Annotated in this window: 50 protein-coding genes and 1 riboswitch (1 of these 51 cut by a window edge); of the genes, 21 read left to right on the forward strand and 29 right to left on the reverse strand. The window is 72.5% G+C overall.

Annotated elements, in window-relative coordinates:
- Positions 1-515 precede the first annotated feature (515 nt).
- From WMI84_RS01825 to WMI84_RS01835, 3 genes are all read right to left on the reverse strand, one after another.
- Positions 516-722, reverse strand: coding sequence for a hypothetical protein (locus WMI84_RS01825; protein WP_347350290.1), 207 nt, complete (start codon positions 720-722; stop codon positions 516-518).
- A 207-nt stretch (positions 723-929) separates the two neighbouring features.
- Positions 930-1,139: a hypothetical protein gene (locus tag WMI84_RS01830; protein ID WP_347350291.1), complete on the reverse strand. Its 210-nt coding sequence runs from the start codon at positions 1,137-1,139 to the stop codon at positions 930-932.
- Positions 1,136-1,432, reverse strand: coding sequence for a metalloregulator ArsR/SmtB family transcription factor (locus tag WMI84_RS01835; protein WP_347350347.1), 297 nt, complete (start codon positions 1,430-1,432; stop codon positions 1,136-1,138). The genes WMI84_RS01830 and WMI84_RS01835 overlap by 4 nt, the downstream gene beginning before the upstream one ends.
- A 354-nt stretch (positions 1,433-1,786) precedes the next feature.
- Between WMI84_RS01835 and WMI84_RS01840 the strand changes: the two genes are divergently transcribed.
- The 3 genes from WMI84_RS01840 (at position 1,787) to WMI84_RS01850 (ending at position 3,772) form a co-directional block, all read left to right on the forward strand.
- A complete protein-coding gene (locus tag WMI84_RS01840) occupies positions 1,787-2,902 on the forward strand; it encodes a C1 family peptidase (protein WP_347350292.1) in 1,116 nt (371 codons plus the stop codon).
- 12 nt (positions 2,903-2,914) lie between these two features.
- The gene (locus tag WMI84_RS01845) at positions 2,915-3,370 is read left to right on the forward strand and encodes a hypothetical protein (protein ID WP_347350293.1); all 456 of its coding nucleotides are present in this window, start codon (positions 2,915-2,917) and stop codon (positions 3,368-3,370) included.
- A gap of 90 nt (positions 3,371-3,460) precedes the next feature.
- Positions 3,461-3,772 (forward strand): protease inhibitor I42 family protein, encoded by a 312-nt coding sequence (locus WMI84_RS01850; protein ID WP_347350294.1) that lies wholly within the window; start codon positions 3,461-3,463, stop codon positions 3,770-3,772.
- 54 nt (positions 3,773-3,826) lie between these two features.
- On the opposite strand, the gene WMI84_RS01855 is transcribed toward WMI84_RS01850, so the two are convergent.
- From WMI84_RS01855 to WMI84_RS01870, 4 genes are read right to left on the reverse strand one after another with little or no spacing between them, the layout of a single operon-like run.
- Positions 3,827-5,098, reverse strand: coding sequence for an FAD-binding oxidoreductase (locus tag WMI84_RS01855; RefSeq protein WP_347350295.1), 1,272 nt, complete (start codon positions 5,096-5,098; stop codon positions 3,827-3,829).
- Complete coding sequence (locus WMI84_RS01860; protein WP_347350296.1) at positions 5,098-6,012, reverse strand: amino acid ABC transporter ATP-binding protein; 915 nt, start codon at positions 6,010-6,012, stop codon at positions 5,098-5,100. The genes WMI84_RS01855 and WMI84_RS01860 overlap by 1 nt, the downstream gene beginning before the upstream one ends.
- Positions 6,009-6,833 (reverse strand): amino acid ABC transporter permease, encoded by an 825-nt coding sequence (locus tag WMI84_RS01865; RefSeq protein WP_347350297.1) that lies wholly within the window; start codon positions 6,831-6,833, stop codon positions 6,009-6,011. The genes WMI84_RS01860 and WMI84_RS01865 overlap by 4 nt, the downstream gene beginning before the upstream one ends.
- A 10-nt stretch (positions 6,834-6,843) precedes the next feature.
- The gene (locus WMI84_RS01870; protein ID WP_347350298.1) at positions 6,844-7,698 is read right to left on the reverse strand and encodes a transporter substrate-binding domain-containing protein; all 855 of its coding nucleotides are present in this window, start codon (positions 7,696-7,698) and stop codon (positions 6,844-6,846) included.
- A gap of 176 nt (positions 7,699-7,874) precedes the next feature.
- Here WMI84_RS01870 and WMI84_RS01875 point away from each other — a divergent pair, with 176 nt between their 5' ends.
- A complete protein-coding gene (locus tag WMI84_RS01875) occupies positions 7,875-9,005 on the forward strand; it encodes an alanine--glyoxylate aminotransferase family protein (protein ID WP_347350299.1) in 1,131 nt (376 codons plus the stop codon).
- Between the two features lie 42 nt (positions 9,006-9,047).
- On the opposite strand, the gene WMI84_RS01880 is transcribed toward WMI84_RS01875, so the two are convergent.
- Positions 9,048-10,886: a beta-galactosidase family protein gene (locus WMI84_RS01880; protein ID WP_347350300.1), complete on the reverse strand. Its 1,839-nt coding sequence runs from the start codon at positions 10,884-10,886 to the stop codon at positions 9,048-9,050.
- Positions 10,887-11,018: 132 nt separating this feature from the next.
- Positions 11,019-11,861, reverse strand: coding sequence for a GNAT family N-acetyltransferase (locus tag WMI84_RS01885; RefSeq protein ID WP_347350301.1), 843 nt, complete (start codon positions 11,859-11,861; stop codon positions 11,019-11,021).
- A 79-nt stretch (positions 11,862-11,940) separates the two neighbouring features.
- Between WMI84_RS01885 and WMI84_RS01890 the strand changes: the two genes are divergently transcribed.
- Positions 11,941-12,780 carry an NAD(P)H-binding protein gene (locus WMI84_RS01890; protein ID WP_347350302.1) on the forward strand — a complete coding sequence of 280 codons (840 nt, stop codon included), beginning with the start codon at positions 11,941-11,943 and terminating at the stop codon, positions 12,778-12,780.
- A gap of 168 nt (positions 12,781-12,948) precedes the next feature.
- Here WMI84_RS01890 and WMI84_RS01895 read toward each other — a convergent pair whose 3' ends face one another.
- Positions 12,949-13,755 (reverse strand): lysophospholipase, encoded by an 807-nt coding sequence (locus WMI84_RS01895; protein WP_347350303.1) that lies wholly within the window; start codon positions 13,753-13,755, stop codon positions 12,949-12,951.
- A 121-nt stretch (positions 13,756-13,876) separates the two neighbouring features.
- On the opposite strand from WMI84_RS01895, the gene WMI84_RS01900 reads away from it, so the two are divergent.
- Positions 13,877-14,815, forward strand: coding sequence for an SGNH/GDSL hydrolase family protein (locus WMI84_RS01900; RefSeq protein WP_347350304.1), 939 nt, complete (start codon positions 13,877-13,879; stop codon positions 14,813-14,815).
- Positions 14,816-14,936: 121 nt separating this feature from the next.
- Here the strand turns inward: WMI84_RS01900 and WMI84_RS01905 are convergent, their stop codons facing one another.
- Both WMI84_RS01905 and WMI84_RS01910 read right to left on the reverse strand, forming a co-directional pair.
- Positions 14,937-16,406, reverse strand: a complete 1,470-nt coding sequence (locus WMI84_RS01905) for a cell wall-binding repeat-containing protein (RefSeq protein WP_347350305.1) — start codon at positions 16,404-16,406, stop codon at positions 14,937-14,939.
- A gap of 236 nt (positions 16,407-16,642) precedes the next feature.
- The gene (locus WMI84_RS01910) at positions 16,643-19,054 is read right to left on the reverse strand and encodes a lysylphosphatidylglycerol synthase domain-containing protein (protein ID WP_347350306.1); all 2,412 of its coding nucleotides are present in this window, start codon (positions 19,052-19,054) and stop codon (positions 16,643-16,645) included.
- A gap of 193 nt (positions 19,055-19,247) precedes the next feature.
- On the opposite strand from WMI84_RS01910, the gene WMI84_RS01915 reads away from it, so the two are divergent.
- Entirely contained in the window at positions 19,248-20,384 is a 1,137-nt protein-coding gene (locus tag WMI84_RS01915; RefSeq protein WP_347350307.1) for a helix-turn-helix transcriptional regulator, read from the forward strand.
- Here WMI84_RS01915 and WMI84_RS01920 read toward each other — a convergent pair.
- Complete coding sequence (locus tag WMI84_RS01920; protein WP_347350308.1) at positions 20,370-21,176, reverse strand: sigma-70 family RNA polymerase sigma factor; 807 nt, start codon at positions 21,174-21,176, stop codon at positions 20,370-20,372. The two genes, WMI84_RS01915 and WMI84_RS01920, sit on opposite strands and share 15 nt — an antisense overlap.
- 292 nt (positions 21,177-21,468) lie before the next feature.
- Between WMI84_RS01920 and WMI84_RS01925 the strand changes: the two genes are divergently transcribed.
- A complete protein-coding gene (locus tag WMI84_RS01925; RefSeq protein ID WP_347350309.1) occupies positions 21,469-22,854 on the forward strand; it encodes an AI-2E family transporter in 1,386 nt (461 codons plus the stop codon).
- A 21-nt stretch (positions 22,855-22,875) separates the two neighbouring features.
- Here WMI84_RS01925 and WMI84_RS01930 read toward each other — a convergent pair whose 3' ends face one another.
- Both WMI84_RS01930 and WMI84_RS01935 read right to left on the reverse strand, forming a co-directional pair.
- Complete coding sequence (locus WMI84_RS01930) at positions 22,876-23,070, reverse strand: hypothetical protein (RefSeq protein ID WP_347350310.1); 195 nt, start codon at positions 23,068-23,070, stop codon at positions 22,876-22,878.
- A 117-nt stretch (positions 23,071-23,187) separates the two neighbouring features.
- The gene (locus tag WMI84_RS01935; RefSeq protein WP_347350311.1) at positions 23,188-25,149 is read right to left on the reverse strand and encodes an acyl-CoA dehydrogenase family protein; all 1,962 of its coding nucleotides are present in this window, start codon (positions 25,147-25,149) and stop codon (positions 23,188-23,190) included.
- A 107-nt stretch (positions 25,150-25,256) separates the two neighbouring features.
- On the opposite strand from WMI84_RS01935, the gene WMI84_RS01940 reads away from it, so the two are divergent.
- The 3 genes from WMI84_RS01940 (at position 25,257) to WMI84_RS01950 (ending at position 27,168) form a co-directional block, all read left to right on the forward strand.
- Positions 25,257-26,042 carry an enoyl-CoA hydratase family protein gene (locus WMI84_RS01940; RefSeq protein ID WP_347350312.1) on the forward strand — a complete coding sequence of 262 codons (786 nt, stop codon included), beginning with the start codon at positions 25,257-25,259 and terminating at the stop codon, positions 26,040-26,042.
- Positions 26,043-26,377: 335 nt separating this feature from the next.
- Positions 26,378-26,800: a hypothetical protein gene (locus WMI84_RS01945; protein ID WP_347350313.1), complete on the forward strand. Its 423-nt coding sequence runs from the start codon at positions 26,378-26,380 to the stop codon at positions 26,798-26,800.
- 89 nt (positions 26,801-26,889) lie between these two features.
- Positions 26,890-27,168 (forward strand): hypothetical protein, encoded by a 279-nt coding sequence (locus WMI84_RS01950; protein ID WP_347350314.1) that lies wholly within the window; start codon positions 26,890-26,892, stop codon positions 27,166-27,168.
- Here the strand turns inward: WMI84_RS01950 and WMI84_RS01955 are convergent.
- From WMI84_RS01955 to WMI84_RS01980, 6 genes are all read right to left on the reverse strand, one after another.
- Positions 27,146-28,144, reverse strand: a complete 999-nt coding sequence (locus WMI84_RS01955; protein WP_347350315.1) for a helix-turn-helix domain-containing protein — start codon at positions 28,142-28,144, stop codon at positions 27,146-27,148. The two genes, WMI84_RS01950 and WMI84_RS01955, sit on opposite strands and share 23 nt — an antisense overlap.
- A 64-nt stretch (positions 28,145-28,208) precedes the next feature.
- Positions 28,209-29,351 (reverse strand): ABC transporter permease, encoded by a 1,143-nt coding sequence (locus WMI84_RS01960; RefSeq protein ID WP_347350316.1) that lies wholly within the window; start codon positions 29,349-29,351, stop codon positions 28,209-28,211.
- A gap of 10 nt (positions 29,352-29,361) precedes the next feature.
- The gene (locus WMI84_RS01965) at positions 29,362-30,045 is read right to left on the reverse strand and encodes an ABC transporter ATP-binding protein (RefSeq protein WP_347350317.1); all 684 of its coding nucleotides are present in this window, start codon (positions 30,043-30,045) and stop codon (positions 29,362-29,364) included.
- Complete coding sequence (locus WMI84_RS01970; protein ID WP_347350318.1) at positions 30,042-30,854, reverse strand: hypothetical protein; 813 nt, start codon at positions 30,852-30,854, stop codon at positions 30,042-30,044. Before WMI84_RS01970 ends, WMI84_RS01965 begins: the two co-directional genes overlap by 4 nt.
- The gene (locus WMI84_RS01975) at positions 30,854-31,348 is read right to left on the reverse strand and encodes a hypothetical protein (protein ID WP_347350319.1); all 495 of its coding nucleotides are present in this window, start codon (positions 31,346-31,348) and stop codon (positions 30,854-30,856) included. Before WMI84_RS01975 ends, WMI84_RS01970 begins: the two co-directional genes overlap by 1 nt.
- Positions 31,345-31,524 carry a hypothetical protein gene (locus WMI84_RS01980; RefSeq protein WP_347350320.1) on the reverse strand — a complete coding sequence of 60 codons (180 nt, stop codon included), beginning with the start codon at positions 31,522-31,524 and terminating at the stop codon, positions 31,345-31,347. Before WMI84_RS01980 ends, WMI84_RS01975 begins: the two co-directional genes overlap by 4 nt.
- Before the next feature lie 503 nt (positions 31,525-32,027).
- On the opposite strand from WMI84_RS01980, the gene WMI84_RS01985 reads away from it, so the two are divergent.
- From WMI84_RS01985 to WMI84_RS02000, 4 genes are all read left to right on the forward strand, one after another.
- Positions 32,028-32,468 (forward strand): hypothetical protein, encoded by a 441-nt coding sequence (locus WMI84_RS01985; protein WP_347350321.1) that lies wholly within the window; start codon positions 32,028-32,030, stop codon positions 32,466-32,468.
- 29 nt (positions 32,469-32,497) lie between these two features.
- The gene (locus WMI84_RS01990; RefSeq protein ID WP_347350322.1) at positions 32,498-33,160 is read left to right on the forward strand and encodes a DUF6518 family protein; all 663 of its coding nucleotides are present in this window, start codon (positions 32,498-32,500) and stop codon (positions 33,158-33,160) included.
- A 531-nt stretch (positions 33,161-33,691) separates the two neighbouring features.
- Positions 33,692-35,488 carry an MFS transporter gene (locus WMI84_RS01995; RefSeq protein ID WP_347350323.1) on the forward strand — a complete coding sequence of 599 codons (1,797 nt, stop codon included), beginning with the start codon at positions 33,692-33,694 and terminating at the stop codon, positions 35,486-35,488.
- Positions 35,485-36,060 carry a MarR family transcriptional regulator gene (locus WMI84_RS02000; RefSeq protein ID WP_347350324.1) on the forward strand — a complete coding sequence of 192 codons (576 nt, stop codon included), beginning with the start codon at positions 35,485-35,487 and terminating at the stop codon, positions 36,058-36,060. Before WMI84_RS01995 ends, WMI84_RS02000 begins: the two co-directional genes overlap by 4 nt.
- Positions 36,061-36,106: 46 nt before the next feature.
- Here WMI84_RS02000 and WMI84_RS02005 read toward each other — a convergent pair whose 3' ends face one another.
- Positions 36,107-37,171, reverse strand: coding sequence for a semialdehyde dehydrogenase (locus tag WMI84_RS02005; protein WP_347350325.1), 1,065 nt, complete (start codon positions 37,169-37,171; stop codon positions 36,107-36,109).
- A 116-nt stretch (positions 37,172-37,287) separates the two neighbouring features.
- Positions 37,288-39,426, reverse strand: coding sequence for a heavy metal translocating P-type ATPase (locus WMI84_RS02010; protein WP_347350326.1), 2,139 nt, complete (start codon positions 39,424-39,426; stop codon positions 37,288-37,290).
- A 184-nt stretch (positions 39,427-39,610) separates the two neighbouring features.
- Between WMI84_RS02010 and WMI84_RS02015 the strand changes: the two genes are divergently transcribed.
- Complete coding sequence (locus WMI84_RS02015; protein ID WP_347350327.1) at positions 39,611-40,291, forward strand: alpha/beta fold hydrolase; 681 nt, start codon at positions 39,611-39,613, stop codon at positions 40,289-40,291.
- Between the two features lie 111 nt (positions 40,292-40,402).
- Here the strand turns inward: WMI84_RS02015 and WMI84_RS02020 are convergent, their stop codons facing one another.
- Positions 40,403-40,612: a hypothetical protein gene (locus tag WMI84_RS02020; RefSeq protein WP_347350328.1), complete on the reverse strand. Its 210-nt coding sequence runs from the start codon at positions 40,610-40,612 to the stop codon at positions 40,403-40,405.
- A 213-nt stretch (positions 40,613-40,825) separates the two neighbouring features.
- Here WMI84_RS02020 and WMI84_RS02025 point away from each other — a divergent pair, with 213 nt between their 5' ends.
- The 3 genes from WMI84_RS02025 to WMI84_RS02035 are packed head-to-tail and all read left to right on the forward strand — an operon-like array spanning position 40,826 to position 44,896.
- The gene (locus WMI84_RS02025; protein WP_347350329.1) at positions 40,826-43,000 is read left to right on the forward strand and encodes an MMPL family transporter; all 2,175 of its coding nucleotides are present in this window, start codon (positions 40,826-40,828) and stop codon (positions 42,998-43,000) included.
- Between the two features lie 10 nt (positions 43,001-43,010).
- Positions 43,011-44,276: a sensor histidine kinase gene (locus WMI84_RS02030; RefSeq protein WP_347350330.1), complete on the forward strand. Its 1,266-nt coding sequence runs from the start codon at positions 43,011-43,013 to the stop codon at positions 44,274-44,276.
- Complete coding sequence (locus tag WMI84_RS02035; RefSeq protein ID WP_347350331.1) at positions 44,273-44,896, forward strand: response regulator transcription factor; 624 nt, start codon at positions 44,273-44,275, stop codon at positions 44,894-44,896. The genes WMI84_RS02030 and WMI84_RS02035 overlap by 4 nt, the downstream gene beginning before the upstream one ends.
- Before the next feature lie 68 nt (positions 44,897-44,964).
- Here WMI84_RS02035 and WMI84_RS02040 read toward each other — a convergent pair whose 3' ends face one another.
- Positions 44,965-45,621, reverse strand: a complete 657-nt coding sequence (locus WMI84_RS02040; RefSeq protein WP_347350332.1) for a helix-turn-helix domain-containing protein — start codon at positions 45,619-45,621, stop codon at positions 44,965-44,967.
- Between the two features lie 199 nt (positions 45,622-45,820).
- Here WMI84_RS02040 and WMI84_RS02045 point away from each other — a divergent pair, with 199 nt between their 5' ends.
- Both WMI84_RS02045 and WMI84_RS02050 read left to right on the forward strand, forming a co-directional pair.
- Positions 45,821-47,605, forward strand: a complete 1,785-nt coding sequence (locus WMI84_RS02045; protein WP_347350333.1) for a CocE/NonD family hydrolase — start codon at positions 45,821-45,823, stop codon at positions 47,603-47,605.
- Positions 47,602-48,747, forward strand: a complete 1,146-nt coding sequence (locus WMI84_RS02050) for an FAD/NAD(P)-binding oxidoreductase (protein WP_347350334.1) — start codon at positions 47,602-47,604, stop codon at positions 48,745-48,747. Before WMI84_RS02045 ends, WMI84_RS02050 begins: the two co-directional genes overlap by 4 nt.
- Before the next feature lie 82 nt (positions 48,748-48,829).
- On the opposite strand, the gene WMI84_RS02055 is transcribed toward WMI84_RS02050, so the two are convergent.
- The 4 genes from WMI84_RS02055 to WMI84_RS02070 all read right to left on the reverse strand — a co-directional run.
- A complete protein-coding gene (locus WMI84_RS02055; protein WP_347350335.1) occupies positions 48,830-49,693 on the reverse strand; it encodes a CHAP domain-containing protein in 864 nt (287 codons plus the stop codon).
- Positions 49,693-49,857, reverse strand: a riboswitch (cyclic di-AMP (ydaO/yuaA leader). Its footprint overlaps the gene before it by 1 nt.
- Before the next feature lie 194 nt (positions 49,858-50,051).
- Positions 50,052-51,146: a GTP pyrophosphokinase gene (locus tag WMI84_RS02060; RefSeq protein WP_347350336.1), complete on the reverse strand. Its 1,095-nt coding sequence runs from the start codon at positions 51,144-51,146 to the stop codon at positions 50,052-50,054.
- Between the two features lie 52 nt (positions 51,147-51,198).
- Positions 51,199-53,373, reverse strand: coding sequence for an ATP-dependent DNA ligase (locus tag WMI84_RS02065; RefSeq protein ID WP_347350337.1), 2,175 nt, complete (start codon positions 53,371-53,373; stop codon positions 51,199-51,201).
- Positions 53,374-53,583: 210 nt separating this feature from the next.
- Positions 53,584-56,548, reverse strand: the 3' portion of a protein-coding gene (locus WMI84_RS02070; RefSeq protein ID WP_347350338.1) for a S8 family serine peptidase. Its footprint extends 383 nt past the window's final position; 2,965 of the gene's 3,348 nt are visible here — the last part of the coding sequence; the start codon falls outside the window, past its right edge; it ends in the stop codon at positions 53,584-53,586.

The following is a 56,548-nucleotide window of genomic DNA, read 5'->3' on the forward strand; positions in this document are numbered from 1 at the left end:
CTGAACCGCCTCCCACGAATGCACCAGGAGGGGTCGTCTTTATGGCCCCGTTCGACCCAGATCTGGGCCTGTGGTTCGCGTACCTCCGCCGTGGTGACGACGTCGAACGGTTCGAGGGATCACGAATGGTGGTAAGGCAGTGGGTAAAGGCCCAGAACGTGGCTCAGCGTTGGGTCTTCGACGTCAACCGTGGAGCCTACCTTTCCTGGCAGCTTCCACCTCGGCCCGGTGCCACATGAGCGCTCCCTCCTGCGCATCGAGGGACACATCCCCCACCTCCCCCAGCCTCGGTGCTCAGTGCCACCCAGCGCCCGCCGGGTCGGACGGGGTGGAACCACCCTGAATGGTGTATGTCGCGTTGGACTGGCGCTTGTACTTGATGGACTTCGCATGGACGTACCACTCGCCTGGGTAGGCACTTGAAGGGTCGTGCCAACCCACCTCGACCGCGGCGGTGGGCTGCTGGATGCTCTCGTATCAATAGACGTTAGGGGCACGTTAGGGGCGGCAACCCATTAATTGAGCGTCTGAACGTTGTCGGGATCATTGTAGACGCTGAACTGGCGTGGGCTCTGGCTGTTGCCGCCGGGGTAGGCCGCTGAAAGATACAAGATCTCCCGATTGATCCAGCTCAGGCGGTTGCCGCGATTGTTGGTCTTGAAACTGGCCGAAGAAACGGTGAACTTGGCCCCTGCCGTCACCGTTTTGAACGAGAAACTCATTGTCCCTAGGTTCGTCTTGCCATACCCGTATGATCCCGAGCTGAGGCTGAAACTCGTCCGATAGTTGTCAACCTCGCTCCAACAACCCTTGACTGTGCAGTGTCCCGCCCCGCTGACCCGGTCCGGGTCGGTCTCGACGTGCCATCTGGTGTCGATGTCCCAGCTGAAGCAGACCCGATGCGGAGGCTCGTAGACGAGCACCCGGGCTCACCGGCACTCGGTGCCGTCGACGCCGCGGTCGATGATGTGGCCGACGACGAACGGCTCGAACACCAGCTCGACCAGCGGCGCTCCGAGAATGTGCCTGTCCTCGTCCCACCAGGTTCCGATCTCTGCGGCGAACATCTGGAACGCCCGGGCGACCGGCCCGGCGACCTCGGTCAAGACACGGACGGTCGTCGCGTGGATGATTGTCACGGGGTCTCCTCACCATGTTCGACGGCCTCGCGGAACGAGTCGAGGGACCTGCGCCAGAAGCTGTCGAAGTAGGAGGGGATGATCGATAGCGGGTCGCGATCGACGACGCGGTAGATGCGGCTCACGCCTTCGGCGTGGTCGTGGAACAGGCCCACGGACTTGAGGACCTGCAGGTGCTGCGAGACGGCCGAGCGGCTGATCGGTAGACCGCGGGCCAGGTCGCTGACCGACGAGGGCTGCTCGACCAGGCGTTCCATGATGACGCGGTGGGTGGGCTCCGCGATCGCGTCCAGAAGGGCAGATGCTTAGCCATTGCTAACGTAAGTAGGCGCTAACGCATCGCGTCGTCAAGCGGCACAAGCCATGCCGGGTGCGCAGCAGCGGCGAGCCCGGAAGTGACCGCACCCGGTCGCCGGATGTTCGCAAGGACACATCAAGTCCGGCGCTGCGCCTGGCCCTGAACACGCGGCGGCACCGGCCGCAGGCACTTGTTGTGTCCTTACGTACGGCCCGGGCCGGTCGAGGCGGACCCGCCTCACCGGACGCGACCCCACCGGGGACCGCCCGCGTCGTATCAACGAGCCCCGCCCCGCCTCTGATCGCTGTCCCTCCCCGACTCGAGGGAGCGGTCCACTAGGAGGAAACACATGCCCGGAAAGGATCGCGTCGACGTCGGCGCCGTACAGCGCGAGCTCGAGACGCAGAACCATCCCTGGGAGGCGGCCGAGAACCACCTCACCCGCCTGAGCAGCAGCGAGCGGGCCCGGCGGCTCGGTGTCCCGCTGCCCGACGCGGAGCACCTTGCCCTGCTGGAGCAGCGCGCCGTCCGGCTGCGGGCCAGCCTGCTCGAGGGGCCGAGCGCAGGGGCCGCGGGGCTGCCCGCCGCCTTCGACCTGCGCAACGTCGGGGGGCTGAGCTACGTCAGCGGCATCCGGGACCAGGGCGCGTGCGGCTCCTGCGTCGCGTTCGGGTCGGTCGCGACCATGGAGGGCACCGCCCGCTACCAGCGGCGCATGCCCACGCTCGACTCCGACTTCTCCGAGGCGCACCTGTACTACGGCTGGGGCTCGACGGTCGGCGTCACCTGCGACACCGGGTGGATGCCGATGCCGGCCCTCACCTTCGCCACCAACGACGGCATCTGCTTCGAGGCCGAGTGGGCCTACACGGCCGGCAACACCAATGGCGGCTCCGCCCCGGCGAACTGGCAGCAGCACCGCGCCAAGGCCACCGGCACCGTCGACCTGACCAACAAGGTGGACGAGATCAAGGCGCACCTGACCACCGTCGGGCCGGTGACCGGCTGTTTCGTCGTCTACACCGACTTCTTCAGCTACAAGTCCGGGGTGTACAAGCAGACCACCGGCAAGCAGGAGGGCGGCCACTGTGTGGCCATCGTCGGCTACGACGACGCCCAGCAGGCCTGGATCATCAAGAACAGCTGGGGCACCGGCTGGGGGATGGGCGGCTACGGGCTGATCGCCTACGGCCAGTGCTACATCGACACCTGGTCGAACGTCGCGGTGACCGGTGTGAACCTGCGCGCCTGGACCACCGCGAAGAAGGTCATCGGGGGCTACAGCACCGGCCAGGACCGCAACGGCTGGGTCTACGTGCAGGACGTCGGCTGGCTCCACGTCGGCGGCACCACCGGGACCGCGCACGTGGCGATGTTCGCCGACCTGCTGACCGCCAAGGAGAAGAGCGCCTTCGTCAACGCCTACTCCGACGACGGCACCATCAAGACCGTCTACGCCTACTGAGGAGACAGCGACATGCCGAGCAAGACCACGACCACGGCGGCCCCGACGGCCGCGCCCCAGCCGGAGACGACCGCGGACCTCGTCGCCCACGACGGGGCCCCGCAGCCGCACCCCCTCACCGACGCGGAGCTGAAGCTGCTCACCGACGACGCCGGTCACGCCACCGCCGCCGGTGCAGCGCCGGGGCCGGCCCCGACGATGCAGCCACCCCAGGCGGCCTCGGCCGGCCTGCCGGACTCGGCGGGCACGCCGATCACCGGCCAGCAGATCGTGGCGACCTACGCCGAGCAGACCAACCGCAACGCCTGGGCCTACCTGTCCACTGCGGGCTGGAAGAAGCTGAGCGACCTGACCGACACCGGCTCGACCACGATGACCCTGCTGGCCGCCCACGCCCGGGCCACCGGCAGCGCACCATACGCCGACGAGAACCCGGCCGGCACCATCGGCACGCTCTACGTCTGGTGAGCCGACCTGCCCGGTGAGCCGGGCTGCTCCGACGGCCGACCGTCCAGGGGGACGGTCGGCCCGAGGGCGTCGAACGAGGCAGGAGACATCGTGCAGCACGTGATGACCGAGCCCCGGGACGGGGACCGCGTCGAGCTCACCCCGGGTGACGAGCTGCTCCTCCGGCTCGCGCAGCAGTCCGGCGGCGGCTACCTGTGGTCCGTCGCCGAGCTGCCCGAGTGCCTGACCGAGGGCCGGGCGGAGGTGGAGCCGGTCGACCGGGCGTTGCCGGGCCGGGCGCGGACGCTCGCGCTGGGCCTGCACGCCGGCGACCCCGGCTCCGGGGAGGTCGTCCTGACCCTGCGCCGGCCGTGGGAGTCGGAGCCGACCGAGCGGCGCGTCATCCACGTCGAGGTCCGCTGACGCCCGCCCGCCGCCACCCCCCCGATCGACAGGGCACCAATCCCGATGGACAGTTCACCACCCCCGCCGGCGGGTGAAGCGCATCGGGTCGAAGGCCGGCACCCCCGCTGCCGCGCCGTGCGCCACCAGGTCGGCCACGAGCCGACCGGTCGCGGCACCGAGGCTCAGCCCGAGCATGTTGTGCCCGGTCGCGACGACGATGCGTTCGGCGCCGGGGACACAGCCGATCAGCGGCTTGCCGTCGGGGGTCATCGGCCGCGGCCCGACCGCCACGTCGGTGCTGGCGTCCCAGTCGATACCGGTCAGGTATGGCGCCGCCTGCCGTCTCATCAGCGCGATCCGCTGCGCGTGGACCCCTTCGCGGGTCCCGTCGAGCTCGACCAGCCCGACGAGCCGCGTCCGGTCGCCCATCGGCGTCACCCCGATGTGGGTGTCGCCCAGCCGCAGCACGTGCCGCGGCGGGTGCTCGGGGCGGACGGTGAAGCTGTAGCCCTTGCCCGGCGTCACGTAGCCGCGCACCCCCAGCGGCCGGAGCAGCCGCTCGGACCACGCCCCGGCGGCGATCACGACCCGCCCGGCGCCCCTGACCCCCGCCGGGGTCGCCAGCTCGACCCGCGAACCGCGCTGGCGCACCGCCCGCACCGGGGCCTGCGTCACGAGGTGCGCCCCGCGCGACAGCGCCGACTCGACCAGCCGGTCCACCAGCCGGGACGGGTCGAGCCACCGGTCCCCGCGATGGACGAAGCCGAACCGGGCCCGCTCCCCGAGACCCGGCTCGAGCTCGAGCAGCTCCTCCCGCCCGAGCACGCGCTCCGGTGCCGGCGACAGCCCGCGCCGGGAGACCGCCAGCAGTGCGGCCCGCGACGCCTCGGCCCGCGCCCGGGTCGGGTGCAGCATCAGGAATCCCTCGTCCTGCAGGCCGACCACGATGCCCGCACCGACCAGCTCGTCGACCAGCCGAGCGGTCTGCCGGTTCAGCACGTCGAGCTCGTCCCACGACCGCTCGAACCGGCGCCGCCCCGAGCTGAGCACGAACCGGCCGAGGTAGCCCGCCACGTGCGGCAGCGCGCGGGCGCCGAGGAAGAAGCTGCCGTCATCCGGCCGGACGAGCGAGCGCAGCCCGTCGCGCACGACCCCCCACGACGGCAGGGGGTCGCTGCGGGCGGGACAGACCCAGCCGCCGTTCACCCGGGCCGCCCCGCCGCCGGCGCCGGCCGCGTCGAGGAGCGTGACGTCATACCCGCGCTCGAGCAGGTAGTGCGCGCTGAACAGCCCGATCAGCCCGGCGCCGACGACGGTGACGTCGCCGGGCTGACGCGCCGGCATCAGAGCCCGTGCTCTCCGAGGTCGTCGCGCATCGGCGGCTGTGCGTGCGCCGCCGTCTCGGCCTGCTTGATCCGCCGTCGCTGCTGCTCGTCGGCCCGCTCGGCCGCGGTGTCCTCGTCGGCGCCCACGTGCGTCGGGTCGAGCACCCGGCTGAGGAAGGTGCGCGTGCGCTGGTGCTGCGGGTTGCCGATGACGTCGTCGGGGTGACCCTCCTCGACGATGACGCCGCCGTCCATGAAGATGACCCGGTCGGCGACCTCACGCGCGAAGGCCATCTCGTGGGTGACGACCATCATCGTCATGCCCTCGGAGGCGAGCCGGCGCATGACCGCCAGCACGTCCCCGACCAGCTCCGGGTCGAGCGCCGAGGTCGGCTCGTCGAAGAGCATCATCTTCGGGTCCATCGACAGCGCCCGCGCGATCGCCACGCGCTGCTGCTGGCCACCGGACAGCTGCGCCGGGAAGGCGCCGCTGCGGTCCGCCAGCCCCACCCTGGCCAGGTTGGCGAGGGCCACCTTGTCGGCCTCGGCCTTGCCCCGCTTGAGCACCACCTTCTGGGCGATCGTGCAGTTGTTCAGCACCGACAGGTGGGCGAAGAGGTTGAACTGCTGGAAGACCATCCCCATCCGGCTGCGCACCTCGTCGAGGTCGCAGTCGGGGTCGGTGACCTCGACCCCCTCGATGAGGATCTGGCCGCCGCTCGGGTGCTCGAGCAGGTTGACGCACCGCAGCAGCGTCGACTTGCCGGAGCCGGAGGGGCCGATGACGCAGACCACCTCGCCCTGTCGGATCGAGGTGGTGATGTTCTTCAGGACCTCGACCGGGCCGAACGACTTGCGCAGACCGTTGATCTCGACGACGGCCGAGCCGTTCGCCGACGCAGCGGTATGCCGCTGAGCTGGGTTCGCTGTCATCGTGCCTTCGCCGTCTTCCGCTCCATGCGCCGCACCAGGAAGGTGAGGGGCAACGTGATGATCAGGTAGCACAGGCCGGCGACGACCAGTGGGGTCAGGTTCGCGTTGGTGTTCGCCAGGTCGCGGCCGTACTTCGTCAGGTCGAACGAGGTCGCCGACAGCCCGATGATGTAGGCGAGCGAGCTGTCCTTGACCACGAGGATCAGCTCGTTGGTCAGCGGCGGCATGATGATCCGGAACGCTTGGGGCAGCACGATCTTGCGGGTCGTCGGCCCGGTCGGCATGCCCAGCGAGCGGGCGGCCTCGACCTGGCCCTTGGGCACCGCCTGGATGCCGGCGCGGATCGTCTCGGACATGTACGCGGCGGCCACGATGCCCAGCGCGGTCCAGACCGTGCCGTAGATGCCGAACGGGATCTGCATCCCGGGGAAGGCGAGCGGGAGCAGCCCGAAGGCCATCAGCACGACGATCGTGGGCAGTCCCCGGAAGAACTCGATGTAGATGCCGGCGAGCCAGCGGTAGGGGCCGACGGACGAGAGCCGCATCAGCGCCAGGATGGTGCCGACCACGAGGCCGAGGACGAAGGCGCCGACCGAGTAGACGATCGTGTTGCGCAGGGCCGTCCCGAGACCCTGGGTCAGGGTGTCCCGGATCATGTCGGTGCGGAAGAAGACCTTCTGGATCTGCGGGAAGTCCGCGACCGCGATGATCAGGACGAGGACGGCGATCAGGATCGCGTACTGGATCCAGCGGATCCGTTGGGCCCGCTTGCGGGGCGAGCCCTTGCGCGCTCGCCCCACGGTTGCTGCCGGTGCGGTCATCGACGTGGCCTCACGAGAAGGTCGGCATGGTCGCGGGCTCGGAGCCGAACCACTTCTTGTAGCTCGCCTTGTAGGACCCGTCGGCCACCATCTTCTTCAGCGCGTCGTTGAAGCCCGCCATGATCTTGTCCGCGTTCGCGTCGTTCTTCTGGCCGACGAAGCCGTACTGCTCGCCGGTGTCGAACTCCTTGACCACCTGGAAGCCCGCGTTGCTCTGGGCGAAGTTGAGCAGCGGGCCGTTGTCGTTGATGATCGCGTCGACGCGTCCGGACTGCAGGCCGGCCAGCTGGGTCGGCAGGTCGTCGAAGATGATCATCTCGTAGCCGTTCGCGTCCTTGTTCTTCTCCGCGTAGATCTGGCCGGTGGTGTCGGTCTGCACGCCCACCTTCTTGCCCTTGAGGCTGGCCAGGTCGGCGACACCGGAGTCCTTCTTGGTCAGCAGCGCCTGGGTCGCGTTGAAGTACGGCAGCGAGAAGTTGACGGTCTGCTTGCGCTTGTCGGTGATCGTGATCGCGCCCATCGCGATGTCGCACTTCTTGGCGGCGAACACGGCCCCGGAGGTGATCGAGGCGAACTCGATGTCGACGATCTTCACGTCCGTGGCGCCGAGCTGCTTGGCGGCGGCGTTGGCCAGGTCCATGTCGAAGCCGACGACGTTGCCCGAGTCGTCCTTGAACTCGAACGGCTTGTAGGACAGGTGCGTGCACACCGTGAGGCTGCCGGGGCTGACGAGCACCGGGCCGCCGGTGGGGTTGGCGGCGGCGCCGTTGTCGCCGCTGCTGCTGGAACCGCAGGCCGCGAGCGCGAGGGCGGCGAGGCCCACGAGGGCGGCGGAGCGGGCGAGGCGAGGGGTGAACTGCGACATCGGTGTCCTCCAGAGTTGACGAGTGTTCGTGAGACTACAGACGGTGGTCCCGTTGCGGAACGATGCCGCACCGGATCGTGACCTTTCCGCCGACGGACCGGCTGGCGGTCGCCGGTCGTGCGGGCCTCGGGGTCTGTCGAACCGGGCCCCCCGAACTGGTGTGGGATGGTGCAGGCATGACACTCCCACGTCCCGAAGTCGACCCGGACGGCCTGCTCGAGTACTCGGTCGTGTTCACCGACCGCTCGCTGAACCACATGTCGCAGCGGTTCGTGCGCGCCATGCAGGACCTGGTCGAGGTGCTGGGCACGACCTACCACGCCCGCACCGTCGCGGTCGTGCCGGGCGGGGGCAGCTATGCGATGGAGGCTGTCGCCCGTCAGCTCGCGACCGGCCGGCGGTGCCTGGTCGTGCGCAACGGGCTGTTCTCGTACCGCTGGTCCCAGATCCTCGCGGCCGGCGCGATCAGCGACGAGGTCACCGTGTGCGCGGCCCGGCCGCTCGACGGGTCCGTCCACGCGCAGTGGCGGCCTGCGCCGGTCGACGAGGTGGTCGCGGCGATTCGCGCCGGGCGGCCCGAGGTCGTCTTCGCCCCGCATGTCGAGACGGCCGGCGGCATCCTGCTGCCGGACGACTACATCCGGTCGGTTGCCGCGGCCACGCAGGAGGTGGGTGGCACTTTCGTGCTGGACTGCATCGCCTCCGGCGCGCTGTGGGTCGACCTGGCCGACCTCGGCGTCGACGTGCTGCTCAGCGCACCCCAGAAGGGCGGGAGCGGGACCCCCTGCGCCGGCTACGTCATGCTCGGCGAGGCCGGTCGGGCGACGGTCGAGGCGACGACCTCGACCAGCTTCGCGGTCGACCTGAAGAAGTGGCTCGCCATCACCGAGGCCTACCGGCGGGGGGAGAGCCCGTACCACGCGACGCTGCCGACGGACTCCCTCGCGCACAACGCCGCCGTCATGCTCGAGACCCGCGACCTCGGCCCGGAGCGGCTCCGGGCCGCGCAGGTCGAGCTGGGGACGAGGGTCCGGGCCCTGCTCGCCGAGCGTGGGTTCGCGTCGGTCGCCGCCGACGGGTTCGCTGCTCCCAGCGTCGTGGTGGTCCACACGGACGACCCGGAGATCCGCAGCGGGGCCAGGTTCAAGGGGGTCGGCCTGCAGGTCGCGGCCGGCGTGCCGCTGATGTGCGGCGAGCCCGACGGCTTCTCGACCTTCCGGGTCGGCCTGTTCGGCCTGGACAAGCTGACCGACGTCGACGGCACGGTCGCCCGGCTGCGCGACGCCCTGGACCGGCTCGCCGGCTAGGCCTCGGCCAGCCGGACCGGGTGTGCGCCGACGACCGCACGCTCACGAGACCGTCTCGGCGGCGGCCGGCACGCCTTGGGCCACCTGGCGCCCGCCGTCGAGGTCCGGCTCGGACCGCAGCTCGACCGACGAGCCCGGGCGCTCGAGCTCGAGCACCACGACCTCGTTGTCCCCGGGGCGCCAGAGCGGTGCGGGCGCGTAGAGCGTCACCTGCGGACCGACCTGCCAGTACCGGCCGAGCAGGAACCCGTTGAGCCAGACGAAGCCCTTGCCCCAGCCGGGCAGGGCGAGGAACCCGTCGGCCGGGTCCTCGTCGAGCCGCAGCGAGGTCCGTCCGAACACCGGGCCCGCCGCGCCGGGCGCGCTGCCGAAGCGCAGCCGCCCGGTCAGGCCGGCCGCGTCGAGCCGCAGCGCCGTGCTCTCCCAGCCGTGCACGAAGCGGCGCCCCAGCCGGACCGCGGCCAGCCCCTTGCGCTCGCCGATCGCCTGGGCGAAGTTGATCCGCCCCTGGTTCTCCACGACGATCGCGAGGTCCGAGCGCCGCCCGTCTCCCGGCGTGGTCAGCGCGATCTCGGCAGCGGGGTCGTTGCGGTCGGCCACCCCGGCCACGGCCCCGTCGACCAGCACTGTGGCCCGGTCGGCCAGACCCTCCAGGACGAGCGGCGGCGGGTCGGGCGGCAGCAGGACCGAGCCGCGGTAGAGGACCAGCCCGTGGTCCTGCCCCAGCTCCTCCATGACCAGCGGCAACGGTGCGCGACGCGGCGGGTCGAACACGTCGAGGCAGTCCAGCAGCGCGACCCACTCGCCGACCTCGGCCTGCCGGGCAGCCAGCCGCGGCGGGAGCGCGGGTGGCTCGGGCAGGGGGTGGGCGGCATACCGCTCCAGGATCTGCCGGTAGGCGTGGAACTTGGCGGTGAGCTCGCCCGCCTCGCCCACCGGCGCGTCGTAGTCGTAGCTGGTCACCGTGGGCTGCAGGCGGCCCGCCTCGAGGTTGGCGCCGTTCCAGAGCCCGAAGTTCGTCCCGCCGTGGGCCATGTAGAGGTTGACGCTGGCGCCGCGCGTGAGGATGTCGTCGAGCACCCCGGCGGCGTCGGCGGCCGCGCGCACGTGGTGCGGCTCGCCCCAGTGGTCGAACCAGCCGTCCCAGAACTCCATGCACATGTCCGGCCCGTCGGGCTGCACGGCGCGCAGCTCGGCGAAGGCCTCCGGCACGCGCGAGCCGAAGTTGACGGTGGCGTGCACCCCGGGGATGGTGCCCGAGGCGAGCAGGTCGGGCGCGGGGCCGTCCGAGGTGAGCAGCAGCACGTCGATCCCGCGGTCCACCAAGGCTGCCCGGCAGTGCTCGAGATACCCGGCGTCGTCGCCGTAGGAGCCATACTCGTTCTCCACCTGCACGGCCACGACCGGCCCGCCCCGGGTCGCCAGCAGCGGTCGCATGACGTCGCAGACCGCGTCGAACCAGGCGACCACCGCCGCCAGGAAGCTTGGGTCGGAGGCGCGCAGCGTCGGCCCGGGCTCGGTCATCAGCCAGGCCGGGAGCCCGCCGAAGTCCCACTCGGCGCAGATGTACGGGCCCGGCCGAAGAATGACGTCCAGGCCCTGTGCGTCGGCCTCGCGGACGAACCGGGCCAGGTCGCGCCATCCGGTGAAGTCGACCTCGCCGCGCCGCCGCTCGTGCCAGTTCCAGGCGACGTAGGTCTCGACGGTGTTCAGCCCCATCGCGGCCAGCCGGGCCAGCCGGTCGCGCCACTGGTCGGGATGGACCCGGAAGTAGTGGATCGCGCCGCCGATGATCTGGTGGGGCCGCCCGTCGCGCCGGAAGGCGCCGTCCGCGACGGTGAGGGTGCGGGTTGCAGCGGGACTCGGGCCGGCCGGGTTCATGGTGCTCCTTCGTCACGGGCTCGGTGCCAGTTGGACGAGAACCTACCCCGAGCCGGTATGCCGCTCACCGGCCCCCGCGCGCCCGGTGCCGCCGCACGTGGTTGCGCGGGGCGCCGCTGGGTCGGGAACCGGTCAGGACGGGATGCGCACCCAGAGGTAGGGCGTGGTCGTGGTGACCGCACGCAGCCCGCTGCGGGCCAGGATCGGCCGGGACATCTCGGTGCTGTCGCTGTGCAGGTAGCGCACGCCGTGCTCGAGCGCGTGCCGGGCCCGGGCCGCCGTGAGGGCCCGGTAGATCCCCTGCCCCCGCCAGGCCGGGTCGGTGGCCCCGCCCCACAGGCCCGCGAACTGCGTGCCCGGCACGACCGACAGCCGTCCCGCGCAGACGACCCGCCCACCGGCCTCGGCCAGCCAGAGGGTCAGCCGGTCGCCGTGCGCGGCCAGGTCGGCGACCAGCTGCTGCGCGCCCGGGCCGGTGCCACCACCGAAGACGCGTTCCTGCAGCTCGCTTGCCCGGGCGGCGTCCTCGGCCAGGCCGGCGTCCTCGTCCGGGTCGGCGCCCTCGGCCAGGTCGGCGCTCGCGCCGGCCCGGCGCACGGTCACGCCCGCGGGAAGGGGGACCGGCGCCGCCAGGGCGGCGGCCGGCCCGACCATGACGGTCTCCGGCTCCTGCGCCTGCAGGCCGTGTGCCACCAAGTGGTCCGCCAGGTCGGCGGGCCGGTCGTGCCCCCGGGTCTTCCACTCGAACGAGGCGACCGCGGTGGTGTCCCGGAAGTGGGCGACGGCCTGTCGGACCAGCCCGTCGAGGCCCGCCCCCGCCGCGCCGGCCAGGTCCCGGTACGTCACGAAGCCCCGGGTCCGATGCTCGAAGGTCGCGCACCAGAGCGGCCCGATCCGGATCACTTCGGCGGCGTCGACCAGCTCGGCCTCGGTCCGGAGCTGGTCGTCGTAGGCCTGCAGCAGCTCGTCCGTCACGCCCGGTGACGCTACCCGCGCCGGGGCTCGGCCCGCGACCCGTTTCCGGCCGTCCGGCAGACGGGTCGAGGATGGGTGGATGAGCAACCAACCGAAGCGGGTGCGCCGCGTCCTCGTCACCGGTGGGACTGGGGTGCTGGGTCGGTCCGTCGTCGCCGCGCTCCAGCGGTCCGCCGTCGAGGTGCGGGTGCTGAGCCGGGGCATCCGTCCGGTCACGGGCCTGTCGAACGTCGAGCTCGTCACCGGTGACGTCCGCAAGGGGGAGGGCCTGGAGACGGCGCTTCGGGACGTCGACGTCGTGGTGCACTGCACCCAGCCGGTCGACGCGGTCATCGAGCGGGCCCTGCGGGCCGACCGGCCGCACGTCGTCTACATCTCGATCGTCGGCGTCGACTCGATCCCGTTCGGCTTCTACCCGACCAAGCTCGCCGACGAGCGGCACCTGGCCGCCTCGGGCCTGCCCTGGTCGGTGCTGCGCGCCACGCAGTTCCACGACCTCGTCGCCGCGCTGCTGCTGGGCCTGTCCGGGCCGCCGGTGATGCTGCTGCCCAAGGGGGTCCGGATCCAGCCCGTCGAGGTCGCCGAGGTCGGCGAACGGCTCGCGGCGCTCGCGCTCGGTGCGCCGACCGGGCGGATCGACCAGCTCGGCGGACCCGAGGTGCGCACCATGCGCAGCCTCGGCGAGGCCGTGCTCGACCGGACCCGGCGGCGCCGCCGCATCGTCGAGGTACCGGTGCCCGGCAAGGCGGGGCAGGCGTTCGCAGCGGGACACAACCTGGCCCCCGAGCATGCCGACGGCAGGACCACCTTCGAGCAGTACCTGCACCTGATTTCCGCCACCGGGGAGCGCCCGTACGCCGGTGCCGTGCGCGCCTACCTGTCGCCCCGGCGCCTGCTGCGGGCTTTCCGCCCGCTGTAGTCGGGTCGCACCGGTCGGGGCGGTCAAGCTCGGGCGCACGGACGACCATTGGTCCGGCTCGCCCCTGCGTCAGGGCCGGGCTCGTGCTCAGGAAGGTGCGCGTCATCCGCCGTTGTCGACCAATGGTCGTCCGCTCGTTCGGGGATGCCCGTACATCGCGACAGGCGGTCAGTGTTCGGGCAGGTGCTGCCGGACGAAGCCGATGACGTCGCCCAGGACCTCGTCCCGGTTCGTCTCGTTGAAGATCTCGTGCCGGGCACCCGGGTAGGACTTCGACTCGGCGTGCGGCCCGGCCAGCGTCGCGAAGCCGGCCCGGGACGGCCCGATCGGCACCAGCGGGTCCTCCTCGCCGTGCAGCCACAGGATGGGCCCCTCGAAGGCGCCGGCCTGCTCGATCGTGTGCATGGCGCGCACCATCGCCTCGATCGTGGGCCGCTTGAACGCGCCGTGCCAGACGAGCGGGTCGGCGACATACGCCTCGCCGACGGCCGGGTCGCGGCTCAGGGTCGCGGGGTCGATCGGCACGTCCGGGATCTCGTCGGCGGCCAGCAGGCCCTCGGCCGCGGCCCAGCTGCCGAGCACCGGCCCGGACAGGACGACGGCGGCGAGACCTGCGCCGAACCGCTGTGCGTACCGCGCCGCGATGAGTCCGCCCATGGAGTGCCCGATCAGGACGACCGGCAGGCCAGGGTGCTCCGCCCGGGCGCGACCCTCGAGCAGGTGCACGTCCTCGCACATCGGCTCGAAGTCGGCGATCAGCACGGGCTCGCCCGCACTGCGCCCGTGGCCGACGTGGTCGGGCGCGTAGACGACGGCCCCGTCGTCGACGAGCCGCTGCGCCACCTGCCCGTAGCGGCCGGAGTGCTCGCCGTAGCCGTGCACGAGCAGCACGACGTACTCGGCCCGGTCACCTGCCCAGCGTCGCGCCACGATGGTCCCGGCGTGGCCGGCGTACTCGAGATCGGTCTGCTGCATGGGCCCACCCTTGCGGGTCGCGTCCGGTCGATCAAGCCTGCGGCCCGACCGGCCGGGTCTGGCGCACCGGGCCGGGTCGGGCGCAGACTGAAGGGTCGTTGCCGAGACACCAGGAGGGGCCGTGGTTCGTCGTCGCAGGTTCGTTGTCAGCGCACTGGCCGCCGCGGCGGTCGTGCTCAGCGCGTTCGTCGGGGGGGCGTCGAGCGCGACGGCCTCACCCGTCGCGGCCGCAGCACCCGGCGTGGTCGGGGCGGCCGGCTGGGACAGGTCGCCGGTGGCCAGCTATGTCGCCCTCGGCGACTCCTACACCGCCGCCCCCCTGGTGCCCAAGGTCATCCCGGCCGACGGCTGCGTCCGCTCGACGAACAACTACCCGCACCTGGTCGCGCGGACCCTGGGCATCGCCGACTTCGTCGACGCGAGCTGCAGCGGCGCGCAGACCGAGGACATGTACACCTCGCAGCTGCCGGGCGTGCCGGCACAGCTGGACGCGCTCCGACCGGACACGCAGCTGGTCACGCTGGGCATCGGCGGCAACGACTTCGGCGTCTTCGGCACGCTCGTCGGCTACTGCCCGACCCTGCGGGCCGGTGACCCGACCGGTGACCCGTGCCGCCAGGCGATGCAGCAGGGCGGGCAGGACCGGCTGCTGGCAGCCGTCGCAGTGACCCAGCAGCGCATCGTCGGCGTCGTGGACGCCATCAAGGCCCGGGCGCCGCACGCCCGGATCCTGCTCGTCGGCTACCCGCAGATCGTCCCGACCCACGGCACCTGCCCGGCGTTGCTGCCGCTGGCCGACGGCGACTACTCCTACGGCTACGAGGTCAACCTCGCGCTCACCCAGGCACTGCAGCACGCCGCAGCCCAGACCGGGGTCGGCTACGTGGACGTGTGGCGGGCCAGCCGCGGGCACAGCATCTGCGCGACGTTCCCGTGGATCAACGGCCAGCAGACCAAGCCGCTGCGGGCCGCCGCCTACCACCCGTTCCTGGTCGAGCAGGCCGCCGTGGCCGTGCTGGTCGACGCCGCGGTGTACGTGCACGGCTGGCGCGCTGCCTGAGCCGGGTGGCGGTCATCCTCTGCACCAAGGCCCCGGCCGGGCCGGAGGAGTGGTCGGGCGCACCCCGGCCACCCCTCCGAACGCCAGCCCACACCCGTGAGCAGGGCGGGGCGAGGGCACCCTACTTGATCGCGATGCTCCAGTTCCCGTCGGCCTCGATCGAGATGACGCGTGGGCCCGCGGGCCAGCGGACCGTTCCCTGGTAGGAGCCGATCTCGTTCACCAGCAGGTCCCAGTCGCCGGACCTGCCGTACGCCTCGACGATGAAGTTGCTCGAACCGTCGTGCGTGAGCCGTGCGGTGGAGGCCGAGCCGCTCCAGTTCAGGACGGTGTCGCCGTGGCCGGAGGCGGACTTGCCCGAGATCTTCGGTGCCGCCGACGTGGCCCGGATCGCGACGGTCCACGCTCCGTCCGCCTGGATCTGCAGGCTCTTGGACTCCGAGTAGTCGTCGAACAGGACCGTGCCCCGGTACGGGCCGACGGTGCTGACCAGCAGGTCCGTGTCCTCCATCTTGGAGTCGAGACCCCACACGCTGAAGTATTCCGACCCGTCGTGCGTCAAGGTCGCGATGGCCGGGTTGGTGGCGCCACCGGGCTTGCTGATGGTGATGACGTCGTCCCCGGTCCCCGAGTAGCGCATGGTCCCGCACTCCTGGGTCGCGCCGTTGTTGGACAGCACGCCCGTCCCCCCGAGGATGACGGTCTTGCCCGGGGCGAACGTGGACCGGACGGAGTAGCCGGCGCTGGGCAGGCAGGCCTGCTTCGTCAGCACCAGTGGGGCGTCGTTGACCTTCGCCGCGGGCGTGCCGCTCAGCGCGTCCGCGAAGGACAGCCCGGTCGCGAAGAACATCGCCGGGGCGCCGTCGGACCAGACCGTCCGGGCGATCTTCGCCGAGGTCGCGTAGCGGTCGGCGCCGGACAGGCGGGTGACCGAGGCGCCCGGCAGCGCCGACCGCACGCCGGACAGGGCCGCGTCGGAGACGGCTCCGGTGCCGCCGAGCACGTAGACCCGACTCGGCTTCAGCCGCGCCAGCTCGGTCCGCGTCGTCCCGGTCAGCCGGCTCGGCTGGGTCAGCAGGAGCGGCACGCCCTCGTGTGCCGCGGCGGCGCCGCCGGAGAGCGCGTCTGCGAAGCCGGCGCCGGAGGCCAGGAACACGGTGGACGCGCTCGACCAGCCGCGCCGTGACACCGCCGTCGCCGTCGCGTAGCGGTCGGAGCCGCTCAGGCGGACCACGGACGTGGCGTACGAGCCCAGCTTCTGGGCCGTGGCCGAGCTGATGGCGCTCGTCCCGCCGAGCACATAGATCGTCGTGGGCCGCAGGCGGGCGAGCTCGGTCTGCACGGACTTCGGCACCCCGTCCTTGCGGACCAGCAGGACCGGTCCGCCCCGCCGGGCCGCGGCCGGACCACCCGCGAGCGCGTCGGCGTAGTCGGTGCCGGTGGCCACGAAGGCCGCCGTGACCGGCGCCGCGAACGACCGGCGCGACACGGCGGCCGACGTCTCGTAGCGGTCGGCCCCGGCCAGCCGAGTCGTCCCGTTCGGCAACGGCGTCTCGTCGGCGTGGGCCACCGCGCCGGCGGTCGCCGTCATGGCGACCATCGCGACGGCAGCAAGCAGCGATCTGGTCCTTCGTCTCACCAGTGGTCCCCCCTGACGGTGTGTCGCGAGCCCCCGTGCCCGCCTATGGCGAATCCTCGCCGTCCCGGCGGCCGCGCACCGAGGGATGTCGGAAAGGTGACCATTGTCACGGATGGCGCCACCGCGGACCGCGCCCTGCCGCGCCGCCGGATCGGGCGTCCGGCCGTTGCCCGCGCGAGTGCGCCGGCTCAGATGATCTGGCGGTGCTGCAGGATCCGGAAGGCGGCGATGCCCGGCAGCACGGGCAGCCAGAAGGTCAGGATCCGCGCGGTCAGGGATGCCGCGACGGCGTCGGTCGGCGCGACGCCGATGGCGGTGAGCCCCGCGACGAGGGCGCCCTCGACGGCGCCGAGACCACCGGGCGTGGGCAGCAGCTGACCCAGCGTCGAGGCGACCACGAAGACGGCGATGACCGCCTCCAGGGAGTAGTGCGAGCCGAGCGCGGTCAGCGTGGTGGCCAGGCCGAGCGCCGAGAACAGCAGGAAGAGCACCTCGCCGGCGACGAGCTGGATGCCCCGGACCGGGCTGCGCAGGGTCGGCACCACCGTGTCGACCAGCCGGCCCAGCACGGCCCGCAGCGGCATCCACACCCGGACGCGGCCCCACGGCGAGGCGAGGAACGCGACCACGACGGCCAGCACCCCGGCGCCGACCACCCACCACCACCAGTCCGGGTGGACCTCACCGACGGGCACGGCGTCGCCGATGACCAGGATGCCGGCGACCGTCGCGAGACCGGTGATGACGACCGTCGCCGCCCGGTTGAGCAGCAGCACGCCGACGGCGTCGGTGCGCGGCATACCCAGCTTGTCGAAGAACGAGAGGTGGATCGTGTAGTAGCCGACCGCGGCGACCGTGGTGCGGCCGGTGAACCCCGCCGCGATCTGCACGGCCATGGTCCGCAGGGTCGGCAGCGACTGGCGCGCGGACCCGAGGATGGTCAGCCCGGAGGCCAGGATCGCCAGCATCCCGAGGACGATCGTGGCGCCGAGCCAGTCCCACTGGGATGCGGCGATGACCGAGCGGACCCGGGTCAGGCTCGAGACCTCCGGCAGCAGCAGGTATACCGCCACGCCACCTGCGGCGAGGATGCCGACCGTGGCAGGACGCACCGGGGAGCGGAACGGCGGGATCTCGCAGTCCGTCCGGTAGGCGATCTCCTGCCGGAGCCGGATCAGGTCCGACCGCTGACGCAGCTGTCGACGGAACCGCGGCTGCACGACGAGCGGCAGCAGCTGCGGGATGGCGTCGCGCAGGGTCTGCGCGGGCAGGTTCCGCACACCGCTGGCCACGGCGCGCTCGACCCCCACGACCGAGGTCAGCGTGACGAGCAGCTCGGCCACGTCGCGAATGCTCTGCTGCCGCGACCCGGTGATCCGGCCGAAGGTGAAGTCGGTGATCCGGATCACGCCGGCCTCGTCGATCAGGATGTTGCCGGCGCGCAGGTCGTGGTGGACCATCCCCGACGAGCCGAGCGTGGACACCGTATGCCAGATCTCGTCGAGCTGCCCGTCCGTCACCTCACCGGGCCTGAGGTCGGACAGCAGCCGCCCGTCGAGGTGGCGGCGCACCAGGAACGGGGGTCCGTGCTCGATCTCACCGGCGAGCAGGACCGGCAGCGTCCCGACTCCGGCCCGCTCGGCGAGCAGGGTGATGTAGGCCTCGTGCGCCACCTCGTGCCGCGGCGTCGAGAGGGCCGGTACGGGGTCCAGCTCGAGCGATGCCACGACCCGGCCGGCCCGGTAGCCCATCCCGGCGAACCGGTGCAGGCGGCTGACCACCTTGACCTCGATGCGCTCGTCATCGGCCGTCAGGACCTCGTAGACCTGGGGCCGGAACAGCTGGCCGGGCAGGCGCGTCATCTCGGCCGGCACGATCCCGACCTGGCGCAGGGCGGCCTGCACCGCGGGCTCGGCGGTGCGCCGGCCGGGCGCCCCGAGCGCCAGGTGCAGCAGCGTCCCGACGCCCCAGCCGAGGAAGACGCCGGCGAAGACCCCGACGGGCAGGGAGGTGCCCAGGAAGAGCTCGGCGATCGACACGCCCACCACGAGCAGCCAGCTGAGCCGGCGCTCCGCCCGCGTGACGTACGGTCCGGCCGCGGTGGCGATGGCCGCGATGACCGCGGCGTGCAGGGAGGGGAACAGGAAGCCGCCCGGCCCCGGCCCGCGGGTGGCCTCGGTGAGCAGCTCCGCCGAGACGATCCGGGCGCCGACCAGCTGGTGCAGGACCAGCACGAGCGTCCAGGCGACCACGCCGGACCAGGCCACCGCGATGGCCATCCGGACCCGACCGAGGTAGAGCGCGAAGCCCGCCCCGAGGATGATGCCGGGCCAGTACCCGAACCACGGCAGGACCCGCCAGAGCGGGGCCGAGAACGCGGGCAGCCGCTGGAGCTCGTGGAAGATGGCCGCCTCGACCTCGTTGACGCCCGGGGCCCGCGCGACGGTGAGGCACGCGAGCACGACCGCGGCGGAGATCGCCAGCCGGAGCACGTCGAGCGGGTGGCGGCCCACCGAGTGGCGCAGGCGCGAGTAGCGTCCCGGCCGCCGCGGACGCTCCTCGGCGCCGCGCTCGGGGGGAGTGTCCGGTTGCTCATCCACCGGTGGCCTCCAATCGGGTCATCCCCCCGCCGATCACCTTCGATGCTCCCACAGGTACCCGGAGCACGGCAGGGCGAGCGCGGGGCGCAGCAGCGACCCTCCTCCGGGTGAAGCCGCGCAGAAATGGGTACCGTCTCGTGAGGCGGGAGGTGTCAGGGGCTCGGCCCGCCGCTCTCGTCGACAGGGGGGTGTTGTGGTCCACGTCGCCGCAGGCCACGCCGGCCGGGCAGGCATCGCGCCGGGGGATGGTGCCCGGCGTCCCACCACGTCCCCTGATGCCGCTGCGGCGCACACCGTCCGGGTCGATGCCCCCCGGCCCGCCAGGACGCCCACGCGGCGCCACTTCGAGACGAGCGACCGCACCAGGCTCGCCGACAGCTTCGAGCGGGCCTACGGCTCCGTGCTCAGCATCCGGGTCGAGGACCCCACGGTGCGCCTGCGCATCGACCGCATCGAGGCCGGGTCCTGCACGGTCGACGAGATCGTCCTCGACGGGGTGAGCGTGACGGCCGAGGCCCACGACGTGCTGCGGGTGTGCCGGCTGCGGCGCGGCAGCATGGACTGGCGCCAGGGCCGGGTGTCGGACCGGTTCGTCGCCGAGGCGGTGCTGATCCTCGCCGACCCGTCGGTCGGGCACTGGTGCCGCTGGCACGACGCGAGCGCCACCGTGGTGACGGTCAGCGGCGAGCTGATCCGCCGGGTCGCGGCCGCAGACCTGGGCTCGAGCGCCCGGGGCATCCGGTTCACCGGACACCGGCCGGTCCCGCCGGCGGCGGCCCGGGTGTGGACCCAGACGGTCGACTTCGTGACCGGTAGCCTGCTCGTCGGCGACGAGGCGACGGGCGCGCTCGTGCCGGACAGCGCCGCCCGCCTCCTGGCGGCGACCGCCCTGGCCACCTTCCCGAACACGTCGGTGCCCGACGAGCCGCCGACCGACCGGGCGGAGGACACCCCCGAGACGGTGCGCCGGGCGCTCGCCTTCATCGAGTCGAACGCGGGCCTGCAGATCGGTGTCGACGACATCGCCCGGGCGGCCTGTGTCACGGTCCGCGCCGTGCAGCTCGCCTTCCGCCGGCACCTCGACACGACGCCGATGGCGCACCTGCGACGCATCCGCCTGGACCGGGCCCACGAGGACCTGCGCCGCGCGCGGGCCGACGACGGCACGACGGTGACGCAGGTCGCGGCGCGGTGGGGCTTCCTCAGCCCCAGCCGGTTCTCGATGCTCTACCGGGCCGAGTACGGCCTGCTGCCGAGCGAGACGCTGCGCGACGGCGGAACCCGGCCGGCGGGCGCCGGTCCCGCACCCCACCCGTCAGGCGATCCGTGACTGCAACCCGGCCGGCTCCATGTGGGCCCGCAGTCGCTTCAGCACGGCGGTGACCAGCCGGGAGACCTGCATCTGGCTCACCCCCAGCCGTTCGCCGATCTGCTTCTGGGTCAGCCCCTCCACGAAACGCAGCCGGACCAGCTCCCGCTCGGCCCGGCCCAGCCGGGTCAGGGCGTGGGCGAGGTCGAACCGTTCGACCACCATGTCCAGCTCGCGGTGCCGGATCGGCAGCCGGTCCCCCAGCGAGGCCCCCTCGTCGTCCAGGTACGGCTGGTCGAGCGAGACCAGGTGGAAGTTCTGCTCGGCCACCAGGCACTCGGTCAGCTCCCGTACCGAGACGTCCAGCTCGTCGGCCAGGGCGGCCAGGCCCGGTGGCCGGCCGTGCTCGTGCTCCCAGCGCTCGCGGGCGGCGCGGACCTGCGGGCCCAGCTCCTGGACCCGCCGGGGTGGGCGCACCGTCCAGCCGTGGTCGCGGAAGTAGCGCTTGACCTCGCCGGTGATGGTCGGGACGGCGAAGCGGACGAACGACGAGTCCGGCCCGGGCCGGTACCGCCTGATCGACATCACCAGACCGACCCTGGCGACCTGGACGAGGTCGTCGTACGGCACGCCGCGCCCGGCGTAGCGGGCCGCCCGACGGTCGCAGAGGTCCAGGTGCAGCTCGACCAGCTCCGCCTCGATCCGGCTTCGCTCGGCGGGGTCGCGGGTCTCGGCCAGCTCGTCGAAGAGGTGGTGGGTCCTGGCGTCTCGCGTCTCCGGGGTATGCCGTTGCGCGGTGGAGTGACGGGCCATGACTCATCTCCAGAGTCCTGTGATGGTCCATGCGGCTCGTGTCTGAACCGTGAGGCGAGGTTGTCCATCAACCTTCTGTCGTGACCCGCTGCTTCCGCAGCATCGGAAACGAACAGTTCGGGACCCGACCCGTACCGGGAACGAAGTGCCATGTCACCGCCGGTGTCGGTATGCCGCCGTGCCGCCCTGCTGCACGCACCCGGACCACCACCGGTGCCGGCTCCACGGCAGCCCACCGGGGCGGCAGCCGGCTGGGTACCGTCGGGGGAGCAACGCCGTGGAAGGAGGTGCGATGGACGCACGGTCGTGGCTGCACCGCCTGCTGGTCCGGGTGCCACCCCCCGAGACGTCTGCGCCACCCCCGCAGGAGCCCGCGGCCGGCCGGCGCGGACCGGCTCCGAGCCCGACCCAGCCCCCCGACCGTCGGCTCGTGACCTGGCTCGCCTTCGAGCCCAGGGCGTTCCACCGGTCAGTGGTCTTCGTGCTCGTGGCCGTCTCGATCTGGTTCGTCGCCCTGTGGGCCTTCCACGCGACCGCACACTTCCTGTTCCTGCTGCTGCTCGCGTGGCTCATCGCGATCGCGATGGAGCCGGTCATCCGGTGGCTCGTGCGCCACCGCCTGCCCCGCCTGCTGGCCGCCGGGGTGACGGGGTGCGCCGGCCTGGTCATCGTCCTGGGCGTCGGGGCGCTGTTCGGCACCACGCTCGCCGAGCAGATCTCGCAGCTGGCGATCCAGTGGCCGCAGATGGTGTCGGGGATCGTGTCGTGGGCCAACGGCACGTTCCACCTGTCGCTCGACCCGACGCGGATCGCCTCCGCCATCGACCTGACCCGGCTGGCGGACTACGGCAGCGCCGTGGCCCAGGGCGCCTTCGGCATCCTGGGGACCCTCGGGTCGATCACGTTCGACGTGCTGACGGTCGTGGTCTTCGCCTTCTACCTCGCCGCGTCCGGCCCGGGCCTGCTGCAGCACGTCGCGTCCTGGCTGCCGCCCGACAAGCAGGAGATCTTCGCGACCGTGTGGGAGACCTCGACGGCCAAGACCGGCGCCTACGTCGTCTCGAAGTTCATCCTCATCGCGCTGTCGACCTTCTTCCACGCGATCTTCTTCTACGTCCTCGGGCTGCCCGGCTGGCTGCCGCTGGCCCTGCTGACCGGGGTGACCAGCCAGCTCGTCCCGCTGATCGGGACCTACATCGGCATCATCGCGGCCGTCCTCGTGGCCCTGTTCGTGGATCCGCTCGACGCGGTCTGGGTCGTCGTCTTCGCGACCGTCTACCAGCAGGTCGAGAACTACGTGTTCACCCCCCGCGTCTCGAACCGCACGATGGACGTCAGCGCCCCGATCGCGCTCGCGGCCGTGTTCGTCGGCGTGGCACTGTGGGGGCCCATCGGCGCCCTGATCGGGATCCCGCTCGCCGCGGCGGTGGTCTCGCTGCTGGAGACCTACGGGCACCGTTACGAGCTGGTGGCCCAGATCGCCGAGGTCGGGGTGGCGTCGCCGCGCCGGCATGCCGACCTCGGCACCGGGGCAGCGCGGGCGAGGGACGACGGCAGGGAGGTGGCGCCGTCGGAGGGCGACGGCGGGACGGCAGCGCCGTCGGACGGCGAACACGGCAGGGCGGCAGGGTCGTCGGAGGAGGACGACGGGAGGGAAGGGCCGCCGCCGGCCGGCTGAGCGGCATACGGCGGCGGGTGCTCAACGGCGGTAGTCGTCCTCCGCGGCGTCGCTGGGCGCATCCGTGAGCTGGTCGAGCCGGTCGGCCTCGGAGCCGTCCGGCTCGCTCACGGCCCCGACCATGGCCTCACGGACGTCCCGGTCGTCCCGGTCGTCGGGGGGCTCGTCGTCGGTGAAGGTGGGCTCCGGGATGTCGGTGAGCGAGTCGTCGGACATGGCTTCCTCCTTCTCCATGCTGGCCCCCCATTGTCCCGCGGTGCCGGCTCGTTCCACAGGTGGGGCCCACCCCCGTCGTACGGCGCGGCGCCGGGGGTGGGCCGACACGTTGGCCGGTCAGCGCATCGAGCGCCAGACCGAACGCGCCTCGCTCGGCCCGGACGGCCAGGGCGCGATCCACGGCCCCGTGCCCTCGCTGGGGTCGAGGATGCCGTCCTCCAGCCACGCGTAGTCGCCGGCCAGGACACCCTTGGCCAGTCGCGTGTCGACGTCGTCGGTGTTGGACCACAGGGCGTCGAACAGCGCCTCGACCCGCAGCCGCGACTGGTCGCAGAAGGCGTCGGCCAGCTGGAAGGCGGCCTGGCCGCGGGCCGGGTCGTCCTGGCGGAGCAGCTCGGCGCGGGTGCACGAGGCGGCCATCGCGAACAGCTCGGCCCCGATGTCCACGACCCGGCCGAGGAAGACCTGCCGGTACTCCAGCCTGGCCTGCCACCGGGACATCCCGTAGAACGTCTGGCGCGCCAGCTTGCGGCTGGACCGCTCGACGAACCGGAGGTGGTGGGCCAGGGAGCCGAACTCGGCATAGGCGGTCGGCACGTCCCCCCGTCCGGCGACGAGCCGCGGCAGCCACTTCGCGTAGAACCCGCTGGCGCCGGCCGCGGCCCGCGCCTTGTCCTCGAGGGAGGCGTCCTGGTCGGCCAGGGCGCCGGCTGCCTTCAGGTGCGCGTCGACGGCCTCGCGCGCGATGAGCAGGTGCATGATCTCGGTGGAGCCCTCGAAGACCCGGTTGATCCGCATGTCGCGCAGCAGCTGCTCGACGGGCACCGCCCGCTCGCCCCGGGCGGCGAGCGAGGCGGCCGTCTCGTAGCCGCGCCCGCCACGGATCTGGACCAGCTCGTCGGCGATGCGCCACGCCATCTCGCTGGACCACAGCTTGGCCAGGGCCGCCTCGATCCGGATGTCCTTGCTGCCCGCGTCGGCCAGCCGGGTCGCCAGCTCGGTCATGGCCTCCAGCGCGAAGGTGGTGGCGGCGATGAAGGCGATCTTCTGCGCCACCGCGGCGTGCTCGCCGACCGGCCGGCCCCACTGCACGCGGGTGGCCGACCACTCGCGGGCGATCTTGAGCGACCACTTGCCCGCCGCCGCGCACATGGCCGGGATCGACAGCCGTCCCGCGTTGAGGGTGGTCAGCGCGATCTTGAGGCCCTCGCCCTCGCGGCCCAGCCGGTTCTCGGCGGGGACGCGCACCTGGTCGAGGCGGGTGAGCCCGTTCTCGAGGCCCTTCAGGCCCATGAACGAGTTGCGCCGCTCGACGGTGATCCCCGTGGTGGAGCTCTCGACGACGAAGGCGGTGATGCCCCCGCGTCCGCCCTCGTGCGCGGGCACTCGCGCCATCACGACGAGCAGCTCGGCGACCACCCCGTTGGTGGTCCACAGCTTCACCCCGTCGAGCAGGTAGGCGGACCCGTCGGGGGTGGGGGTGGCGGTGGTCGCCATCCGGGCGGGGTCCGAGCCGACGTCGGGCTCGGTGAGCAGGAAGGCCGAGATCGCACCGGCCGCGCAGCGCGGCAGGAACTCCCGCTTCTGCTCCTCGGTGCCGACGAGCTTGACCGGCTCCGGGACGCCGATCGACTGGTGCGCGGACAGCAGCGCCCCGAGGCTGGCATGGACCGAGCCGACCAGCATGAGGGCCTTGCCGTACGAGGACATCGTCAGGCCCAGGCCGCCGTACTCGCGGGGGATCTTCATGCCGAAGGCCCCGACCTCCGCGAGCGCCGCGACGTAGTCGTCGGGGATGCGGTCCTCGCGCTCGATGACCGCCGCGTCCATTCCCTTCAGCACGATCCGGAGCCGCTCGAGGAACTCCTCGCCACGTGCCTCGTCCTCGGCGTTCGCCCGGGGCTGGGGGTGGATCAGGTCGATGTCGAAGTCGCCGAGGTACAGGCCCTTGGCGAAGCTCGGTCGCTCCCACCCGGTCTCACGGGCGGCCTCGGCGACCGCGCGGGCCTCGCGCTCGGTGGCTTCGACGTGGTGTCCGTCTCTGGTCTCGGTCCGGCTGTCCTCGGTGGTGCTGGTCATCACTGGCCTCCTCGGGTCTCCGGCCTCGCCGCCGGACAGAACCTACGTTACCGGTGAGTACCCGGTTCTACGATGGCAACGACCCCGCGACCCGAAGGAGCGACCGGATGAGCACGGAACAGGCCCGGGAAGAGCTGGTCCACCACACGGTCGAGCGCGGTGTCGCGACGATCACCCTCGACTCGCCGCACAACCGCAACGCCCTGTCGGACCGGCTCGTCCGGCAGCTGCTGCAGGCCCTGTGGCGGGCCGACGAGCAGCAGGAGGTGCGGGTCGTCGTGCTGACCCACACCGGCACCACGTTCTGCGCCGGCGTCGACCTGACCGAGGCGGCGCAGCGCAGCGGCTCCGACGCGGCCACCGCGCGCAGCGAGCAGCTCGTCGAGCTGCTCCGGACGATCCTGACGCTGGGCACCCCGGTCGTCGCGAGCATCGACGGGCACGTCCGGGCCGGCGGCATGGGCATCATCGGCGCCTGCGACATCGTGGTGTCGGGGCCGCGGTCCACGTTCGCCCTCACCGAGGCCAGGATCGGGGTGGCGCCCTCGATCATCAGCCTCGTCGTGCTGTCGCGGCTGGGTGACCGGGCCGCCGCGCGGCTGTGCCTGACCGGAGAGGTGTTCGGTGCCTCGGAAGCGGCCCGGGTCGGCTTCGTCACCGAGACGACCGAGGAGCGGGAGGCCGCCCTCGCCCGGCTGCTGACCGACCTGCGGGTCGTGTCGCCCCAAGGCCTGCGCGAGACGAAGCTGCTGGTCAACGACGCCATCCTGGCCGCCTTCGACGCCGGTCGCGACCGGGTCATCGAGCAGTCCACCCGGCTGTTCATGAGCGAGGAGGCCGCCGAGGGGATGCGGGCGTTCCTGCAGAAGCGTCCGCCCCGCTGGGCCCGGTAGCAGCGGCGCGCGCGGCCGAGCGGGCCCGCTCGTCCCCTCGGGAACGACTGTGCGGTGGTCTGCGTGGGCACCTGCCGGCGACACGTCGGGATGGCAGGTACGTCCGGGTCTCGGCGAGCAGCCCTCCGATCCGCCCACCTGGCCCTCGGCCGATCACAGCCGGCGCCCCCTCGCAAGGAGCGCGGCTGTCGCGAACGCTGGATAGCAGCGGCAGCGCACCCCGGTCAAGAGGGCCTGCGCCGGACCGCCCCGATGTTCGCGGAGCGCCTCAGTGGCGACCCTAGTCGCACGCCGTCCGGGAGATGCCCGGGCGACACCGCCGAAAGGATCGGTCCATGCACATCACGCGCAACCTCAAGGCGCTCGGCGCCTCCGCCTTGGCCGCCGCCTTCCTCGTCACTGGGGTCGGCACGGCCCAGGCCGCGAGCAACCACGCCATCAGCGGCACCGTCTACTCGCCGTGCTCCAGTGCCGGGTGGGCCTGGTACAACTCCTCGACCGCCCGGTACAAGGAGGGCACGGGCGCCATGAAGGTCATCTTCTCCGACCTCAACAAGGGCGGCCTGAACTTCAAGTCGCGGGACGCCTCGAACCTCACGATCGGCAACGTCGTGAGCTTCGCCTACAGCGAGACCGACATCTGGCGTACCCAGGCTTCGAGCGTCGCCAACGGCCGCAAGTTCTACAACTCCTTCAAGCAGGTCAGCAGCGCCTGCAACCAGAAGGACTACAACTTCTCCGGCACCCAGTCCTACTGACGGGTTGTCGCGCGATACGCACGGACGCGCACGACGAGAGCCGGGTCGGGCCCTGAGCCCCACCCGGCTCCTTCGTCAGGAGGTGAGCGATGCGAGTCATCTGGTACGAGGTGGTCGCCCCCGGGCTGACGACGTCCCCCGGCGAGTTGCGAGACACGTTGGTCGCGAGCGCCGCGGCGGTCGGCGTGGAGCACTGCTACTGGGTCAGGACCGCCCTCGGCTGGCAGGGTCTGGTGTTCGTCCGGGCTGCGGACGGCGACAGCGATCCGGCCGAGGTCGCCCGTCACGACGCGGCGGTCGAGGCCGCCTTCACAGACCTCTCGACCCACGGGGTCGTGACCGTGGTCAGAGCAGATCTTCCTCGCTGACCCATCCGAGCGCCATCGCCCGCGCTCCCAGCTCGAACCGGCTGCGGGCCTTGACCGAGGCGGAAAGCGTCTCGCTCATCCGCCGCACGGTGCGCGGCGAGACACCGAGACGACGTGCGACGGCTTCGTCCGTCGAGCCCTGGGCCCAGAGCACGACAGCCAGACGTTCCTGCTCCCGCAGGCCGCTGGGCAGACGCATGGGGCGGGTCCCGAAGGGTCGGCCCACCCGCCAGGTGGTGAGGAACAACGCAACCAGCCCCGCGACGAGGCCACGGTTGCGGACCTCGACCGCACCCAGCGAGGTGTCACGCTCGTCGATTGGGACGAGCGCCACCTCGCGGTCGACGACCAACATCCGCACGGGAAGGATCGGGACCGTCCGCACCTGGGCGCCGAGGTCAGAGAGCGCCTTGAGGTATTCGGCCGTCCCTGCGTGGTTGAGCGCGGTGTCAAGATAGACGGCCCTCATCGAGACCCCTCGGGCGAGGGTGTCCGCGTTGAGCGGGCTCGCGCTGCGCAGCTGTTCGTTCGACTGCCCACCGCCCGGGTTGAACGACCAGACCTCGTCGCGGCACTCACGGGCCAGCTCGACGAGCTTGTCCCGGACCGCATCCAGCCCGTGCAAGGCGGTGATCGTCAGGTGCGGATCCGCATTGTGCGCGGCGCTGTTGGCGGCCAGCCACTGCTCGATCTGGAGCTGTGCCCGTTCGACCTGCGACTGCCGCTCGGCCAGCTCGAGGCGCTCCTGAGCCAGCAGCGCCTTCAGCCCGACAGAGGGGTCGACGATCCTGGTCGGTTCCCCAGAGGAGTCAAGCTCGGCGAGGGCGATGGCCGAGAGTCGGTTCAGGCCCGTGCGGACGTCGTCCTCGGACAGGTCGAGCAGGCGAGCCAGCGCCTCGATCCCCGCCACGGGCTGGCTGGCCAACGTGAGATACACGCGGTGGGTCAGCGAGTCCATCCCCAGGTAGTTGAGCACGCAGCCCCCTCCGAGCGGGCCGTGAGGCCGAGCGCAAATCGGCCCCGTCCGGCTGATCCGGAGGCTACCGCAGCAGGCTGGAGAGCGCGATCCGAGAGGTCCGGAGGGCGGGCGCCACGGCACCGATGAACGCCGCCGATGAGGACGCCAACACTCCGAGGGCAGCGGCCCGCCAGGGCAGGGGCACCGGAGCCACCGACACGTCGCTCATCCGGCCCAGTGCCCACGGCACGAGGAACCAGGCGCTGACGAGGGCCACGGCTGCTGCTGCGAGCGCGACGACCTGCGACTCGACGAGCACCAGGGCGAGGACGTGCGCCCGGGACGCGCCGAGCGCCCGACGGATCGCCCACTCCTCGGACCGGTCGCGCAGGGTCGCCAGGCCGATGTTGAGGATGCCGAGCGTGCCCACGAGAAGGCTCAGGGCGGCGATGGACAACAGGAGCGACCGGCTCGTCCTGAGCTGGTCCTCGAAGGTGGTCATCGTGTCGTTGCGGGCAACGTCCGCCACGCTCGACTGCCGGCCGGCCACCGCGGCGAGATCCGCGACCCTGCCGCGCAGGACGCGCTCGTCCCCGCCGGTGAGCAGCACGGCCTGTGACGTCGGTGCCATCCCGGCCCGGGACAGGAGATCGCGGTCGCGGTCGCGCACGTAGACGGTGGCCACGTCCGTCCCGTCCTCCACTACTCCGCGAACGCGTGCGCGCACTGGCGCCGTCCCCGCCCCGGCACCGATCGTGACGACCTCACCGGCTACCAGCCGGGAGCCCGCGCGACGGTTGAGGAGGACCTCCGGCACGAGGTACGGAGCCTCGGTGAACCACCTGCCGCGGAGCACCTCGAGGGGTCGAACTCCTCGCAGGTCGGTCGAGATCGCGACAGTCTCGACGTCCATCGGCCCGTCGCCGGTGGTCAGCTTCGCCGGCCCGTACGCGGCCACCGACACGACCCGGCCACCCGTCGCCCGGACCGTCCGCGCGAGCGTGGGGCGCCACCAGCGGGTCGGATCGGGGTCGCCTGGAGTCACCTCGAGGGAGACCCGCACCGTGGTCGCGGGCCCTTGTGCGAGCAGCGCCCGGTGAACGGTTGCCGAGGCGATCACCTCGCTGGACCCCTGGACCAGCACGACCGTGAGGACACCGATCAGCAGGCTCAAGGCAGTGAGGCCGTTGCGCAGCGGACGCGTTCGGACCCCCTGCCCGGCCATGCGAACAACGTCAGGCAGCCACATCGGTCACCACTCGCCCGGCCCGCAGCTCGATGACCCGCCCCAGCGACCTCGCCACCTGGGCGTCGTGCGTGACCACGACGAGTGAGGAGCCGGCCGCGCTCACCCTTGAGAGCATGAGCGCCATCACGTCACCTGCGGTCGACTCGTCCAGGGCTCCGGTCGGCTCGTCCGCGAGGATGATCGTGGGACGGGCGGTGAGGGCCCTCGCGAGCGCGACGCGCTGCTGTTCGCCGCCCGAGAGCTGCGGTGGCCGGTGGCTCAGCCGGTCCCCCAGGCCCACCTCGTCCAGCGCCGAGACCGCGCGGCGGGCCCGGTTGCGACGAATGCCACGGTGTGCCAGTGCGACCTCGACGTTCTCCTGGGCCGTCAGGTGCGAGAGCAGGCAGAAGCGCTGGAACACGAACCCGAACGTGTCGGCGCGCAGCGCATCCCGGCAGCGTTCGCCAAGCGAGGCGACGTCGACGCCGTCGATGCGATAGGAGCCGCTGGTGGCACGGTCCAGCAGTCCCATGACCGCGAGCAGGGTGCTCTTCCCGGACCCCGACCGGCCGACCACTGCAACCGACCCGCCCGACGCGACCGAAAGGTCTATTCCCCGCAGGACGGGGAGGGGGTCGCCACGCCGGTTCTTCACCGCCTTCTCCACACCTTCGAGGGTCAGGGTGGTCACGACCGTCCCCCGAGGTCCGGCCCGGGAACCCGGACGGTCTCGCCGGCACGGAGGCCGGAGAGGACGGCGATGCGACTGCCGTCGCTCACCCCCAGATGGACCTCACGCTCCTCCGGAGCGCGGCCCGGTCGCAGCACGAGCACGGTCCCCGACGAGGCGTCACCGGCGATCGCCTCGAGCGGCAGGACGACAACGTCCCGCGCGAACCCGGTCCTCACCGACAGGAGTCCAGGCATGCCCGCGTAGACGTGCACGCTGTCAGGCACGGCACAGGTCAGGGTGGCCTCGCCGTCGCCCGGCTGTGGGACGGGGTCGACCAGGATGCAGGCGAACGGGCCCGGACCTTTGTCGATCTGCCCGCGGGCGCCGCGTGGAGGCGAGTACAGCCGGTAGAGCGCGGAGGCCGGCACCTTCGCGACGAGAGCGAACCCACGGGTGTGTCCCCGGGCCACCGGATGGTTCACCGGGACCTCGCTCGCGGAGGAGACGGTGAGCTCGTCAACGACGATCCCAGTCGGCAGCGCGACGGCCTGCGAGCGGCTCCCACCCGAGCTCAGCCGCAGGTTCTCGTCGACGAGTGAGTACCGACCCGCCGCGCGCGCGGTGACCGTTACCGGAGCCGATGGCTGCACGACCGCCTCGAGGACCAGCGTGCTCTCGACCGAACCGGCGACCGCCTCGACCGACTCGACCGACTCCCGCGACGACTCCGCGCCTGCCGTGCCACCGTCCGTGAGCGTCGTAGCCCCGGGGGCGCAGCCGGCGGTCACGAGGGCCAACGCGGCCAGCCCGACCCATCGGCCGCGCATCAGGTGCCGTCCTCGTGGGGACAGTTCATCTCGTGGTCGTTGCGCAGCGGCGTCAGGTCCCCGAGGCGCGTACTGTCCAGCACTTTGTCGAGGATCGGTCGCGACTCCGGAGCGAGGGCCTTGGTATAGAAGTACGTCGTCCGGATCTTGTCCAGCTCAGCGATCGCTGCCTGACGGTCGCTCTCGGTGACCGCGACGTCGAGGGCGCGACCGCTCCACGAGCAGAACCAGAACGAGTCGGCGGCTTGGCGACCGAAACCGGGCTCGTAGATCATCGGGATCCCGTCCTCGGCCGTGCCGGCGATGGGCTGGCTCGGCCAGGACGAGTCCGGGGCCAGGGTCAGCTGGCCGGCTTCGGTCAGGTACTCCTGGGTCGCCTCCGCGGCGGTGAGGGTGGGAGGTCCCTGTGGCTCGCCGGCGCTGCACGCCGTCAGGGCGAGCACACCGGCCAGCGAGACGACGAGCCCACCGCTCCAGATCCTGCGGGCGCTCATTCCCAGCCCCAGTTGTTGGACCCGCTGCCCATCGCGAGCACGAAGGTCTCGCTCCGAGCGGCCCCGTGGGTCGCGAGGTCCGAGTGGGCTCCCGTCGCTGCGCCGGACGCACCGACGACACTGCCGAGAGCGAGGACCGCCATGGCGATGACCTGGACGAACCTGCGCTTGCTCATGATGACTCCCTGATGATGTGGCTTGCTGAGCAGATCTTGGGAGTCGTCGCCATCGATGCGACAGCGGGCACTTTGGTCCATTGGCCCAATTGGGTCAACCCCGCCCGTCGTGACCGGATCCGTCCTCGGGCCGCCGCGGCCTCAAGTGCCCGCTTCCCGGCTGCGGGGAACGGAGCACAGGCTGTGTGCGTCGACGAACAGGAGGAGCGATGTCCGATGCTGACGAGGTCCTCGTCCTCACCGTGGAAGGTGGGGACGGAAGACCAGCCGCAACGGCTCGGCTTGGCGCGGGCGACTCGATCTGGGTTGGTGCCTGCGCGTGTGGCAGGTGCACGGTCGACCTGGTCGTCGGACGGGCTCCGTGGACACCCTTCGCGATCGAGGTCTCGGCCCACCCGGCGCACTGGTCGGTCTCCAACGAGGTCGACACGGGCGTGGTGAGGTGTCGCGACCTGGAGGATCCGCAGCAGCAGATTCTCGTCGGCCCCGGTCGGGTCGACACCGTGATCCCGTTCGAGCTGGCGATCATGGACTTCCCCGACGTGGTCGGCTCGAGCCGAGTACTGGTCTTCGGACCGGAGCCGCTGGTGCGCCCGACACCAGCACAGCGACACTGTCCGGGGGCCGCGTCGACCCCAAGCCTTCGCCGCGACGCCGTCTATTTCGCCGTGCTCGAAGAGCTGTGCCTTCCGTGGCAGACCCGGGGACAGTCGGCCCGCCTGCCGACGTCGGCCGAGGTCACAGAGCGGCTCCAGCGCCGCGGCTTGAGCGTGAGCCGGCGCGCCGTGGATCATCACGTCGACTACCTGTTCGACCGCTTGGGCCTGCCCTCGGTCGTGCAGGGTGGCGGCCGAGGTCGCCGTCGGGAAGCCCTCGTCAGCACCGCGATCAGGATGAACCTGGTCGGGTCGAACCGGCGAGCCGCCAGCGGCCCCGCGGCATGAGCACCGCACCGCTCGCTAGGGTTCGTCGCATGTGCTCCAGGGCACGGACCTCGCCGGCCGCCACGGTCCTGGCCGCCCTGTTCGTGGGCTACGCCTACGGCTGGGTGACGTCGTCCGTCCCCGCACCCCAGGACCCTGAGGAGTTCTGGGTCGCCAACCTCTCGGCCCCCTACCTCGTCCTGCCCTTCCTCACCGTGGCCTGGGCAGCCGCACGTCATTCGCTGTCCAGCGGGCGGTCCGCGCTCCTCGGAGCGGCCACTGGAGGGATGATGATCGCCGGCTTCTACGGGCTGCATCGGGTCGGCCGGGAGAGCAGCGCGGACAGCGGCCTCGCGGACGGCATCGGCGGCGCCTACGGGCGCTGGTTCTCCACCTTCCTGCTGGGTCGGCCCGGGGGGATCCCTTGGCTGACCATCGGCATCGTCACCGGGGTCGTCGCCGGTCTGCTCGCGTGGTCGTGGAGCGCTCGGCGCCTCAGGGCCATCGCCGTGGTCGTCGTCGGGACGCTCCTGCTCGAGCCTGTGGCCCGGCTGACGCTCGGCGCCCGGGACCTGCCAATGCTGCACGGCTACCCGCGCACCCCGCCCAACGTCACCGTCTGGCTATGCGAGGCCACCGTCGGAGTGGCCGCGCTCGTCTTGCTCCGTCGTCGTCCCGGTTGGCGTCAGCCTGAACGGAGGTGCTCTCACTAGCCTGGGCCACCTTGGCTGGTGCGCGAAAGCCCTTGCCGCGCCTGTCGAGTTTCCCGAGCTCGTCGAGTAGTTCGGCCTCGCCTGTACGGAACGGGTTGCTGACCTGTGATCGGCCAGCGAGAGCGGCCTCGTACCCCGCGTCCCAGACATCCTCAGGACTGTTGCCGTGGTAGGGGTCGCGCTCTGCCGTGCTCATACGTTCGGCCATCGTGATCGTCGCGTCGGCCTGGTACGCCAACGGTGCGCGACGTGTTGGGGGGGCACGGGCCCTGGTGACCGACAAGTTCCACCGCGTCGTGCGGCACCCAGATGCTCGCCCAGGCGCCCGCACGCCACGCGCAGCGCTCGCGGGCGAGCGGCTGCGAGCCAGGAAGACCGGGCAGAGCGCCCTGGGCCGGTGACTTGACGCGAGAAGACCCGGGTGTCGTGACCAGCGGCGGCTGGGCGGCATACCTGCGTCGTCGGGGGCGGTTCCGCATCGCTCCCGACCATCCAGCGTCCTCGCAGAAATGCTTCGTACGCTCGAAACAAATGAACGAGACCCTTGGCCCCCGGTACAAGTGGGTCGCGCTGTCGAACACGACGCTCGGCGTGCTCATCGCCACCATCAACAGCTCGATCCTGCTCATCGCCCTGCCGGACATCTTCCGTGGGCTGCACGTCGACCCGCTCGCGCCGGGCAACTCGAGCTACCTGCTGTGGCTCATCATGGGCTACCTGGTCGTCACCGCCGTCCTGGTCGTCAGCTTCGGCCGGCTGGGCGACATGTTCGGCCGGGTCCGGATGTACAACCTCGGCTTCCTCGTCTTCACCATCTCCTCGGTGCTGCTCAGCGTCACGTGGCTGACCGGCGACGCCGGCGCCCTTTACCTCATCGTCATGCGCATCGTGCAGGGCGTGGGCGGCGCCCTGCTGATGGCGAACTCGAGCGCGATCATCACCGACGCGTTCCCGCCCGACCAGCGCGGGCTCGCCCTCGGGCTCAACATGGTCGCCGGCATCGCCGGGTCGTTCATCGGCCTGGTCATCGGCGGCCTGCTCGCCCCCGTCGAGTGGCACCTGGTCTTCCTGGTCTCGGTGCCGGTCAGCCTGTTCGGCACCGTCTGGGCCTACCTCAAGCTGCGCGACACGGGGGTGCGGCACGACGCGGGGATGGACTGGTGGGGCAATGCGACCTTCGGCATCGGGCTGGTCGCGATCCTCGTCGGGATCACCTATGGCATCCAGCCCTACGGGCGCCACGTGATGGGCTGGACCAACCCGATGGTGCTCGCGGCGCTGGTCGGCGGCACGGTCGTGCTCGTCGGGTTCTGCATCATCGAGACCCGGGTGGCCCACCCGATGTTCAACCTCGAGCTGTTCCGGATCCGCGCCTTCTCCGCCGGCAACCTCGCCAGCCTGCTGTCCGGGCTCGGCCGCGGCGGCCTGATGTTCATCCTGATCATCTGGCTGCAGGGCATCTGGCTGCCGGAGCATGGCTACTCGTTCGAGCAGACCCCCCTCTGGGCCGGCATCTTCATGCTGCCGATGACGGTCGGCTTCCTCGTCGCGGGCCCGACCTCGGGCTGGCTCTCCGACCGGTTCGGGGCACGGTCGTTCGCGACCGGCGGGATGCTCATCGCCGCGGCCAGCTTCGGCTGGCTGCTCCTGCTGCCGGTGCAGTTCGGGTATCCCGAGTTCGCCGGGGCGCTGCTCGTGGGCGGGCTGGGCATGGGGCTGTTCGCCGCGCCGAACCGCACCGGGATCATGAACTCGCTGCCACCGACCCGCCGCGGCGTCGGCTCCGGGATGAGCACGACGTTCCAGAACTCCGCGATGGTCCTGTCGATCGGGATCTTCTTCTCCCTCATGATCACCGGGCTGTCCGGCGGTCTGCCCCACGCGATGGTCGCCGGACTGAGCGCGCACGGGGTCCCTGCCCCCCAGGCCCACCAGCTGGCCGCGCTGCCGCCGGTCGCGGTCCTGTTCGCCTCGCTTCTCGGCTACAACCCGATCGGCACGCTGCTCGGGCCGGGCGTGCTGCACCACCTGTCGACCGCCGACGCGAGCTACCTGACCGGTCGCGCCTTCTTCCCCTCGCTCATCTCGGCCCCCTTCCACGACGGGCTGGTCGTCGCGTTCGGGTTCGCCATCGCGGCCTGCCTCATCGCCGCATGGGCGTCCTGGCTGCGCGGCGGGAAGTACATCTACCCGGAGGACCCGGTCCCCGTCGAGTCGCCGCCGGCCCCCAGCGTCGACAGCACGGTCGGCACCGGCGCGGGCGCCGCCACTGCTGGTGGGGTCGCCGCCGTGGCCCAGGACCGGGGCGCGGGCAGGGGGAGCGGGTGAGCGCCGCGCCGCTCGATGTCGTCGCGCAGCCGCGGGACGCCGACCGCACCGCGCACCGTCGTGCTGGCGAGGGTCGCGTTGGTGAGGGTGCCGATGGTGGGGACGCCGACGAGGCGCTGCGCCGACTCGCCGGAGACCTGCGCGCCGAGGTGAACCGGCTGGCCTACCACCTGCGGGCCCCGGCCACGCGGTCCGGCATCACGCCGACCCGGCTGGCCGCGCTCGCGGCGCTGGCGCACGCCGAGGCCGGCCTGCGCGCCGGTGACCTCGCCGCGCGGATGGGGATCTCGCCGGCGAGCACGAGCCGCCTGATCGAGCTGCTGGTGGGCGCGGGCTGGGCAGCGCGCACCCGGGACCCCCAGGACGCCCGTGCCGTCCTGCTGACCCTGACCGACCTGGGCCGACACGCGATCGAGGACCTGCGGCGCGACAACGTCGCCGGGCTGGCCGCCAACCTGTCGACCCTCGGACCCGACGAGCGCGCCGTCCTGGCAGCGGCGATCCCCCTGCTGCGCGCGCTGTCCGAGCGGCTGCTGGCCGCCGGGTCCGATGCCGCCGGCCCGGGCACCTAGCCACAAGCGGGCTGGCAGGGTCACCCGGGCTGCCGACACCCCGAACCTAGGCCGCGTGGGGCCGGACGACGTGGGGCAGCGTGAGCGGCTGCCCGAACGAGGTCGGCTCGGCCGGTCGGAAGCCGAGGTGACCCAGGTCGGCAGCCAGCTCCCTGGTCCGGTCGACGAGCTCGAGGCTCGGGCTGCCGATCGAGTAGTCCCCGCGGTGCCCGCTCAGCGCGAGCAGCGCGGCCTCCGCGAGGGACGCGTAGGCGCGACCGTCCGGCAGGCCGATGCTCCCGCCGCGCAGCCGCAGCGACGGGATCTCGACGATCCCACCGTCGACGACCAGCACGTCGGGCCGCTCCTGTCGGAGCGTTCGAGAGGTGTTGCGCGGCTGGGTCGAGTCGAGCACGACGGCGTCCGGACCGAGGTGCTCGGCTCGCAGGGTGGTGTCCGCCGAGGCGGTCAGGAGCACGACCAGGTCGGCGTCCGCGACGGTGCCGATCTGGTCGCTGACCCGCGTCCACACCCGGTTGCTCAGCTCGCCGGCCAGTGCGGTGAGCGGCGGCATCCGGCGCGCCACCAGGGTCAGCCGGTCGACGGCCCGGTCCCGCGTGAGCAGCCGGACCAGCGCCGTACCGACGCTGCCCGTCGCCCCGACCACGGCGACGTGCCGCTCGGCCCGCGGGTGCACCGCCGTGGCGAGCAGGTCTCGCACCTGCGCGTCGAGCGTCGCCGCCATGAAGGCGTGGCCGTTGGTCACCCCGAGGCCCGCTCGCCCACACAGCCACGTCCCGCCGTCCGTGACGGTCGAGGTCAGCGCGCCCAGCCCGATGACGCCCGCCCCGAGCGCCGTGGCCCGGTCGAGGGCCCACGCGACCCGTTCCCGGCCGGTCGACCGCTGCTCCAGCAGGTGCCGGGCACCCATCGGGACGAGCACCACGTGCCCGACCTGCCGGCCGCCGATCTCGACGGCGGCCAAGGGGCGCTGCGGCCCCGGAATCCGCCGCAGCGCCTTGTCGTAGAACCGCTCCGGCGCCCTCCCCAGCTGCGAGCACACCCGCCCGACGTCATCCGCGAGTCGGTGCTCCGGATGGACGAGGAACGCGAACCCCTGACCCCGCTCCATGTCCTGCCCCCCCACGCTCAGTGGTACCGCCCCCCGGCGGTACCTACCTGTCTAGCAGAGTCGCCGCGCCTTCGTGTGATACCCGGTCGAATTGGGTGTTGTCGGCGAAACCGGGATCACCCGAGGGCCGTGCGCACGCTCGCCTCGGGGGAGAGGTCGAGGCGTCGCAGCAGCTGGGCGTTGGCGGCCACGACGATGGTCGAGACCGACATGAGCAGGGCCCCGACCTCCATCGGCAGGACGAACCCGACCGGGGCGAGGGCGCCCGCGGCGAGCGGTACCGCCAGCAGGTTGTAGCCCGTGGCCCACCAGAGGTTCTGCTTCATCTTCCGGTAGCCGGCCCGGGACAGCTCGATGACGGAAAGGACCGACCGCGGGTCGTCGGAGGCGAGGATCACGCCGGCAGAGGCGATGGCGACGTCGGTGCCGGCGCCGATGGCGATCCCCACGTCGGCCCGGGCGAGCGCCGGCGCGTCGTTGACGCCGTCGCCGACCATGGCCACGATCCGTCCCTCGTGCTGCAGCTCGGCGACCCTGCTGCTCTTGTGCTCCGGCCGGACCCCGGCGAAGACCTGGTCGATGCCCAGCTCGGCGGCGACGGCGCGGGCGACCGGCTCGGCGTCTCCGGTGATCATGACCACGTGGATCCCGAGCGAGTGCAGGGCGGCGACCGCCTGCCGGGACTCCGGACGTACCTCGTCGGTCAGCACGAGGGCACCGACCACCTCCCCGTCCAGCACGACGTGCAGGACGATCGCGCCCTGCTCGGACCATCGCGAGGTCGAGCCCAAGGCGGTGGCGCCGTGCTCGGCAAGCAGGTTCGGCCCGCCGACGGCGACCGTGCGACCCTCGACCCGGGCCGTTACGCCGACGGAGGTCGAGGCACGGAAGTCGCTCGCCGTCGGGATCGGCACACCGCGTCGTTCCGCAGCGGAGACGATCGCCCTGGCGAGCGGGTGCTCACTGTCGCCCTCGGCCGCGGCCGCGAGGGCGAGCAGCCGGTCCTCACCCAGCGCCGTCGTGAGCACGTGGTGGACGACGGGCTCACCCCTGGTGAGCGTGCCGGTCTTGTCGAACAGCACGGTGTCGACCTGGCGCATCCGCTCCAGCGCCGCACGGTCCTTGACGAGCACCCCACCCCGTGCCGCCCGCTCGGTCGAGATGGACACGACGAGGGGGATCGCCAGCCCGAGCGCGTGCGGACAGGCGATCACGAGAACGGTGATGGCGCGCACCAGCGCGCTGTCGGGCGCCCCGGCCATGCTCCATACGGCGACGGTGACGACTGCTGCCCCGAGCGCGAACCAGAAGAGCCAGCCGGCCGCACGGTCGGCAAGCAGCTGCGCGCGGGTCGTCGAGGACTGCGCCTCGGTCACGAGCCGCCGGATTCCCGCCAGCACGGTGTCGTCCCCGACGGCACCCACGCGCACCCGCAGCGCGCTGTCGGTCGCGACGGTGCCGGCCACGACGTGGTCACCGACCTCGCGCCGCACCGGTCGCGACTCGCCGGTGACCATCGACTCGTCGACGTCTGCCGCGCCGTCGCTCACCACGCCGTCGGCCGGCACCCGGGCACCCGGCCGGACGACGACGACGTCGCCCACGCGCAGCTCGGCCGGGGACACCGTCGTGATGGTGTCGCCGTCGACCCGCTCCGCCTCGTCGGGCAGCAGGGCGGCGAGCGAGTCGAGCGCGGAGGAGGTGCGGGCGAGCGAGCGCATCTCGAGCCAGTGCCCGAGCAGCATGATGACGATCAGCAGCGCCAGCTCCCACCAGAAGTCGAGCCCGTGGGAGAGCAGCCCCAGCGTCGCCCCCCAGGACGAGGCGAACGCGACCGTGATGGCCATCCCGATCAGCAGCATCATCCCGGGCCGGCGACCGCGCACCTCGCTGACGGCACCCGTGAGGAAGGGCCGGCCGCCCCAGACGTACATGGCCGTCCCGAGCAGCGCCGGCACCCAGTGCAGGCCGGGCACGTGGGGCAGCGAGTAGCCCACCAGGTCGGCGAACATCTCGCTGAGCAGCACGGTCGGCACGGAGACGACCAGCATGATCCAGAACAGCCGCCGGAACATCGCGACGTGGTCGCCGTGCCCCGCGTGGCCGGCGTGGTCGCCGTGCCCGGCGTGGTCACTGTGCTCCGCGTGGTGGTGGCTGACGTCCCCCTGGTGACCGGCGGGCTTGTCGTGAGTGTGCGCCGCATGACTCCCTGTCTGCAGCAGGTGGCGCTCGTGCGTGGCCGCGTTCTTCGTCATGTGCCTCACCATACCCCCCTAAGGTATATGAGACAAGACAGCGCAGACTTCTTTATCGACAGGCAGCCTTCCCCATCGAGCGTGCACGAATCCCCATCGAGCGTGCACGAATCCCGATCGACAGTGCACTGCTGCGCACTCGGCCAGGCGGACAACGTCGTCGCCCAGAGGCTAGGGTGCGCCAATGGACCTCCTTCTCATAGCAGGGCTCTGGCTGGATGCCTCCGCCTGGGACGCGGTGGTGCCCGAGCTGGAGAAGCGCGGGCACCACGCCATACCGGTGACTCTTCCCGGCCAGGGGGACGGACGTGACACGGCCACCCTGGACGACCAGATCGAGGCGGTCCTGGCTGCCGTCGACGCAGCCGAGCGCCCGTTCGTCGTCGGCCATTCGGCCGCCGCCACACTGGCCTGGTTGGCCGGGGACCGGCGGCCCGACCGGGTGCACGGTCTGGCGCTGATCGGCGGGTTCCCTTCCGCGCCGGGGGAGGCCTACGCGGACTTCTTCCCCACCGCCGACGGCGCCATGCCGTTCCCGGGCTGGGAGCCGTTCGACGGCCCGGACTCCGCGGACCTCGACGAGGCGGGCCGGGCAGCCATCGCCGAGCGGGCCCTTGCCGTCCCCGAGGGTGTCGCGAAGGGGACCGTCCACTACCTCGACGATCGGCGGTATGCCGTCCCCGTCGTCCTCGTGTGCCCGGAGTTCTCGCCGGAGCAGGCGAAGGAGTGGCTCGAGGCCGGAGAGCTGCCCGAGCTGGCCAGGGCCCACCACCTCGAGTACGCCGACATCGACTCGGGCCACTGGCCGATGTTCACCAAGCCGGCCGAGCTCGCCGGCCTCCTCGCCGCTGTCGCCCACCCCTGATCGACAGTGCACCATTCCTGATCGACAGTGCACCATTCCCCGTCGAGCGTGCACCAATCCCGATCGACAGTGCAGCAGCGACTCCGGAACGCGACGGTGTCCTCGACCGACCTACCATGTGACGATGGGGACCTCGAAGTGGTCGATCCGCTCGACGGACTCGGTCCTGTCCATCGGGAGCACCGGCTCGATCCTGTCGATCGGCAGCATCGGGTCGGTCCTGTCGGTCGGTAGCGTCGGGTCGTTCGCCTCGCTGTTGTCAGTGGGCTCGTCGATGAGCATGCTCTCGTTGCTCTCGAACCAGTCGCGCGGCTCGGTCATGTCGCACCAGAGCGACTGGTCGCTGACCTCGACCCAGTCCCGGTTCCGGATTGCCGGATACCGGAGCCAGGGGACACGGCCATCGTGGTGGCCGGGTAGGAATCATCCGAACGGATGATGTCCGGCGGTGGGGACGGACGCCGCATCTTCCTAGCGTGGGACACGGCACCCGACCGGTGCCGGTCCCACCACCAGAAGAAGGCATCCCGGCTCATGACCACCCCACTCCTGCAACGTGATTCCTCTCGCGTAGCGCATGCTCTGACAAGCCGGCGCGGCGCCTGGCTGACCCTCGTCATCGGGGTCCTGCTCGCCCTGGGCGTCATCGGGGCCCTGCAGGGCACGAGCGCACCGGCGGGCAGCGACGCCGCGCCGGTCGCCTCGGAGTCGACCCGGGCCGCCCGGCTCGCCGAGCAGTTCCCCGACAGCGACCTGCAGCCGGTGCTCGTCGTCGCCTCCCGCCAGGACGGCAGCGCCCTCACCGCCACCGACCTGGCCCGGCTCACGGACCTCGCGGCGCGGCTCGAGATGACCTCGGGCCGAGAGCCCTCGCCACCGAGCGAGTCCACCGACCACAAGGCGGCCGTCATCCAGGTGCCGGTCCGGGTCGGGCCGGACAACACGGCCAACGCCGACACGGTCAGGCAGCTGCGGGACACGATCGCGGCGCATGCCCCCGACGACCTCACCGTCCAGGTCACCGGCGGAGTCGCCTTCGGCGCGGACATCGCCTCGGCCTTCGACGGGGCCGATGTCACCCTGCTGCTCGTGACGATCGCCATCGTCGCGCTCCTGCTGCTGCTCACCTACCGCTCGCCGGTCCTCTTCCTCGTCCCGCTCACGGTCGTCGGCCTTGCCGACCAGGTCGCCGCAGTCGTGACGAAGGGGCTCGGGCAGGCCTTCGACCTCCAGTTCGACGCGGGCGTCGTCAGCGTGCTCGTCTTCGGCGCAGGGACCAACTACGCGCTGCTGCTCATCTCCCGCTACCGGGAGCACCTGCGCCACACCGCCGACCACCGGGCCGCGCTCGCGGACGCCTGGCGGGCCACCGTGCCGGCCGTCGCCGCGAGCAACCTCACCGTCGTGCTCGCCCTGCTCTCGCTCGTGCTCGCCGTGATCCCGGGCACCCGCGGTCTCGGGATCGCCGGTGCGGTAGGACTGCTCATCGCGGCGGTCGCCGTGCTCACCCTGCTGCCGGCCGCCCTCTCGCTGACCGGCCGTTGGGTCTTCTGGCCGTTCGTCCCCGCCACCGAGCCGTCGGACGCGCCGTCGGCGGGGGGCCGGAACGGGCAGGCCGTGGGCTCGCGACGGCACGCGGCCGACGGGCCGTCCAACCCGTGGGAGCGGATCGCCCGCCGGGTGACCCGCCGGCCGGTCGCCGTCCTGCTCACCTGCGTCGCGCTCCTCGCGGTCATGGCGGCCGGCCTGCTCGACACCAAGGTCGGCCTCGACCAGGCCGACCGGTTCCGGGTGCCCTCCGAGTCCGCGGCCGGCCTCGAGGTGCTCGCCGAGCACTTCCCGGCGGGGGAGGCCGCGCCGATCACCGTCATCGCCGCCGCCGACCGGATCGACGCCGTCGCGACCGCGGCGGCGCATGTCAAGGGTGTCGAGTCGGTCCACCCGGCCGGGACGACCAGCGGGACCGACCCGCTGGCCAGGCTCGTCCTCACCGGCGAGCCGGCCCCGGGCACGGATGCCGCCCTCGACCTCGTGCGCGGCGTCCGGGCCGCGGTGCACGCGGTCCCCGACGCGGATGCGGTCGTCGGCGGCCAGCCTGCGGTCGACCTCGACGCCCGGGACGGCAACCACCGCGACCTGCTCGTCGTCGCGCCCCTCATTCTCGCGATCGCCGCTCTCGTCCTGTTCGGGCTGCTCCGCTCGGTCGTCGCGCCGATCGTGCTGCTCGTCACGAACCTCGCGAGCGCGCTGGCCGCCATCGGTGCCGGCTCCTGGCTGGCTCGCCGGCTGTTCGACGCGCCCGCCCTCGACCTGCAGGTCCCGCTCTTCGCGTTCCTGTTCCTCGTCGCGCTCGGCATCGACTACACGATCTTCCTCGTCCACCGAGCCCACAGCGAGGCGGCCACGCACGGGACCCGCGAGGGCGTCGTCCGCGCGGTCGCGAGCACGGGTGGGGTCATCACCAGCGCCGGCGTGGTGCTCGCCGCCGTCTTCGCGGCCCTCGGCGTGCTGCCCCTCGTCACGCTCGGACAGCTCGGGCTGATCGTCGGGCTGGGCGTGCTCGTCGACACCCTCCTCGTGCGCACCGTCGTCGTCCCGGCCCTCTTTGCTCTCCTCGGCGACCGCATCTGGTGGCCGTCGCGGCCGGCAGCCGCTCCGGCCCAGCATCTGCCCGCTGTGCGTGAGACCGCTGTCAGCACCCTCCAGTAGCGTCGGGCGCATGACGACCACGCCGGCTGACGCGCCGCTCGGGGCCCATCCGAGCGGCGCGTCGACCGTGGCCCCGATCGTCCGTACGTTGAGGCTCGTGCAGCACGCCGTCCTGCTCACCCTCGTGGCGGTCAGCGTCGGGCGTGGTCGTCTCGACGGTGCCGACCCGTGGCTGCTCGGTGGCGGCGCGCTCGCGCTCCTGCTCTGGTATGCCGCCGGGCTGCCGCCCAGCCGCCGCGTCCTCGGGTTGCGCGTCCCGAGCCGCTGGTGGCTGGCCGGGCTGGTCCTGATCTGGCTGCTGCTCGTGCTCGTCACGCGTGAGTCCGTCTGGGTCGCCTTCTCCCTGTGGCTCCTGATCGGCTACTTCCTCCCGCTGCGTGAGGCGCTGGCCGGGGCGCTCGTCGTGCTGGCCGCAGTCCTGCTCTCGCCGCTGCGCGATGGGGGCGGGCTGGCCGTGGCGGACATCCTCGGGCCGGTCATCGGTGCCGTCGTCGCCCTCGCCATCTCCCGCGGACAGCAACAGCTCGTCCGGGTGGCGATCGAGCGCCAACGCCTCGTCGAGTCGCTGATCCGGGCCCAGCAGGAGGCCGCGGTGCTGCACGACGAGCTCGCCGCCGAGCAGCGCAGCTCCGGCATCCTCGCCGAGCGCACCCGACTGTCCCGCGACATCCACGACACCCTGGCCCAGGGCTTCTCCTCGATCCTCCTGCTGGCCCGGGCCGGCCAGGCCCACACCGACCCCGAGCGCCTGCACGACCTGCTCGGACAGATCGAGTCGAGCGCGGTGGCCAACCTGACCGAGGCCCGGCGCGTCGTCGGGGCCCTCGCCCCCGAGGACCTCGAGAGCCGCGGTCTCCCGGCCGCCCTGCGCCGGCAGGTCGACGCGCTGAGCGAGGTGAGCGGCATACCCACCGAGCTGCACGTCGACGGTGACCTGACCGCGCTGCCCACCGCGACCGAGGTGGCCCTGCTGCGCACGGCACAGGGCGCCCTCGCCAACGTGCGCCGGCATGCGGACGCGCGCCGGGTGGTGGTCACGCTCACCGACGCGGGTGAGGCCGTGCGTCTCGACATCGTCGACGACGGGCGGGGCTTCGACGCCGCGGGGTGGGCCGCCCGGGCCGCCTCGCCGGTCGACGGGGGCTACGGCCTACGCGCGATGAGGTCCCGACTGCGGGAGCTGGGCGGTGAGCTGCAGGTCGAGTCGCAGCCCGGTGAGGGCACCGCGCTGTCCGCCCAGCTGCCCCTGGGCTTCGCCGTCGAGGAGGGCGCGTGAGCGTCCGGGTCGTCATCGTCGACGACCATCCGGTGGTCCGCTCCGGCCTGCACGCCCTGCTCGCCGCCCAGCCGGCCCTCGAGATCGTCGGCCAGGCCGGCTCCGGCGCCGAGGCCCTCGACGTCGTCGCCAGGACCGCGCCGGACGTCGTGCTGTGCGACCTGCGCCTGGGGGAGGGGATGGACGGCGTCGAGGTGACCAGGACGCTTCGCAACCGGTCCGGGGCCCCCGCGGTGGTCATCCTGACGACCTACGACCACGACGGAGACATCGTCCGGGCCGTCGAGGCCGGTGCGGCGGGCTACCTCCTCAAGGATGCCACCGCCGACGAGATCGCGGTCGCCGCTCGCGCGGCCGCCCGCGGTGAGGACGTCCTCGGCCCGGCGCTCACCGAGCGGGTGGTCGGCGCGATGCGCACCCGGCGTGCCGAGCTCAGCCCGCGCGAACGCGAGATCCTCGGGCTGCTCGCGGAAGGCCTGTCCAACCGGCAGATCGCCCGTCGGGCCTTTCTCAGCGAGGCCACCGTCAAGACCCACCTGGCCCACGTCTACGCCAAGCTCGACGTCGACGGGCGCACCGCCGCGGTCGCGCGAGCGCGCTCCGCGGGCCTGCTGCCCTGAGCCGCGCGACACCACGGAAGCGACCGCTCGCCGCGGTCGGCCGTGCGTGCGGTGCCGCTCGGGGCTGTTCAGTGGGCCAGCAGGGCTGCGGAGAGGGTGGTGGCCACCCACTGCTCGTACCGGTCGAGGGTGTACCGCGCCGTGCCGACCAGCAGCTCGTAGGTCTCGGGGCTGGCGATCGCCCAGGCCGTGTCCGTCGCCGTGTCGGGGGTCAGCCCCGCCCGGAGGGACGTGGCCGGCACCCGTCGGAGGAACTCGGCGAACGTCTGGTGCCGCAGGTGCTGCAGCGTCTGCCAGTCGGCCGCGATCTCGGGGTCGGAGGCGGCCGCGTCCCGGTACAGCCGCCAGCCGAGCGCGGCGCGTTCGGCGAGGCCGCGGTAGAGGTGGGCGAACTGTCGGACCGTGGCCCGGGCGTCCGGGGCGCCTCCGTCCAGCGCGTGTGCGAGCAGGTGCGGAAGCTCGTCGGCGTAGGGCCGGTCCGGGTCGCCCGACAGCGCGGCGTCCAGGTGGGCCCGCAGCAGCGCTCGTTTGCTGCCCCAGGCCAGGTACAGGGTCTGCACGGTGACGCCGGCCCGCGCCGCGATGCGGCTGACGGTGGCGGCGTGGTAGCCGCGCTCGGCGAACTCCGTGCCGGCCGCCGTCAGCAACCGGCGCCGCGTCTCTGCACGGGAGGCGGCACCGGCCTCCCGGTGGCGGGTGGTGTTGCGGGTGGCGGGCTCGGGCATGGACAGATCCTAGCGGAAGGTTTAGAGTGGCGATCAAATGGAGTTGAGTATGACTCAAGTAAGCGGTCAGCAAGTAGACAGTCAGCAAGTAGGCAGTCGGGTAGACGGTCCACCTCGCCGGCCAGGTCCAGAAGCACCGAGCAGGCCTGCCCGAGCAGTGCTGTCCCAGTGGTCGTCTTCACGTATCCGGAGGTGTCTCATGGCGCGTGTCCTGCCCGCCTCGGGCCTCGAGCGGCCCTGGCGTCGACCCGGCGCGGTAGGGTATGCGCTCGCCCGGGTGCGCGGCATCGCCCGGCCGCCCGTCACCGTGTACGAGCCGGCGCCGGGAAGTGTCGTCAGCGACCTCGACGTGGCGGTGCCGATGCGTGACGGCACCCTGCTGCGGGTCAACGCCTACCGCCCGCCCGGCGACGGTCCGTTCCCGGTGATCCTGTCCGCCCACCCGTACGGCAAGGACCGGCTCCCGAGCCGGCGCGGCGGCCGGTCGCGGTTCTCCGCCCAGTACCGGATCATGCGCCAACCCGCGCCCGTGTCGTTCTCGACGCTGACCAGCTGGGAGGCGCCGGACCCGGCGTGGTGGACCGCGCAGGGTTATGCGGTCGTCAACGCCGACCTGCGCGGCTCCGGCACGTCCGACGGGGTCGGGTCGCTGATGTCGGCCGCCGAGGCCCGGGACATCGCCGACCTGGTCGAGTGGGCCGGCCACCAACGGTGGTCGACCGGCAACGTCGGCATGCTGGGGGTCTCCTACCTGGCGATGTCCCAGTACCGCGCTGCCGCCCTGGCGCCACCCGCGCTGAAGGCGATCTGCCCCTGGGAGGGGATGACCGACCCCTACCGCGACCTCATGCGCCCCGGCGGGCTGTACGAGCGCGGGTTCAGCCGCATCTGGGCCGCCGGCACCAGGCGCCTGAGCCGGCTCGACACGGACCTGGCCAAGGAGCAGCGGGACCGTCCGCTGCGCGACGAGTGGTGGCAGGCCCACACTCCGGAACTGGAGCAGATCGAGGTCCCGATGCTGGTCTGCGCCAGCTTCTCGGACAACAACCTGCACTCACGCGGGTCGTTCCGTGCCTTCGAACAGGCCGGCTCGCCGCACCGGTTCGCCTACACCCATCGCGGCGGCAAGTGGTCGGTGTTCTACGGCGAGCCGGCGCGGCGGGCCCAGCTGGCCTTCTTCGACCGCTACCTTCGCGGCCTGGACGTCCCGGAGCCGGCCCGGGTCCGGCTGGAGGTGCGGGAGTCCGGCGACCGGGTCGCCGAGGTCCGCGACGAGCAGGAGTGGCCGCTGGCCCGGACCGAGTGGACGCCGCTGTACCTGTCGTCCGGCGCCCGACTGGGTGTCGACCCGGTCGACCGGGACGGGCACGTCACGTTTCGGACCGGGCGCGAGGCGGCGGCCTTCACCTTCAAGACCCCGAGCGAGACGGAGCTGACCGGGCCGATGGCGCTCCGGCTCTGGCTGTCCGTCGACGGGGCCGACGACGTCGACCTCGTCGTCGGCGTCGAGAAGTGGCGGGGCAGGCGGTACGTCGGGTTCGAGGGCTCCTACGGGTTCGGCCGCGACCGGGTGGCCACCGGCTGGCAGCAGGCCTCCCTGCGCCGGCTCGACGAGTCGGCCTCGACCACCGGCGAGCCGGTCCACACCTTCCTGACCCGCCGGCCGCTCGTACCGGGCGAGGTCGTTGCGGTCGACGTCGCCCTCGGCCCGTCCGCCACCCTGTTCCGCGCCGGCGAGTCCCTCCGGCTCGTCGTGGCCGGGCGGTGGCTGTGGCCGGCCAACCCGCTCACCGGGCAGTTCCCGGCCCGCTACCGCCGCAGCCCCTCCGGCCGGTGCACCCTGCACTGGGGACCCGACCGGCCGGCGCACCTGCTCGTGCCGCGCATCCCGCGACGCCCCGGGTGGGGATCCACGGCGAGGCGGGCGCAGGCAGGTCCAGTGCCGGCAGACCCGGTGCCGGCAGTACCGATGAAGGAGGAATGATGCGGGTTCTGGTGCTGGGCGCCGGGTTCGGCGGCCTGGAGCTGACGACGAGGCTGTCGGAGGAGCTGGGCGGCGCGGCCGACGTGGTGCTGATCGACAAGGCCGACGGGTTCGTGATGGGCTTCTCGAAGCTCGACGTGATGTTCGGGCGCACCAAGGCCGACGCCGTGCGCCACCCCTACGCCGACATCGTCAGACCCGGCGTCCGGTTCGTGCAGAGCACCATCCGCTCCATCGATCCCGTCGGCCGCAGTGTCGAGACCGATGCGGGCCGGTTCGAGGGCGACGTGCTGGTGGTGGCGCTCGGGGCGGACATCCACCCCGAGGCGACGCCGGGCCTGACCGAGGCGGGCCTCGACTTCTACACGCCGGCAGGGGCCTTCGCGGCCCGGGACGTGCTGGACTCGTTCCGCGGCGGACGGGTGGTCATCGGCGTGACGTCCACGCCGTTCAAGTGCCCGCCGGCACCGAGCGAGACCGCGCTGATGCTGCACGACTTCCTGACCGAACGGGGCCTGCGGGAGCGCAGCGAGATCTCCCTCGTGATGCCGTTGGGCAGCCCGATCCCGCCGTCCCCGGAAGCGTCCCGCGCGCTGCTGGCGGCGTTCGCGCAGCGCGGGATCGGCTGGTACCCGAACCGTCTCGTGCGCCGCCTGGACCCGGAGCGGGGCGTCGCGGTGTTCGCCGACGGCGAGGAGCTGGCCTTCGACGTCTTCCTGGCCATCCCCACGCACCGCGTGCCCGCGGTGGTGGCCGAGTCCGGGATGTGCGTCGACGGCTGGATCCCGGTGGACCCGCTGACGCTGCAGACCCGCTACCCCGACGTGTATGCCGTCGGCGACGTGACCAGCGTCGGGACGCCCAAGGCGGGCGTGTTCTCCGAGCGTCAGGCCGGGGTCGTGGCCGACCGGCTGATCGCCCGGCACCACGAGCAGACCGCGACCTCGACCTACGACGGCACCGGCGTCTGCTACATCGAGTTCGGGCACCGGAGCGTCGCGCGCGTCGAGGTGACGTTCCGCAGCGGGCAGCGGCCGACCGGCAGCTTCGAGGACGCGTCGGAGCTGCTGCTGCAGGACAAGGCCGACTTCGGCAGCACCCGTGCCCGGCGGTGGTTCGGGACCGAGTGGGTCGGCTACTGAGCCGGGGGTGACCGCCGGGAGGGGACGAGGGTATGCCGCCCACCTCGGAGGGGTGGGCGGCATACCCTTTCGAGGGGTCGGCTCAGGGGGCGTAGATGTAGCGCATCCCGCCGATGTTCGTCAGCGTGCGGGTGTTGTAGTTGTACGGGCCGGCGAGGGCGTTCATCTCGACGATGGTGACCCGGTTGCCGTTGACCGCGGTGACCCAGCCGACGTGCCCGGCGCTCGAGGAGCCGTGCACCCCGGGCTGCATGACCACGATCGAACGGACCCGCGGCACGCTGCTCACCGTGTAGCCGGCGCGCGCCGCGCCGTAGGCCCAGGCGGAGGCGTTGCCGGTCCAGCCGCCGGGGTAGTAGCCCTCGGACTGGTACCACTTGTTGAGCGCTCCCCAGGTGCACTGCCCGGGGGTGGCCCAGTTGCGGCCCGACCGGATGCCGGAGGAGGCGGCGGGCGCGTTGTTCGAGCGGGCCTTGGCGGAGTAGGTCGATCCGCCGAGGCTCGAGCGGGCGGTGGAGCGCGAGGCCTGCTTGCGCTGGGCGGCGCGGGCTGCCCGGGCCTGGGCTGCTGCCCTCGCCTTGGCCGCCTCGGCGCGACGCTCCTTGACGACGAGGTCCTCGATGACGATCGGCTTGGCCGCGGGCCGTTTCGCCTTGGGGGCGGCGTAGCCGATGGCGGCCAGCGCGTTCGTCGACCCGGTCGCGGCCGTGTCGGGGCCGACCGCGCTCGGGACGACGGCGGCCTGGCTCACCGCGGCGTTGCCGGCGGGGCTCACGGTCTCGGCGGTCGCCGGGCCGGCCACGGCGGCGACGAGGCCACCGGCTGCCGCCAGGATGGCCGCGCTCTTGAGGACCGGCTGCGCGGACTCGGTGGCTAGCAGCCGGAGCTCGGTGAGGGGGTTGGTTCGTCCGGCGCGGTGGCGTCCGGTGGGGCGTGTGGTTGTCACTTGTACCTCGAGACCGCCTGCGAGGTTAGCTGTCGGGTTCGGGCGGAGGTACTGCCCGGCCCCGGCGGGCTCGCGCTGAGCCCGCGCAGAGGGCTTCACCCCGAGGGCGTCTGACGCCCGGGAGTTGGGTCCCCCACTCCTGCCAGATGGGATGTCATGGGGCCTCGGGCGGGAGGCAGGACTCGGCGGACCGCCCTCGGCGCCGGCTCGATCGGAACCGGCGCCGCCCACAGTAACGAAGCCGGCCGCCGAATGTCACGTTTGGATAACGGCTCTTGGGTGTCGCGATTCTCACAGTGGCCGGGTCGCTGCCGTGCCGGCGGCCGATCGACGGGGTGCTGGTGCCCGGTCGAGGCGGCTACTGCCCGCCTGCCTGGAGGCGGGCCAGCCGGGCCTGCAGCGCCGGCGTCCGGTGCGCGTTGCCCGCCAGCCGAACGTAGTCGGAGCCGTAGACGGCCAGGAGCGCGTCGTCGAGCCGCCGGACCGCCCCCGGCGGGTACTGATAGCCCATGCTCCGGCTGACCCGGGCCTCGTCGACCCTGGTCAGCACCTGTCCGAGCCGGTCGACCGTGTCGATGCCCAGGTCGGCGAGCAGCCCCGAGATCCAGTCGTAGTGGTCGCTGCGGGACCAGCCGGCGTCCGGGTAGGTCACGGCGAGGAACTTCGCGAGGTCCTGGCCGCCGATCCGGGGCGGGGCGACCGGGAGGGCCTCGTCCGCGCCGACCCGCTCCCCGGCTGCGCCTGCCTCGGCGACCTCGTCCAGGTCGCCGGACGGCTCCTCGGGCAGCGCCACCTGCAGCCGGTCGCGGATCGCGGCGAACTCCCGGTCGGCGAGGTCGAGCAGCCCGGCGGCCAGGGTGAACCTGCGGTCCAGGTCCGAGGCGTGCTCGGCCGGCACCGTCCCCTTGTAGCGGATGTCGTGCTCGAACTCGGCCCAGGCGTGCTGCAGGACGGTGCGCACCTGCACCGACGCGGCGAGGCGACGCAGCGGCTCGTAGCGGGCCGGGATGCTGCGGCTGGCGTCGACGGCGACGAGCAGGTGGCGGCTCGAGTAGCCGAACCGCCCGGCCCGGGCGGTCTCCAGGCCCAGGTCGCGGTCGTCGAGGACGGCCAGCTCCTCGGCGAGCAGCTCGGCGACCGCGCTGACGTCGCCGAGGACGTAGGTGACCACCCGCACCCCGATCTGGTCGGTGATCTCCTCGCGGATCAACGCGTCCCGGTCCTGGCGCTCCGGTCGGGCGCGCAGGGTCCGCTCGGCCTTGTCGGCGTACGACTCGACGGTCTTGGTCCGCCCCGTCACCGTGAGGTAGTTGATGCCCGCGTCGTCGATCAGGTCCCGGATCAGCTCGACGAAACGGCCGGTCGCCACCTCGAGCTGCGGGCGCCGCTGGGCGTAGGCGGCGGTGGCGCGCCGCACGGCCGCGCGGCGCTCCCGGGCGCTGGCACCTGTCATGCGCCCCATCCTGCCGGGTCGAGGACCGGGGCAGACCGGCCGGGCCGGCAGCTCACCGGGCCGACAGCACCCCGGCCAGGTCGTAGCCGACCGGCTCGTCGAGCTGGGCGAAGGTGCAGGACCGCGCGTCGCGGTCGGGCCGCCACCGCACGAACTGGGCCGTGTGGCGGAACCGGGTGCCCTCCATGTGGTCGTAGCGCACCTCGACGACGCGCTCGGGTCGCAGCGGGGTGAAGGACAGGTCCTTCTGGTTGTTCCACCGGCTGAACTCGGACGAGCGGGGGGTCCGCACGCCGTCCGCGGGCCGGGCCCAGCTCCACGGGTGCTCGTCCCACTCGGCGACGAGCGGCTGCAGCTGCTCGAAGAGCTCGCGGCGCCGCGCCATCGGGAACGCGCCGATGACGCCGACGCTCGCGAGGTCGCCGCCGTCGTCGTACAGACCGAGCAGGAGCGAGCCGACCGCCTCGGGATCGGTCTTGTGCGTCCGGTACCCGGCCACGACGCAGTCGGCGGTGCGCTCGTGCTTGATCTTGAACATGGTGCGCCGGTCCGGCTCGTAGCGCGCGTCGAGCGGCTTGGCGACGACCCCGTCGAGCCCGGCCCCCTCGAACTGCTCGAACCACCGCCTGGCCGTGGCGAGGTCGCGGGTGGCCGGGGTGAGGTGGATCGGGGGCCTTGCGCCGGCGAGGGCCCGCTCGAGGGCGGCGCGGCGCGCGTGGAAGGGGCGTTCGACCCAGGAGACGCCGTCGAGGGCGAGCAGGTCGAAGGCCACGAAGCTGGCCGGTGTCTCGGCGGACAGCTTGCGCACCCGGCTGGCCGCCGGATGGATCCGCTGCTGGAGCAGCTCGAAGTCGAGCCGGTCCCGGGCTCCGGGCCGGACCAGGACGATCTCGCCGTCGATGACGGCTCGGGGCGGGAAGCTCGCCCGGACCGCCTCGACGATCTCGGGGAAGTAGCGGGTCATGGGCTTCTCGTTGCGGCTGCCGATCTCGACCTGCTCGCCGGAGCGGAAGACGACCGACCGGAAGCCGTCCCACTTCGGCTCGTAGAGCACCTCCCCCCGGACGGCGCCGAAGTCCTTGACCGCCTTGGCGAGCATCGGGGCGACCGGTGGCGGGACCTCCCCCCACAGGTCGCGCAGGCCCGCGTCGCGGTCCGACTTGGGCGCCAGGTACTCGTGGTCGGGCTTGTCGGCCCGGCGTCTGCTCGGCTGGACCCGCGGCGGCTCCCCGGGCATCTTCGGGTAGTCCGGGGGGAAGTTCAGCTCGCCCAGTCCTCGCTCCTGGACGTCCTTGTCCCACAGCGCGATTGCGCCGCCGACGTCGCCGACGGAGGCGTCCATGCCGGCCCAGGGGTCGCCCCGGTCGGCCACCAGCCCCGGCACGGTCCGGACCGTGAGCGTGGTGGGGTCGACCTCCCGCAGCTCCTCCCAGGCCACCGGCGTCGAGACCGGCGCGCCGGGCAGGGGGCGGGGCGAGAACGCCGAGGCGATGGTGCGGTCGCGGTTCGCCTGGTTGAAGTCGACGAAGACCCGCGCTCCCCGCTCCTCCTTCCACCACGCCACGGTGACGAGGTCGGGCAGCTGCCGCTCGAGCTCGCGGGCGATGCCGATGACGCCGTGCCGGACGTCGAGGAACTCGTGCGTCGGTGCGACCCGCGCGTAGACGTGCACCCCACGGTTGCCGCTGGTCTTGGCCCAGGCGGTCAGGCCGATCCCGGCCATCACCTCGCGCAGCGCGAACGCGGCCTCGACGGCGTCGCCGAACGTACGTCCCGGCTGTGGGTCCAGGTCGATGCGCAGCTCGTCCGGCCGGTCCAGGTCGGCGGTGCGCACCGGCCACGGGTGGAAGGTGATGGTGTTCATCTGGACCGCCCACACCGCCGTGGCGACCTCGTCGATGACCAGCTGCGGATGCCGCCGACCCGAGGGATAGGTGACGGTGACGGTGCGCGCGTGGTCCGGGACGCCCCGCGGCGGGTTCTTCGAGAAGAACTCCTCGCCCTCGATGCCCTCGGGGAAACGCTGCAGCGTGACCGGCCGGTCCCCCAGGGCGGCCAGCAGCGGGTCGGCCACGGCCAGGACGTAGTGGGCCAGGTCGAGCTTGGTCACCGGCCGTCCGTCGGCCATGCCGGCACCGGGCCAGAGCACCCGCTCCGGACTGGAGACCCGCACCCGGCGGGTCCCCTCGGGCCCGGGGGCCTCGAGCACGGCGGCGCTGTCGCTCACCCCGCCGATCGTAGGGGCAACCGCGGCGGCGCACGACCACGACGGCCCGCGTCCCCGGCGGGCCGCGTCCCCGGCGGGCCGCGTCCCCGGCGGGCCCGCGAACCATGAGCCCGCGAACGGCGAACAGGGAGCCCGGCGCCATACCGGGCTCCCTGTCCTTGGTCGGGTCGGCGTCCGGGTCAGCCCGGCGGCGACAACGCGGTCACGGGGTCACCGGAACCGCACCACCTGCGCCCGCGCCCCGCTGGCCCCGTGCAGCCGGATGACCAGCGCGTCCGCGGCGGCAGGCCGGTCGTGGCCCTTCGCGGTGCCCGCGACGGACGGCGCCCCGGTGCGGGTCACCGGGATAGCACCCCTGGTGTCGCGGAACAGCTCGGAGCCGACGCCGACGGCGGGCCGGGCCGTGTCGAACGTGACCGGCCCGGCCTCGTCGATGTCCCCGCTCGGGTTGTTCGTGTAGGGGCTGAACGTCCCGACCGTGTAGCTGATCTTCGACCCCTTCGCCGCGGTCAGCGCCTCCCGCAGGACGGGGACCAGCACGACGTCGGTGTCGAAGACGTTGGTGTCGACGTCGCCGAACTCGAAGTTGACCGGTTGCAGGTCTACGGCCTCCCCGGACCCGAGGTCGACCAGGACCGAGAGCAGCACGTCGGTGCCCGGGTAGTTCTGCACGTACGCCTCGTAGTCCGGCTCGTGGTCGCCGTTCACGTCGAAGTCCACGTAGGGGATCATCGTGTTGCCGATCGTGGCGCTGTCGCCCCACGTGGCCAGACCGAACCACAGCCACTCGTCCGTGGCGTTGGCCCCGACGTACTTCAGGTCACCGCCCTGTGCGGTCCGGTTGATCGTGCAGCCGGTCTGTTCGGCCGCCTGGCACCCGGGCAGCCGGGGGCTGGTGGCGCCGAGCTGCAGGACCGAGAGCAGCGAGCGGTAGGCGCCGGCCCCCGACCCCTGGTCGATGCCTGCGCCGAGCACCCGCAGCGTGTCGCCCCGCGGCGTGCTCAGGGGCAGCACCCGCGTGGCCGAGGTCGGCTTGGCCGCCCCGTAGACGGGCACCCGCAGCGGCTGCGCACCCGCCCCCGAGACCAGCACCCGTCCCGACGCGTCGGACACGAACTGCCGAGCCGCACCGATCTGCTCGACCTGCATGGTCGGGTCGATGGTGTGCCGCAGCGCGGTCGGTCGCACGGTCATCGTCACGAGGACCCGGCGGGTCTGGCCGGCACCCAGGGTCACCCGGGAGGGCACCACCGAGTAGCTGACCCCGGGCTGGCTGACGACCGGCTGGTAGCGCAGGGTGAGGTTGGCCCGGCTCGAGCCGGTGTTCTGCAGGGTGAGGGTGCGTCGCGCCGTGACGAGACCACGGTTGACCGGCGCCTCCAGCACCCCGAACGACGCGCTGACGCCGCCGGACCCGGCGTCGGCGTAGGCCAGCACCCGGGTGCCCACCGCCGCCAGCGCGTCCACGCGGCCGGCGCCGACCCTGGCCGGGCCGAACCGCGTGCCGGACTGGTCCGGGTCGGTCCACAGGTCGTGGCCGGCGGTGTTCATGATCGCGGCCTTGAGCTGCTCGCTGGTCCACGACGGGTGGGTCTGCTTGACGAGGGCGGCGATGCCGGCGGTGTGCGGGCTGGCCATCGACGTGCCGGACAGGACGCTGACCCGGTCGCCGGTGCCCATCGCGGCCGACGCGATGGTGTCGCCGGGCGCTGCGACGTCGGGCTTGACCACGCCGATCGACCCGTGCGGGCCGCGCGAGGTGAACGACGAGGGCAGGTCGACGATCGACGGGTCGATGTCCTGGACGGCGTTCAGCAGGTCCTTGGTGAACGTGACGTTGAGCGTCCCGGCGCTCGCGGCGGCCTGCAGCCGCTGGGTCTGCTTCAGGGTCAGCTGGAGGACCGGGATGTCCGGGTCCCCGGTGATCCCCGAGGCGAAGATCAGCTCATCGCCGGTGAACAGCGCCCCGATGGCGCCGGCCCGCTTGACGTTGGCGGCCCGCCCCGCGGAGCCGCACCGGCGGGTCGCGTCGTTCGAGTCCCAGGTCAGCCAGGCCACCTTGCCCGCGACCGCGGCGGCGTCGGCCGCCCCGAGCGGGTCGCAGCCGTCGGCATTCGCGGCGCTGAGGGTGACCACGTCGCCGGTGACGTCGGGTGCGCCGGCCCAGTCGTAGGCGGCCGAGGTCTGCCCGGCCGCGGTGCCCGCGACGTCGGACGGGGCGTTGACCTTGACCCCGGACAGCAGCTGGTACTGGTCGACCGAGCTCGCGACGGCCAGCGAGCGCACCGCGTTGCCGGGTGACCCGCCGACGTCGGTCAGGTCGCCGGCGTTGCCCATCGAGATGACCGGCAGGACCCCGTGCCGCGCGAGCTTGTCGACGACCAGGTTCTCCGGGTCGTCGACGGTGGCGTAGTCCGCGCCGAGGGAGAGGTTGACGATGTCGAGCCGGTCGCTGAAGTCGCCGTCGCCGTTGGGGTCCAGGGCCCGGTCCAGCGCCAGGGTGACCACGTCGGTCGAGCCCTGGCAGCCGAAGACCTTCAGGCCGTAGAGCGTGGCCTTCGGCGCCATGCCCGGGCCGATCTGCATGCCGTACAGCTTCGGCCCGGTCAGCGTGCGGTAGTCGCCGGTGAAGGTCGCCCCGTCCGCGGCGACCCCGTAGCCGGCGACCGTGCCGCTGACGTGCGTGCCGTGCTCGTTGCAGTCGAGCGGGTTGGCGTCCGGGTGGGGCACCGGCTGGTAGTCGGCTGAGGTGGGGTCGGCGTTGTAGTCGTTGCCGACGAAGTCCCAGCCGCCGGCGAACTTCGCCTTGGCCAGTGGTGGCAGCGAGTCCCGCCACGCGGCACCGGCCGGCTTGTCGGAGATCTCCAGCGCCGCCTGGTATGCCGCGGTCGTACCGGTCCCGCCGAAGTCGGCATGGGTGAAGTCGATGCCCGTGTCGATGACCCCGACCGTGACGCCGTCACCGAGCCGGCCGGTCTGCTGCCACTCGTCGAGCACCTTGGTCAGCTGGGCGGCACCCGCGTTCGTCACCTTCTTCGGGATGACCGGGCGGACCGAGACGACGTCGCTGCGGGCGGCCACCGCCCGGATCGCCGCCGCGTCCCCGCGCATGACGATGGCCGGCACCGTGTTGGCGATCTGGTAGAGCTCCCGGGCCGACCGGTCCTTGCCCCTG

It is taken from the genome of Intrasporangium sp. (assembly GCF_039812505.1).
Lineage (GTDB): Bacteria > Actinomycetota > Actinomycetes > Actinomycetales > Dermatophilaceae > Intrasporangium_A.

Excerpts from the sequence above, each read along its gene's own strand:
- WMI84_RS01825 (WP_347350290.1), bottom strand. The coding sequence starts at position 722 with ATGAGTTTCTCGTTCAAAACGGTGACGGCAGGGGCCAAGTTCACCGTT.
- WMI84_RS01840 (WP_347350292.1), top strand. The coding sequence starts at position 1,787 with ATGCCCGGAAAGGATCGCGTCGACGTCGGCGCCGTACAGCGCGAGCTC.
- WMI84_RS01845 (WP_347350293.1), top strand. The coding sequence starts at position 2,915 with ATGCCGAGCAAGACCACGACCACGGCGGCCCCGACGGCCGCGCCCCAG.
- WMI84_RS01855 (WP_347350295.1), bottom strand. The coding sequence starts at position 5,098 with ATGCCGGCGCGTCAGCCCGGCGACGTCACCGTCGTCGGCGCCGGGCTG.
- WMI84_RS01860 (WP_347350296.1), bottom strand. The coding sequence starts at position 6,012 with ATGACAGCGAACCCAGCTCAGCGGCATACCGCTGCGTCGGCGAACGGC.
- WMI84_RS01865 (WP_347350297.1), bottom strand. The coding sequence starts at position 6,833 with ATGACCGCACCGGCAGCAACCGTGGGGCGAGCGCGCAAGGGCTCGCCC.
- WMI84_RS01870 (WP_347350298.1), bottom strand. The coding sequence starts at position 7,698 with ATGTCGCAGTTCACCCCTCGCCTCGCCCGCTCCGCCGCCCTCGTGGGC.
- WMI84_RS01875 (WP_347350299.1), top strand. The coding sequence starts at position 7,875 with ATGACACTCCCACGTCCCGAAGTCGACCCGGACGGCCTGCTCGAGTAC.
- WMI84_RS01880 (WP_347350300.1), bottom strand. The coding sequence starts at position 10,886 with ATGAACCCGGCCGGCCCGAGTCCCGCTGCAACCCGCACCCTCACCGTC.
- WMI84_RS01890 (WP_347350302.1), top strand. The coding sequence starts at position 11,941 with ATGAGCAACCAACCGAAGCGGGTGCGCCGCGTCCTCGTCACCGGTGGG.
- WMI84_RS01895 (WP_347350303.1), bottom strand. The coding sequence starts at position 13,755 with ATGCAGCAGACCGATCTCGAGTACGCCGGCCACGCCGGGACCATCGTG.
- WMI84_RS01905 (WP_347350305.1), bottom strand. The coding sequence starts at position 16,406 with ATGACGGCGACCGCCGGCGCGGTGGCCCACGCCGACGAGACGCCGTTG.
- WMI84_RS01920 (WP_347350308.1), bottom strand. The coding sequence starts at position 21,176 with ATGGCCCGTCACTCCACCGCGCAACGGCATACCCCGGAGACGCGAGAC.
- WMI84_RS01925 (WP_347350309.1), top strand. The coding sequence starts at position 21,469 with ATGGACGCACGGTCGTGGCTGCACCGCCTGCTGGTCCGGGTGCCACCC.
- WMI84_RS01930 (WP_347350310.1), bottom strand. The coding sequence starts at position 23,070 with ATGTCCGACGACTCGCTCACCGACATCCCGGAGCCCACCTTCACCGAC.
- WMI84_RS01935 (WP_347350311.1), bottom strand. The coding sequence starts at position 25,149 with ATGACCAGCACCACCGAGGACAGCCGGACCGAGACCAGAGACGGACAC.
- WMI84_RS01940 (WP_347350312.1), top strand. The coding sequence starts at position 25,257 with ATGAGCACGGAACAGGCCCGGGAAGAGCTGGTCCACCACACGGTCGAG.
- WMI84_RS01945 (WP_347350313.1), top strand. The coding sequence starts at position 26,378 with ATGCACATCACGCGCAACCTCAAGGCGCTCGGCGCCTCCGCCTTGGCC.
- WMI84_RS01950 (WP_347350314.1), top strand. The coding sequence starts at position 26,890 with ATGCGAGTCATCTGGTACGAGGTGGTCGCCCCCGGGCTGACGACGTCC.
- WMI84_RS01960 (WP_347350316.1), bottom strand. The coding sequence starts at position 29,351 with ATGGCCGGGCAGGGGGTCCGAACGCGTCCGCTGCGCAACGGCCTCACT.
- WMI84_RS01970 (WP_347350318.1), bottom strand. The coding sequence starts at position 30,854 with ATGCGCGGCCGATGGGTCGGGCTGGCCGCGTTGGCCCTCGTGACCGCC.
- WMI84_RS01975 (WP_347350319.1), bottom strand. The coding sequence starts at position 31,348 with ATGAGCGCCCGCAGGATCTGGAGCGGTGGGCTCGTCGTCTCGCTGGCC.
- WMI84_RS01980 (WP_347350320.1), bottom strand. The coding sequence starts at position 31,524 with ATGAGCAAGCGCAGGTTCGTCCAGGTCATCGCCATGGCGGTCCTCGCT.
- WMI84_RS01990 (WP_347350322.1), top strand. The coding sequence starts at position 32,498 with ATGTGCTCCAGGGCACGGACCTCGCCGGCCGCCACGGTCCTGGCCGCC.
- WMI84_RS01995 (WP_347350323.1), top strand. The coding sequence starts at position 33,692 with ATGAACGAGACCCTTGGCCCCCGGTACAAGTGGGTCGCGCTGTCGAAC.
- WMI84_RS02005 (WP_347350325.1), bottom strand. The coding sequence starts at position 37,171 with ATGGAGCGGGGTCAGGGGTTCGCGTTCCTCGTCCATCCGGAGCACCGA.
- WMI84_RS02010 (WP_347350326.1), bottom strand. The coding sequence starts at position 39,426 with ATGACGAAGAACGCGGCCACGCACGAGCGCCACCTGCTGCAGACAGGG.
- WMI84_RS02015 (WP_347350327.1), top strand. The coding sequence starts at position 39,611 with ATGGACCTCCTTCTCATAGCAGGGCTCTGGCTGGATGCCTCCGCCTGG.
- WMI84_RS02020 (WP_347350328.1), bottom strand. The coding sequence starts at position 40,612 with ATGACCGAGCCGCGCGACTGGTTCGAGAGCAACGAGAGCATGCTCATC.
- WMI84_RS02025 (WP_347350329.1), top strand. The coding sequence starts at position 40,826 with ATGACCACCCCACTCCTGCAACGTGATTCCTCTCGCGTAGCGCATGCT.
- WMI84_RS02030 (WP_347350330.1), top strand. The coding sequence starts at position 43,011 with ATGACGACCACGCCGGCTGACGCGCCGCTCGGGGCCCATCCGAGCGGC.
- WMI84_RS02040 (WP_347350332.1), bottom strand. The coding sequence starts at position 45,621 with ATGCCCGAGCCCGCCACCCGCAACACCACCCGCCACCGGGAGGCCGGT.
- WMI84_RS02045 (WP_347350333.1), top strand. The coding sequence starts at position 45,821 with ATGGCGCGTGTCCTGCCCGCCTCGGGCCTCGAGCGGCCCTGGCGTCGA.
- WMI84_RS02050 (WP_347350334.1), top strand. The coding sequence starts at position 47,602 with ATGATGCGGGTTCTGGTGCTGGGCGCCGGGTTCGGCGGCCTGGAGCTG.
- WMI84_RS02060 (WP_347350336.1), bottom strand. The coding sequence starts at position 51,146 with ATGACAGGTGCCAGCGCCCGGGAGCGCCGCGCGGCCGTGCGGCGCGCC.